The sequence below is a fragment of the Paenibacillus sp. sgz302190 genome (genome assembly GCF_059820445.1).
In genome coordinates this window covers 1-44,245 of record NZ_JBZYAO010000054.1, presented here as the reverse complement: position 1 = coordinate 44,245, position 44,245 = coordinate 1, and the positions used below count along the sequence as shown (strand labels likewise).

The window sequence follows — 44,245 nt, the reverse complement described above, 5'->3', positions numbered from 1 at the left end:
GGGGATCCACGCGTTCCCATCTCGAACACGACCGTTAAGCCCTCCAGCGTCGATGGTACTTGAACCGAAGGGTTCTGGGAGAGTAGAACGTTGCCAAGCACAGCAAATAGCCTTCTTGAGAAAACAATCTTAGGAAGGCTATTTCTTATTGTACGTGGCGTGCCTAGCGCCGCGTTGCAGTTCTTTGAAACCGGCAAAGCAGCCTCTAAACAGGCTGCCTTGTCGGTTTTTTTTGATTTACCGGCGGCTCTAATGACAGGTCTGGCGTACGAGCAGCTCAGGCTCTACCATGACAGCGCTGGACTGAAGCTGGTGATTCATTAAATCAAACAGCATCAGGGCGGCCAGCAAGCCGATTTTTTCTTTGTCCTGCCGCATTGTGGACAGGGGGGGATACATATATTTGCATGCTTCAATATCGTCGCATCCGATAATTGCCACATCGTTCGGGACGGCCATTCCCTTTTCCCTCAAAGCTCGCATAGCGCCGATCGCCAAATGGTCGGAGGCTGCGAATATGGCCCGCGGGAGCTGTCCGCGGCTTAACATTTCTTGCATCGCGAGATAGCCGCTGTTTTCGAAAAAATCAGCCTCGCTTACAAACCAGCTGTCATTCACGGACAGCCCGAAGTTTTGCATAGCCTGCTTGAGATAACCCTCCCGCATTCTGGAAATCGGACTATGGCTCCCGATAAAGCCGATCTCCTTAAACCCCTGCAAGTAGTAATGTTCCACGACTTTATTAGCCATATTGGAGTTGTCTGTCATAATAAATCCGGAATTGCGCCCCGTTAATTCGAGGTCGATGCCAATACAGGGAATATCGCTTTGATCGAGCTCGGAGATGCAAGGCTCCAATTCCTCCCCGGATATCAATATGCAGCCGTCAACCTGAAAATAGTTGCACCTGGCCAGATAATCTTTTTCGGAATCATGGAATTTCTCATTTGAGAAAAAAATTAAATCATAGCCGAGAAGGCCGATGCGCTTTTTAAAAGAGTTAATTACATCGATAAAAAACGGATGATTGAATTCGGCATTGATTTTTCCGGCGTAGATGACTCCGACCAGATTGGATTTTTTGCCGCCTATGGCCGCTTTGCCCGTGGAGGATGATTGATAGCCGGTTTCTTGAATGATTTTAAGAACCTTTTGTTTGGTTTCTTCGCTTACTTCATCGTAATTATTCAAAATTTTGGAAACGGTAGAAACGGATACCCCGGCGAGTTTAGCAATTGTATTAATCGTTATTTTCAATGGGCTCACCTCTTTTTGCCTTCGATGCCAAAGAGCAGATTTTCGTAATTAATCTTAACATATTGAAACTTTTCGTCAATGAGAAATCGGATTTTAACGAAAGTTTTCGCGGTTTTTTAGGGATTCCACGAGAAAATCGTGTCTATTTAGCATTATTTTACGAAAACAAGCAGAAAAACTTCTAAAAAAATCTTTACATTAACGAAAATTTCGTGGATAATGTTTCTTGGAAACGGGATTTTTTCCAAATACTGATATGCTAAGTTCATCATTTCATATTGAATCCAGGGGGAAATCTAATGCTCAAAAAATGGTCTTTAGGACTCGTATCCTTAGTTACGGCTGTATCATTGACGGCATGCGGAAGCGGAAACGATGCAAGCGGGGGCTCCGGCGGAGGATCGTCTGCAGCGTCTTCTGGAAGCGATTCCGCGAAAGGCGGAAGCGACAAAGCGGTTACTTTGAAAATTATTCATTGGAAAAATGAAGCCGCTAACAAATGGTTCGACAAGTTTAACAAGAAGTTTGAGGAAAAGTATCCGAACATCAAAATCGATTATACGACGGTTCCTTCCGACGATACGTTCAAGCAGCTGCAGCAAACCCGTATTCAAGCAAATGATGTGGACATTATTACGAATATGTCCGCGCTTGTCGGCGCTCCGGCCGATTGGTCCAAAGGCGCAGCCGATCCGGCATGGAAGCAATGGATTGACGCGGGCTTGATTACGGATCTTTCCGATCAGCCTTTTGTCAAAAATTACACGCTCGAATCGATTAAGGACGGCGGAACCTACAATGGAAAAGTGTATGGCATTACAACCGGGTCCGTGGCTTTCTCCGGACTGTTTTACAATAAAGAAATGTTCGAGAAGAACGGCTTGAAGGCTCCGGCGACATGGGACGAATTCGTCAAAGTGCTCGATACGTTAAAAGCGGCGGGCGTTTCGCCGATCGGATTTGCCGGCAAAGACATCTGGCCGATTAATCTGGCCGTTCAAGGGCTGCAGGCCAGCGTTCATAAGGATCAGCTTGCTTACATTAAAGGACTATGGAACGGCTCAACCAAGTTCACCGATCCCGAAGCGATCGATATTTTGACAAAAGCGCAAAAAATGATGACCTATGCGGATAAAGGCTTCATGGGCGTCGATTACGCCTCGCTTCCAGGCCTGTTCGCTCAGGGCAAGGTTGCGATGATCGCCGACGGAACGTGGGATGCTCCGACGATTGCCGCGGCAAATCCGAATCTCAAATTCGGCTACTTCCCGATTCCGGGGAGCTCGGACCCGGCGCAAAATAAAGCGCTCGCAGGTAAATACGATCTGACCTTCATGGTCGCGGAAAAATCGAAAAATAAAGATGCCGCAATGAAGTATCTGACTTTTTTCTCCGAGCCGGCGAACTATGCGGAATATGTGAACGATGTAGGCTTCCTGCCCGTTCAGAAGAATGTGGATCTGAAGAGCGCGTTCATTAAAGAGCTTGAACCGAACATCCAAGGCTTTAAGCTCGCTTGGGATCAATTGTTCATCAACCGCAACAATGCAGGGGAGCACGTAGCGGGGTCCAGCGTTCACGCGGAGTTCCTGACGCCTGCCGGGCCGATCAAAACGCCTCAAGAGCTGGCGAATTTAAGTCAAAAAGAGTGGGATGCCGCGAAATAGCATTACGTGAAATGAGGTGTGAACGTGTACCCGTTCGCTAAAGGTTTCCGCAAACATGTGCCTCTTATGCTTTTGTCGATTCCGTTGATGCTTTATCTTGTGTTCGGATTTTTGCCTTCTCTCGGCACGGTATTGTTTTCGTTTACGAACATGACGGGGCTCCCGGGACAAAAATGGCAGTTTGTAGGATGGCATAATTTCCAGCGTTTCTTTTTCTCTTCCGATCAGCAGGAACGGATTTTGGGCATTGAAAGGACGCTTTACTTTTCGCTTGCCGTGACGATTTTCCAGAACGGAATTGCTTTGTTCGCAGCCGTTCTTCTCAATCAGCGCCTGAAGGGCGACGGCTTTTTCCGGGCGGTATTTTTTCTTCCGGTTGTGCTTGGAGTCACGGTGTCGGGGCTTGTGTGGAAAATGATGTTCAACCCCCTGGAAGGGCCTGTGCAGAAAATATTGGGCTGGTTCGGAGGCCATTCCAATTTCCTGGGCAGCTATGACGCGGCTTTTCCGCTCGTTATTTTCGTTCAGATCTGGATGTACATGGGGTATTCCATGGTCATTTTCCTTGCGGGCTTGCAGACGATTCCGAAGGATTTGTACGAAGCCGGATATATCGACGGCACTTCGCCGTGGCAGTCTTTTCGCAACATTACGTTCCCGCTCATTGCCCCGTCGTTTACGGTAAACATTCTTTTGTCGCTGATTGGCGCTTTGCAAACGTTCGATACGATTTTTGTGCTGACGGGCGGGAAGTTTCACACGAATACATTGGCGGTGGACGTGTTTAACGCAGCATTTACAAGTACGCAGGATTTGGGGTATGCTTCCGCGGTGGCGATGATCCAATTTGTATTCGTTTTTATCGTTGTTGCGATTTCACAGTATTACTTGCGTAGAAGAGAGGTACAGATGTAATGAGACGAAGCGCGGTATTAAATCTGTCCTCTTATCTGATTATTCTCATCCTGGCGGGCCTCTATGTAATACCTTTGTTTCTGGTGCTGAACACTTCGGTAAAGACGGTCGAAGAATTCAATTTAAATCCTAACGCCCTGGCTTCGTCGATACATTTGGATAACTTTGTCCGGGCTTGGAAGCAGGGGAATTTTGAGGATTATTTTTTGAACAGTCTGGTGTACACGTCCACCTCCACTGTGCTGACCTTGATGCTCTCGCTGTTTGCGGCCTTTCCGCTGGCCAGAGGTTACGTAAAATGGAGTTCGGCCATCTATTTTTTCTTCCTGCTGTCGATTTTCCTGCCTAACCCGCTGGTGCCGCAGTTTAAACTGATTCAATGGCTCCATCTGTACAACAATCCGGTAGGCTATGTGATTTTGAAAACTACAGGAACAGGCATCGTCTTCATGATGTTCGTAGGGTACATCAAATCGATCTCCAGGGAGCTTGATGAAGCTGCAGGTATGGATGGGTGCGGATATCTTCGTTATTTGTTCCACATTATTTTCCCTTTGATGAAGCCGGTGGTGGCGACGGGGGTGACATTGACGGCTATACAAACCTGGAACGATATTATCGGCCCGATCATTTATTTGTCCAGCTCGAAGTATGCGCCTGTTACAAAAGGCTTGTTCAGTTTCTATGGGCAGTACACGAACCAATGGCCGCTCTTGGCTTGCGGGATCATGATTATTGTTTTTCCGCTGCTGGTGCTGTATTTGTTCGTACAGCGTTATTTGGTAGACGGGGCGCTGGCAGGCGCGGTGAAGTCTTGAATAAAGTTGTCTCTAAGGCGGTTCTATACGTCTTAAGGGGCAACTTTTTTTTGCGGCCATGTAATTTTTACAAAAATAAACCGGCTTGTTATGTATGGTTACAAACTTGTGTTATACAAATTGACCGTCTCCGTGTACGGATTTACAATAAAACAAATTATTGAGTTGATATGCAAAAAAAGTATCGGATTTAGAGGTGATGGCGAGTGATTCTGACATTGGAAAAGGTTAATGGGCTGGATCGGGAAGGTTTTATACTCGCTTTCGGCGCACTTTTTGAGCATTCGCCATGGATTGCGGAGCAGGCGTGGCATGCCGCGCCGTTTGCTTCCCGGCAGGATTTGATTTCGGCGCTGGAGCAGGCGGTTTGGAAAGCGGGCGAGGAAGCGCAGTTGGCGCTTTTGCGGGCTCATCCCGATCTGGGCACGCGGGTGGCAATGACGGACCATTCCGTGCTGGAGCAGGCGGGGGCCGGTTTGGACCGTTTAACCCCGCAGGAGTACGAACAGTTTTTGGAGCTGAACGATCAATATACGAAAAAGTTCGCTTTTCCATTCATTATGGCGGTCAAAGGGCAGACCAAAGACTCCATTCGCGAAGCGATTCAAATGCGTATCCACGGCACGGCGGAGGAAGAAAGGGCGAAAGCGCTGCGGGAAGTTTGTAAAATTGCGCGTTTTCGGCTGGCACAAATTTTGAAAATGGAAACGGAGGAATCCATCATGCATACAGAAGCGCGGCAAGAAAGAATGATGTATTACGGAAAAGGCGACGTGTGGGTATACCGTTCCTATGCAAAACCATTGACGAATGTGAAGCTGATTCCGGAATCCGGTTTTACGGGGCGGGATAACATTCTTTTCGGTATGAACATTAAAGTTGCGGTCAGCGGGGAGCGGTTTTTCACATCTTTTTCGGAGGGAGATAATTCCCAGGTTGTAGCTACGGATTCGATGAAAAATTTCATTCTGCGGCAGGCGGGAGAGTATGAAGGCGCTACGGCGGAAGGATTCCTTGAATTCGTCGGGCGCAAATTTCTTGAAACATATCCGCAAATGACGGGCGTCCGGCTAACGGCGGATCAGGTGCCTTTTGACGAGCTTCCGGTTTCCGGCAAAGACGGCTTCGCGGCCAGCGAGCTTGTATTCCGGTATTCGCATAACGAACATCCCACCGCTCTGATCGAGGTTGCGCGGACCGGGGAGGGAATCGTGATTGCGGAGCATTCGAGCGGGCTTGGGGACATTAAGCTGATCAAGGTAAAGGGCAGTTCGTTCGCCGGTTTTGTCAGAGACGAGTATACGACGCTGCCGGAATCGTTTGATCGGCCTTTGTTCATATTTTTGGACATCGCCTGGCGGTATGCGAACGTGGAGGATGCACTCGATTCGGATCGCGGCGGCTATGTGGCTTCCGAGCAAATCCGCGATATCGCGCACACGATATTCCACGAAGAGAATTCTCCGTCGATTCAAAATCTGATTTATAAAATCGGGCTGCGCGCCCTGAGCCGTTTTCCGCAGCTTGCGGAGATTCGCTTCGAGTCCAATAACCGGACTTGGGAAACGGTGCTGGAATCGGCGAAAAACAGCGAGGGCAAAGTGTTCACGGAGCCGCGGCCGCCGTACGGTTTTCAAGGGTTCTCCATGACGCAAAGCGATGTGGCGGAAAGCGGCGGAACCGGGCGATGAGCGGTGCGCTGACTACGCATGTGCTGGATATCAGCGGCGGCTGCCCTGCGCAAGGAGTCAGGATTGAGCTGTTTCGCCTGCAGGGCCGGGGGCTGGAGCCGCTTCGCACAGTTGTCACCAATGAAGACGGGCGGATCGGCAGCGCGGTTTTATCGGCTGAGGAGCTCGTTCCGGGGGTTTATGAGCTGGTCTTTCATGTGGGCGATTACTTTCGGGGCAAGGGCACCCTTTTGCCGGAGCCGGCTTTTTTGGATCAAGTGCCGATTCGGTTCGGCGTAGCGGATTCGGAATCTCATTATCATGTGCCGCTGCTGATTGCTCCCTGGGGCTACAACACGTACAGAGGCAGTTGACGAAGGGAGCGGCGGGAGGAGGAGAAGCTCTTGGAACATTTTGACCTGATTATCAGAGGCGGAAGCGTTGTGTTCAAAGATAAAGTTTACCAAACGGATATCGGCATACGCGGCGGAAAAATCGCCGCTCTGGCCGGGCATCTTGGCGAAACGGCGAGTGCTGCAAGCACTTATGATGCCGCAGGACTGCATGTCCTGGCAGGAATGGTCGACGCGCATGTGCATTTGAACGAGCCCGGGCTGGGCCACTGGGAAGGCTTCGCCTCCGGTTCGGCCGCGCTTGCTGCGGGGGGCTGCACGTCCTACGTAGATATGCCGTTGAACGGCGTTCCTCCGACGGTGCGCATTGAAGCGCTTCAACAGAAGCTGGATGCGGCGGGCGAGGAATCCTGCGTGGATTTTGCGCTATGGGGCGGATTGGTGCCCGGCAACGTCGGCGAGCTGCAGGCGCTGGCGGATGCCGGCGTCGCCGGATTTAAAGCGTTCATGTCCTGTCCCGGCGGAGAAGGGGAAGATATTTTTGCGGAAGTCGACGACTGGACGCTGTTCGAAGGGATGAAAGAGATAGCCAGCCTTGGGAAGGTGCTGGCTTTGCATGCCGAAAGCGAGCCGATCGTAGGCAGGCTCGCCCGTGAGTTTCAAGCGGCCGGCAAGCGCGGCGCGGCGGACTACGTCAATTCCCGACCGGTGCTGGCCGAGCTTGAGGCGGTGAACCGGGCGTTGTTTTTCGCGGAGCAGACGGGGTGTGCGCTGCATTTTGTGCACATCAGCAGCAGCGAAGCGGTGGAGGCGATCGATCGGGCGAAAGCGAGAGGCATGAATGTGACGGTGGAAACGTGCCCGCACTATCTCGCGCTCAGCTCCGCCGATCTGGAGAAGCTCGGTCCTGTCGCCAAATGCGCGCCGCCGCTGCGCAGCCTGGAAGAACAGGAGCACCTGTGGTCGGCGGTGTCGGAGGGACGGATCGACATCATCGCTTCCGATCACTCGCCGTGTCCGACGGACATGAAACAAGGCGATATGTTCGAAGCGTGGGGCGGCATAGCCGGCGCGCAGAGTTCCATGGAGCTAATGCTGGACGAAGGGCATCTGCGCAGAGGGGTGCCGCTGCCGGAGCTGTCGCGAATGCTCTCGCTGCATCCGGCGCAGCGCTTCGGCCTGCATCCGCGCAAAGGTGAAATCGCTATCGGTGCGGACGCGGATTTGGCCGTTGTCGATCTGCGGCACGGCTATACGCTCCGGCAGGACGATTTGCTGCAGCGGCACAAGCACAGCCCGTATGTCGGCCGGACTTTCGGCTGCCGGGTGCAAGCAACGCTGTCCCGCGGGCGGTTCGTATACGAGCTGGGGCAAGGGATTGCGGCCAAGGGCAAGGACAAGGACGAGGACGAGGACAAAGCCAAGGACAAGGACAAGGACGGGGACAAGGGCAAGGACGAGAACAAAGCCAAGGACAAGGACAAGGACAAGGACAAGGACAAGGGAGCCGGGACGTGGCTTCGCCACAAGGATGCGGAGGGAGGTGGCGGCAATGGCTAAAATGGCGCCCGATTCGTTTCATCTTTTATCCCTTTATTCCGAGCGGCTGACTTCGGTATTGGAGTGGCTCGCCGGTTACGGCGCCGACCCGGAAGGAGGCGTTACCCGGCTGCTGTACACCAGGCCATGGCTGCAGGCGCAGCAAGCTTTGGCCGCGAAAATGCAGCATTTCGGCCTGGAGGCGCAGTTCGACCCCGTCGGCAACCTTTACGGCAAGCTGCAGGGCACGAACGGCAAATTGAAGCCGGTTTTGACGGGCTCGCATATCGATACGGTCAAAAACGCCGGAAAATATGACGGCGCCTACGGCGTAGCTGCCGGGCTGCTGGCGCTGGCCTTTTTGAAAGCGGCGTACGGCATGCCGAAAAGGACGCTGGAGGTCGTATCGCTCAGCGAGGAGGAAGGCAGCAGATTTCCGCTGGCCTACTGGGGCTCCGGCAATGTGACGGGAGTGATGTCCCTCGCCGACGCCGAAGGCAAAACGGACGTTGACGGCGTCACGTTGAAAGAAGCGATGGAAGCTGTCGGGTTCGGCGCGGCTTCGTTGGCCGACTGCCGGCGGGACGACCTCGAAGCTTATATCGAGCTTCATATCGAGCAGGGCGCCGTCCTTGAGCGGCTGGATAAGCAGATCGGCGTCGTCACGGCGATCGTCGGCCAGAAGCGTTTTACGGTCCGGCTGGAAGGCACGGCCAATCATGCGGGGACGACGCCGATGAAATGGCGGTACGATGCGCTGGCCGGCGCCGCGGAAATGGCCGTGCTGGTCGAAAGCATGGCGCTGCAGGAAGGGGAGCCGCTCGTGGCGACCGTGGGGCGATTCGAGGTGAAGCCGGGAACTCCCAACGTAGTGCCGGGGGAAGTGGATATGACGCTCGACATCCGGCATACGGACGAAGCGAAAATGAACGCTTTTACCGCGGAACTTCTTGGCAAAATGAAGCAAATTGCGGCAAGCCGAGGGCTCCGCCTCGCCGTTCAGGAGCGGCTTCATGTCCCGCCGGTAGGCATGGACGAAGGGATTATGCGCGATATCGAGCGCATATGCGAGTCCTACGAGCTGGCCCATATGCGGATCGCGAGCGGCGCGGGCCACGATGCGCAGCTGTTCGCGGAATGCTGCAAGGCGGCGATGATTTTTGTGCCCAGCCGTTCGGGAATCAGCCACAATCCGCAGGAGTACACAGCTCCTGAAGATCTGGAAGCGGGATTCCAGACGCTGGTCCATTTACTATATGAATACGGCTATGGAGGAAAAGCGGATGAAAGCATATAAAGATTTGGCGCCTTCTTTGCGAACGATCATGACGCCGGGCCCTGTTGAGGTCGATCCGCGTGTGCTGCGTGCCATGTCTTTTCCGATATTGGGGCAGTTCGATCCGGAATTTACGGAATTAATGAATGAGACGATGGAGATGCTGCGGGAGCTGTTTCAAACCGAAAACCGCTGGTGTTACCCGGTGGACGGCACTTCCCGGTCGGGCATAGAGGCCGTTCTCGTGAGTATCATCGAGCCGGGGGACAAAGTGCTCGTGCCGATATACGGGCGCTTCGGCAATCTGCTCGTCGAAATCGCCGAGCGGTGCGGCGCTGAAGTCGTCATCATCGAACGCGAATGGGGCGGCGTCTTCGAGCCGGAGGAAATCGCCGCGGCAATTCGCCGGGAGCGGCCGCAGATCGTCGCCATCGTTCACGGCGAGACGTCGACGGGCTGCATCCAGCCCCTGGAGGGCATCGGAGCGGTATGCCGCGAAACCGGCGCGCTGCTCGTCGTCGACGCAGTCGCCACGATCGGCGGCGTGCTGGTCGAGACCGATGCGTGGCAGCTTGATGCGGTGATCGGCGGCACGCAAAAATGTTTGTCCGTGCCGGCGGGAATGGCGCCGATTACGTACAACGAGCGTGTGGAAGCGAAGGTGCTTCGCCGCAAGTCGATCGAAAGAGGGCTGCGCGACAAAGCCGCGGCTCCGCGCGAGGGGCGGACGGTCCCAAGCAACTATTTTGACCTGGGGATGCTGCAGGATTATTGGAGCCCGGCGCGGCTCAATCACCATACGGAAGCGACGTCCATGCTGTACGCGCTGCGCGAGGGGCTGCGGCTCGTGCTGCAGGAAGGCTTGCAGCGGCGCTTCGCCAGGCACAAGCGGCATGAAGCGGCGCTCGTCGCGGGATTGCGTGCGATGGGGCTGACGCTGTACGGCGATCCGGCCTGCAAGCTCCCGGTCGTCACCTGTATCCGCATTCCCGCGAATGTGATGGGGGAATCGGTGCGGTCCATGCTTTTGGGCAGCTTCGGCATCGAGATTGCCAGTTCATTCGGCCCTTTGAAAGGGCAAATATGGCGGATCGGCACGATGGGTTTCAGCTGCAATCAAAAAAATGTGCTGCACGTTCTAGGCGCGCTCGAAGCCGTGCTGCTCTGGCACGGAGCGGATGTTCCGGCAGGCAAAGCCGTTCAGGCTGCGTTAGCCTTTTATGCCCGGGAGGAGGAAGCCCATTGCTGAACATTATGCCTCGTTCCGAACATGCGATGATTGCGACGCCGCATTATTTGGCGAGCAGCGTCGGCAGCATGGTCTTGCAGCAAGGCGGCAACGCTTTTGATGCTGCGGTGGCGGTCAGCGCCGCGCTTGCCGTCGTGTATCCCCATATGACCGGGCTTGGCGGGGATGCTTTTTTTCTCATCTACCATCCGGCTTCGCGGAAGTATGTAGCTTTTAACGGCAGCGGCCGGTCGGCGGCGCTCGCGACGCCTGATTTTTATAAGGCGAAAGGGCTGGACACGATTCCGCAAAGAGGGATTTTGAGCGCCATTACAGTGCCCGGGATGGTCGATACCTGGTGGCAGGTGTGGAAAAGCTACGGCAGGCTGGCGTGGGAGCAGCTTTTGGAGCCGGCGGTTCGCTATGCGGAGCAAGGTTTTCCGATTTCCAGAAACCTGGCGTATTGGATGCGGAAAAATGAACCGCTTATTCGCGCCTCCGAGGCTTTGAGCGCTGTGTATATGTCTGGTGGCAAGCTGCTGCAGGAAGGAGACCGGCTCTTGCAAAAGCAGCTCGCAAATACGCTGCGGACAGTGCAGCGGGAGGGCAGGGACGCTTTTTATAAAGGGTCTGTGATGCGGGCTTTGACGGCGGCTGTCGAGCGGGACGGGGGCTTGCTTCGCGGGGAGGATTTCGAGCGTCATTCCGGGGCCTGGGTCGAACCGATTTCGGCTTCCTACCGCGGGTATGACATTTATCAGATGCCGCCCAACTCGCAGGGCTTTACCGCTTTGATGATGATGAATATGCTGGAGCATGTGGAGGTTGGCCAAATTCCGCGGTCTTCGGCGCAGTTTTATCATTTGATGACCGAGGTGATCAAAAAGGCGTTCCGCGACCGGGACCGCTTTTTGACGGACCCCGATTTTCGGGACATTCCTCTGGACCGGCTGATTTCCAAAGAATACGCCAAGCAACTGTGGAGCGAAATCGAGTCCGCCCCGGTGTACGCGCAGCCTTATTTGTCACCGGCGATCGGGCAGGATACGGCTTATGCGGCCGTCGTCGACGAAGAAGGCAATGCGGTATCGTTTATCCAAAGCTTGTATTTTGATTTCGGCTCCGCGTATGCGGCGGGGGATACCGGAGTGATTTTGCAAAATCGCGGTTCGTTCTTCTCGCTGGATACGGCCTGCGCGAATGTGCTGGAGCCGGGAAAGCGCTCGTTCCATACGCTCATGCCGGGGATGGTGGCGCGCGGCGGGAAGCCCTGCATGCTGCTTGGCACACAAGGCGGGGAAGGGCAGCCGCAAACGCAGCTGTCGATCCTGACAGGGGTGCTCGACTACGGGCTGACGATTCAGGAGGCGATCTCGCTGCCGCGCTGGGTGTACGGGCGCACGTGGGGCGATGACGGAGACGCGCTGAAGCTGGAGCATCGTCTGGATGCGGATGAATACGCCAAGCTGAGAGAATGGGGCCACAGCGTAGAGACAGTGGGCGAGTGGGACGGCATTATGGGCCAGTCGCAGGGCATCGTCATCGATCCCGATGGGATGATGAGCGGCGCAGCCGATCCGCGCGGAGACGGCACAGCCATCGGATGGTAATCCGGGCGTCCGGGCGTTATAGGGATGGGAAAACTGACATATTGGAACAGTGCATTGGTTGCGACGGTGCACTGTTTTTTATTGTCTGGCTAGGACATTGTGAGTTTCGGTTTCTGTGGATAAGTTGGTAATGTTGGGGATAAATGTATTTTTTGTGCTTCAAGAGGAGTTTTTTTGACTGGAGTATGAGGGCGCATTACAGCGCTAAAGTGGCAGGGCGGTTCGGCGGACCCGCTAGGCGGCGATAACCGCCGGCAAGCGGCCCAACAGCGTGTCAACCTTGCAAATGTGTAAAAGTGCCAAAGTGCCAAAGTGCCAAAGTGCCAAAGTGCCAAAAGCGCCAAAAGCGCCAAAGTGCCAAAATCGTCCAAATCGCCCAAAATGCAGGGTTTTTCGACGGAACCGGCCCGTTTGGTGAAAAGCCTGCGATCGTGCAGGAATTCCCTGCCGAAGATCGGCTAGAGGTACAATTTGGCCAAGAAGCCTGACATTTGCAGGAGTGCTTCAAAAACAAGCGCATCAAAGGGGGGAAGGTGTACATTTCAGGCTTGAGAGAAACCCATACGCTGGAGCCGGCCGCACAATCTGCCTGTTTGAGCGAAGAAAACCTGCAAAAGTGCAGTTTTTGCTCGGGCGCTACGCTGGCCCAGGACATATTCCTGCAATTGTGCAGGCTTTTCGCCTCGAACATGGGCTTAGATTCACTTTCAGCGAAAATTCCTGCACAATTGCAGGCTTCTCTCCAAAACGAACCATTTTTACGGAAAAAGCCTGTACTTTTGCAGGTTTTTTCCCTACTAAGCCGCCTTGTCCCCCCACTTCAGCAACTCAACCTGTATGGGAGAGAAGAACGGCTTTCAGCACCGCAACCTATGCGGGAGAGAAGAACGGCTATCCCTCCCTACTTCAGCAAAGTGCAGACTTTCTTATAACTTGCTATTTTATATGTCAGATAATCGACCATCTTATGTTTATTTTATAAAAAACAGTCGTTCCCTTGTGTTTTTCACCAAAATAATGTCATGTTAATTGACGCGCAATTCGCATTTCTTTATAGTGAATCTTAATTATTTCACTGATCGCTGGGCAGCTGGGGGGATGGGGATGGAAGTCGCCTATACGGTGGAGATGAAGCAGATCGTCAAACGGTTCGGTACCGTGCTGGCCAACGATCATGTCGATTTTGCCGCAAAAAGCGGGGAAATCCACGCGCTGTTGGGCGAGAACGGGGCCGGAAAAAGCACGGTCATGAGCATTCTTTCCGGGTTGTATAAAGCCGACGCCGGGGAGATCCGGCTGAACGGAACGCCGGCGAGGCTCGGATCGCCGAAAATGTCTATGGCGCACGGGATCGCCATCGTGTACCAGCAGTTTCGCCTTGTGCAGACGATGACGGCGCTGGAAAATGTAGCGCTCGCGGAAAAAGGCGCTTTCTGGCACGGGAAAGCATGGCTGCGGCAAAAGCGGGAGGATATCCGACGGACGGCGGAGCAGTACGGTCTGGAGGTGATTTTGGACCGGCCTGTCTGGCAAATGTCCGTCGGCGAACAGCAGCGGGTGGAAATTCTCAAGACGCTGTATCGCGGAGCCCGGATTATTTTGCTCGATGAGCCGACGGCGGTATTGACGCCTGCGGAAGCCGAGGCGCTGTACGCAACGCTCGAAGAGATGAAGCGGCAGGGGAAGACGGTCGTCGTTTCCACACATAAATTGAAAGAAGTTATGGCCTCCGCCGACCGTATTTCGGTGATGCGCAAAGGAAGGATGATCCGGACGATGCTGAAAAGCGAGACCGGCGCCGCCGAGCTTGCGGGGCTTATGGTCGATAAGGGGACGCTTATTCAGTCCCCGTCTCAATCCCCGGCAGAGCGCGCAGTTCCGGGCGAAACGCTGCTGACGGTGCGCGGTTTGACCGCCAAAGGCGATCATGGGCACGCTGCGCTTAAGTCGGTCGACCTCGAAGTCCGTCAAGGGGAAATCGTCGGAATCGCCGGCGTCGCGGGCAACGGGCAAAAGGAATTGGCCGAAGTGCTGACAGGTCTGAGACCGCAGGTCAGCGGAACGATTGTTCTGCGCGGGGAGCAGGTACAGCATAAATCGGTGCGGCAGCGGATCGACATGGGCGTCGCGCATGTGCCGGAGAACCGCATGAAGACGGGGCTGGCGGGAAGCTTGGGAAGCATGGACAATCTGCTGTTCAAATCGTACCGCTCCTCGGGGCGCAGCCGTCTGGGCATGATGCTCGCGCTAAGCAATCAGGCGTGGGCGTCGCAGCTGATCGGACAGTTCGATGTGAAAACGCCCGGCGTGCATGCGCCCGTGCAGCAGCTGTCGGGAGGCAACCAGCAAAAGCTTGTTTTTGCCAGGGAGATTTCGCAAAATCCCGCGCTTCTTGTAGCGATGCACCCGACGCAGGGGCTGGACATCGGCGCTGCCGGGGCGGTGCACCGGATGCTGCTGGATTTGCGCAGCCGGGGGAGCGGCGTGCTGCTCATCTCGGAGGATTTGGACGAATTGCTGCAAATTGCCGACCGCATTCTGGTCATTTACAGCGGCGAATTGATCGGCGGCTTCCGGGCGGAAGAGGCGGACCGGGAGCGCATCGGTTTGTTGATGGCCGGGATCAAGCCTGCAGAGGAGGAGGAGGAGGAAGCGGTATGAAGGAAAAGCTGCTGACCGCGCTGCCGGCGGTTGCCGGCGGCGAACCGCGTTCGTGGAAGGGACGGCTGCCGTACCGCCTGGTGCGGCATTCCTCCGGGCGCAGCCCCTGGTGGGTCCCGCTCGCATCGGTTATTTTGGCGCTGCTGTTCTGCGCCTTGTTCATCGCTTTGAATGGCATCAACCCGCTGCTCGTCTACGGCAAAATGCTGCAGGGCGCCTTCGGCTCCCGCTACGGCTGGAGCGAAACGCTGGTCAAAGCGATCCCGCTGCTGCTCTGCGGCATCGGCGTCGCGGTCGCCTACCGCATCAACGTGTGGAACATCGGCGCCGAAGGGCAGTTCATCGTTGGCGCTGTTGCGGCAACGGCGGTCACGGTCTACGTGCCCGGTTTGCCGGGTGCCGTGGCGATTCCGGTTATGCTCATAGCGGGCACGGCTGCCGGCGCTTTGTGGGGACTGCTTACGGCGATCCCGAAAGTGTACTTTCAAGTCAACGAGCTGATTTCGTCGCTCATGCTGAATTATATTGCGCTTGCGCTGCTCGATTATTTTGTGTTTGGCCCGTGGAAAGATCCGAAGGGCTTCAATTTCCCGGGGACGCCGATGTTTACGCCGGGCGAACAGCTGCTTACTTTTGCCGGCACGAGGGTTCATCTGGGTTTGATTTACGGTTTGCTTGCGGTGCTGCTGCTGGCTTTCATCGTTTACCGCACCCGCTGGGGGTATGAGTGGAAGCTGCTTGGAGCCAATCCCGACGCGGCTAAGTATGCGGGCATAGGGATCAAGAAGCACATTTTGCTGGTGATGCTGATCAGCGGCGGGGTAGCGGGGCTAGCGGGCATGTGCGAAGTGTCGGGCGTCGCGCATCGGTTGATGTACGGAATTTCTCCCGGTTACGGATACACCGCCATCATCGTCGCCTGTCTGGCCAAACTGAACCCGTTCGGGATCGTGTTGTCTTCCGTTCTGTTCGGGGGGCTGATCGTCGGCGGCTACAGCGTTCAATCGATCGGACTGCCGCCTTCGATGTCGCTGATGCTGCAGGGAGCTATCTTGTTTTTCGTCATTGGCGGGGAGCAGCTTAGCAGATATCAACTGGTCAGGGTCGGACGAAACGCGGAAAGCTAGCGGGCAGGAGGCGAGTGGCATGGATTTTTACACAAGTTTGTTGATTGCCGCCATCACGGCCGGTACGCCGATATTGTTTGCTGTGCTGGGCGGGATTTTGTCCGAGAAATCCGGCGTCATCCATTTGGGCGTGGAAGGGTTGATGCTTGTAGGCGCGGTTACCGCGTGTTCGATTTATTTGAAAACGGGGAGCCTGCCGCTTGCGGTGCTTGGCGCTCTTGCCGTAACCGGCGCGCTGGGTGCGGTTCATGCTTTTTTGACGGTGACGCTGGGGGTGAATCAGGTCATCAGCGGTTTGGCGATGACGCTTTTCGGAACGGGGCTCAGCGCTTATGTCGGCAAGCCGATTGCCGCCCATCCGATTGCGGGAGCCGTGCCCAAAGTGAATGTGCCGTGGCTTGACGGGATTCCGCTCATAGGTCCGGTGTTCGCGCATCTCGATTTGCTCGTCTGGTGCAGCTTTGCGCTCACCGCTCTGCTGTATGTTTGTATGTACAAAACTTCGTGGGGCCTGAAGCTCAGCGCGATCGGCGAAAGCCCGGGAACCGCGGATGCGATGGGTATATCCGTCCTGGGCGGGCGGTATGCCGGCGTGATCGCCGGCTCGGTGCTGATGGGCATGGGCGGCGCGTACTTCATTCTCGCGTATACGCCGAGCTGGATCGAAGGCATGACGGCGGGGCGGGGCTGGATCGCGGTGGCGCTTATCATTTTTGCCAGGTGGAATCCGCTCCGTGCATTGTTTTGCGCTTATTTTTTCGGCGGGCTGGATGCGCTGGGCTTTCGGGTCCAACTGCTGGAGCATGCGATTTCGCCTCATTTTCTGAAAATGCTGCCTTATATGATCACGATTGCCGTGCTTATGTTCGAGGGCTGGCGAAATCGCGGCAAGCCGCCGGCCGGTCCGGCGTCATTAGGCATCCCGTACGAGCGGGAGAAGCGGATTTGAGCACAATGTGCATTGCCGATGAACGGGGAGGAGAGAAAATAATATGAAAAAAATGATGTTATCGTTAACCGCACTCATGCTTATGATCGTGACGGCTTGTTCGCAAGAATCGGCGAAACCCGCCGGTACGGCGGAGCCTTCGGCAGCGCCGTCCGCCTCGGCGGCAGCAGTAACGCCTGCGGCGGAGAAAAAGCTTCCGCGGGTCGCATTCGTTTACATCGGCGTTCCGGGCGACGGCGGCTGGACGTATGAGCACGACCAGGGCAGGCTCATGATGGAGAAGGAGCTGGGCATCAAGTCGACGACGGTTGAAAACGTGCCGGAAGGCGCCGACGCCGAACGGGTGTTCGAGGAGCTGGCGCAAAAAAACGACGTTATTTTCGGAACCAGCTTCGGCTATATGGACCCGATGTACAACGTGGCGAAAAAGTACCCGAATGTGAAGTTCCTGCACGCAACAGGCTATAAAACATTGCCGAACATGGGAACTTACATGGGCCGCGAGTATCAAAGCGCCTACCTGGTCGGCATGGCGGCGGGAAAACTGACGAAGAACAAGCACCTCGGCTACGTGGGCGCTTATCCGATCCCGGAAGTCATTTACACGATCAATGCATTTACGCTCGGCGCGCAAAGCACGAATCCGGACATTGACGTCTCCGTCGTTTGGAGCAACACCTGGTTCGATCCGGCTACCGAGAAGCAGGCGGCGATCAGCTTGCTGGATAAAGGCGTCGATGTGCTGGCGGCTTACCAGGATTCACCGGCCAGCATCCAGGCCGCTGCGGAACGCGGAGTATGGGGCATCGGCAACGACTCCGACATGGGCAAATACGCGCCTGAAACTTACATTTCCAATCCCAAATGGAACTGGGGACCGTACTATACGCAAACCGTGAAATCGGTGATCGACGGCACCTGGAAATCGGAGGCATATTTGGGCAGCATGAAAGACGGCATCACGACGACGGCACCTTTCGGCAAAAACGTGCCGCAGGACGTCAAAGATCTTGTCGAGAAGAAAAGACAAGAAATTTTGAACGGCACTTTTGAAGTATTCCAGGGGCCGATTACCGACCAAGACGGCAAAGTGCGCTTTGAGCAAGGGAAGAAAATGACGGATGAAGAGATTTTGAGTACGAACTGGTTCGTGAAGGGAATTAAAGGAACCATTCCGAAATAAGAGCGAAGGAGAGTGCGGCGATGACGATCCAAGATTCGGTTTTGCTTGCGGAGTGGCATCCGGTGCTGTTGTCGTCGGCCTTGACGGAGCGTCCGGTTGCCGTGCAGGTGCTGGGCGAGCAAGTCGTTGTGTTCCGCACGCCGCAAGGGGTGCATGCGTTCAAAGACTTGTGCATCCACCGCGGCGTGCCGCTGTCGCTCGGCAAAGTCGCCGGCGATGAGCTGGTATGCGCTTATCACGGCTGGTCCTACGACGGCTGCGGCGCCTGCACGCGGATTCCGGCGCTGGCTGCGGGTCAATCGATTCCGTCGAAAGCAAGAGCGGTAACTTACGCGTGCATCGAAGCGCACGGCCTCATCTGGACGTGTCTCGGCACCCCGGCCCTGCCCGAACCGGTAATCGGCAAGCACAAGGAAGCGGGCTTCAAGGAAGTGTTCATGGGCCCGTACGCTTTGCAGGCCGCAGGTCCGCGGCTTGTTGAAAATTTTCTCGATGTGTCCCATCTCATGTTCGTGCATGAGGGGCTGCTCGGCGACAGCCAGTTCGCGGAAATTGCGGACTATCGGGTGTATGAGGAGGACGGCGTGCTTCGCTCCGATGAAATCGTCGTGTATCAGCCGGATCCCGACGGCACGGGACGTGGGGTGCACAGCCGCTACGTGTACGAGGTGTTCTCGCCGCTGTGCGTCGCTTTCACGAAGCGGAGCGACGATACCGACCACATTTTCCGGCTGTTCCTGATGGTGCTTCCGGAAACCGCGCAGCGGAGCAAAGCTTTTATGATCAAGCAGCGCAATTACGCCCTGGAGGAGCCGGACGAAGTGTTCATCCGCTTTCAGGACGTTCTTATCGAGCAGGACCGGGAAATGGTGGAAAACCAGAAGCCCGAGCTGCTGCCCCTTGATCTGCAGGCGGAGCTGCATTTGAAGTCAGACCGGATGAGCATCGCTTACCGGCGGATGTTGAAGGAACTGGGCGTAACGTTCGGCATAGCGTAAAGCTGTCGTTGAACGTGCCGTGCCGCAGAACGTATAGAAAAAGCCGATTTCCCGCTGAGCGCGGGGGAGTCGGCTTTTATTGTTCATGCCCGCCGGAATAGCGGCGCCGAAGCTCGTACACGGCACCCATCAGCTCTTTGCTGACGTAGCTTTCCGTCTCTCGATAGACCGGTTCGAGCGTCTGCATCCATTCATTTCTTTCCGCTTCCGTCAGAACGTGGATGTTCAATTGATCGACCTTTTTCAGTTCCTCCAGTTGGAGGCTGTTGAGGGAAACCGCATTGGCATTCGCCCAGGCCGTCGTTTCCTGCATCGCCGCGGCAATCACCGCTCTTTGATCGGCGGGCAGCTTTTCCCAGAACGATTTGTTCACCAGCACCCCGTAGCCCAAGTAGGCGTGATTGCTCAGGGTCATATATTTTTGCACCTGGTAGAGCTTTTTCGAATAGATGTTGGAAATAGTGTTCTCGCCGGCGTCCACCTCGCCCGATTCCATGCTGCGGTACGATTGGTTGAACGGGATCGGGAGGGTTTTGGCTTTCAGCAGACGGAACTGGGCTTCAATAACTTTGCTCGGCAGTATGCGAAACTTCAAATCGCGAAAATCTTCCGGGTGGACGAGCATGCCGCGGTTCGAGGTCATTTGCTGAAACCCGTTCGCCCAAAAGCCCAGGCCGACCATGCCCTTCGGCTCCAGCTCGCGCAGCAGGATGTTCCCGATTTTGCCGCGAAACGCCTCTTCGACAGCCGCATCGTTTTGAAAAACGAACGGAAGGTCCATGATCATCCATTCGGGCACGACCTGGGAAATGTTAGAGAAGCTGGGGGCGATCATCTGTATGCTGCCGCGCTGCAGCGCCTCGACTTCGTCCGGTTCATTATAAAGCTGCCCGTTCGGAAACAGCTCGACCTTGATGTTGTCGTTCGTTTTGTCCTTGACCAGTTGGGCGAACTTTTGCGCAGCCAAGCCTTTGGGCGTATTTTCCGCGACGACAAAGCTGAATTTGATCGTAGTCTGCTGCCGGAGGCCGATCTGCTCATCGTCATAGACCCGGGGGCCGCTGTTAAACTGCGAGGAAAATCCGATGCCGACCGCCGTCAGGAGGCCGATCAAAACGAACAAAGCGATTCCCGCAAACGCTCTCATGCTTACCTCCCCAACCTCCTCCATAGTATAAAAACAGTGTATCATATTGTATGATAATGTAAGAAATATGAAAATTGCGCGAGACCAGCCAGTCGGAGTCAGCACCGGAGTTGGCGCTGCAGCAGGCGTTAGGGCATAGGAAAGACTCCCGGGGCCGGATCTGGAGCCGGCGCACCTCTGGCATCGAGTGGAAAGCCTTCAAAAACACCATGACGTCGTGGGCGGTCATCCTACAGAATGAAAATAGTCAGGTTTACTGACTGGGTTCTATTTTCGTATATTGTGCAGCTTTTTGCTCTGTGATCCGTGTACAATTAAACGTTCGGCTGCCCGAAAACCCACACGCTAGAGCTTTCTCGCCTGGTTGCGCGAAGAAAACCTGCAAAAGTACAGCTATTTTCTCGCTGATGTGCTGGCAGCGAAAAATTCCTGCAAATGTGCAGGCTTTTCGCCGCGAACAGGGGCTCAGATTCATTTCGAACGAAAATTCCTGTACTATTGCAGGCTTTTCGCTAAAATGAACCATTTTTAGGGAAAAAACCTGCACTTTCGCAGGTTTTCTCCGGCAAGCCGCCTCGGGTCCTCACTTCAGCGCCACAACAGGTGGCAGGAAAGGAGTCCCCCGCTTTAGCGCCGCAATCCGTACCGCCACTCCGGTCCAGAACGATCTGAAAGAGCTTTACAATCTGATTACCCTGGAGAGGCATGGATTGGGGAAGAGCGGCTGCGCCCGTCCGGTTTCCATCCTTAAAACCTGCACTATCGCAGGTTTTAAGGATAGCCCTAAGCGGTGAGCAGCGTGCGGCGCTGTGATTGACAGTATAGCCGGTGACCAACGTGCGGCGCCTGACATCGACCGACCGCCGCCATGCAGCGCAACTCCGCGTGCTGGGAACTGCGCGCGGTTTTTTCACAGAAATATAGGGGGTGCGGCGTTGAAGATCAAGGGGCTTCGCATGAATTGGAAAATAGCCATTTTGTCCTGCGGCATCGTGCTGTTTGCGATCTGCATCGGCGGCATCATATTGATCGGCCGGGTTGTGCATGTGCAGGAGCAGGAGCTCGGACAGCGGCTGCTCGTCACTGCGCGGACGGTAGCGCAGCTGCCCTCAATTATCGGCGGGCTGTCGCCGCAGGGCAGCCGGCAGGACATCAATCCGATCGCCGAGCGCATTCGGATCATTAACGACGTTGATTATATCGTCGTCATGGACATGGACGGCATTCGCTGGTCGCACCCGTCGGCGTTGCGGATCGGGCAGCGGTCGGAAGGGGCGGACGAGCATTCGGCTTTTGCCGAGCATACGTATTTGTCCAAGGCGACCGGCGAGCAGGGGACGGCGCTCAGAGCGTTCGTGCCGGTCATGAACGAGCAGCATGAACAAGTTGGCGTCGTGCTCGCCGGGCAGCTGGTGCCCGGTTTGGCCGGAATCATTTCCGACATGCGGGGGCAAATCTATGTGACGGTCATGCTGTCCATGCTGTTCGGCGTGTGGGGCTCGTGGATGCTGTCGAGGCATATCAAGGAGCAGATGTTTCGGCTCGAACCCGAGGAAATCGCCCAACTGCTCGTAGAACGAACGGCCACCTTCAACGCCATGCATGAAGGCGTAATTGCCATCGACAGCCGCGAACACGTAACGGTGTTTAACGACAAAGCCAAGCGCATGCTGCACATCGAAGGGGACGTGCTCGGCCGCCCCATCCGCGAGGTGCTGCCCGATACGCGGCTGCCGGAAATTTTGCAGCTGAATCATGCTGTTTATAATCAGGAGCTGCATATAGGACCTGCTATCATTTTGAGCAATCGCGTCCCGATCAAAGTCGGCGGGCAGACGGTCGGCGCCGTGGCGATTTTTCAGGACCGCACGGAAGTGACGAAGATCGCCGAGGAACTGACCGGCGTCAAAGCGTTTGTCGATGCGCTGCGCGTGCAAAATCACGAATATATGAACAAGCTCCATACGATCGGTGGGCTGATTCAGCTCGACAACAAGCAAAAGGCGCTTGATTATTTGTTTCAGACGATGGAGGAGCAGTCCGAACTGAGCAGCTTTGTGTCCAGCAAAATCGCGAGCGAGCATGTGGCCGGGCTGCTGATCGGCAAGATCAGCCGCGGCAAGGAGCTGGGCATCGAGGTTCGTCTGGACCGGGAAAGCAGACTGCAGCGATTCCCGGAATATTTGGACCAGCACGATGTGGTCGTCGTTCTGGGTAATTTGATCGAGAACGCCTTCGATGCGCTGAAGCATAAAGAGGGCGGCAAGGAGATTTTTATCAGCATCGAGCAGGATGACGAGCTGCTGTCTATTTTGGTCGAGGACAACGGGAGCGGGATGAGCGAAGAGACGAAGCGGCGTATATTCGAACGGGGGTTCTCGACCAAAGCCGCGGAGGGCCGGGGCATCGGTCTGCATTTGATCCGAAATATCGCTAACAAAAGCGGTGCACACATGGAAGTAGAGTCGGCGGTCGGGCAAGGAACGAGCTTTATATTGACATTTCCGATGATGGACAGGAGGAAGGGGGACGAGACGGATGTTCAGAGTCGTACTGATTGAAGACGATCCGATGGTGCTGGAGGTGAACAAGCAGTTCGTCGAGCGGGTTGCCGGATTCGAGATCGCGGGAACGGCGTCAGGAGGCCGGGAGGGGATGGACAAAGTCCGCGCGCTGCAGCCGGATCTCGTCATTTTGGATATATACATGCCCGATCAGAACGGGATCGAAACGCTGCAGCAAATCCGCCATGAACAGCTCGGCGTGGATGTCATCGTCATTACCGCGGCCAACGATATTCCGACGATTCAGCGGATGCTCCGTCAAGGGGCGATCGATTATATTATGAAGCCTTTCAAGTTCGAACGGGTTCGGGAAGCTTTGGAAAATTACCGCATGATGAAAAGCGGGCTGAACAAGGAGACGACTTTGTCGCAGGCCGATCTGGATCAATTGCTCCGCGGCAAACAGGCCCGGCTTGAGACCGCCGGACCTTTGCCTGAAGCGAGTTTGGACCTGCCCAAAGGGTTGCAGGAGCTGACGATGAAGCAGGTGATGATGTTTCTCATGCAGCAGCAAAAGCCGCTGTCCGCCGAGGAAGTCGCCGAAGGCATAGGTTTGGCAAGGGTAACGGCGCGCAGGTATTTGGAATATTTGGAGAAAAACAAGCAGGTCAAGCTGGACCTGGAATACGGCGGCATCGGGCGTCCGGTTAACCGGTACGTATGGGTCGGCTGACCCCCATGCTTGCAGCAGCTTATTTGCTTTTGAAACGGGATACCGGAATCTGGAATTCAGGCATGCCCAGCACATATGGCGTATATTCATACAAGGAAAAATAGACGACGATCGAATCGTCCTGCAAATAGAAGCCTTGGTTGTCGCGGATCGTCTCGAACGGCTCCAGAAGCTCGTACCCCCGCTCTTTGATTTGCTTCTTGATTTCGTCATTGATGATTTGTTTGTAGTTGGCGTCGTTTTGGGCCGCTTGCTTGAGCGTAATTTCATCCCCGGTCGCCAAATCGAACGTATGCGCGTTCCAATCGGTCATGCCGTGGGCGCCGCCCGTGTATTGATACACTTCAAAATACATGCTCAGTTGATTTTGCTGATTGTATGTCACCCGATAATTAACGTCAAAAACGAAATGCATATCGGGATCGTCTTTGCCCAGATCCGCTTTCATCTGCTTCAGCAGTTCCTGTGCGGACGCTTCGTATTTCGCCGCTTCCGACTTCATGAAGGCGTTGATTTTTGCGCTGACTGCGCTATTCGCCAAACCTTCGATCTGCGGGTATTGAATCGTAACGGTTTGTCCGCTTTGCGTGTGATCGGCCGACAGGTTGGTCAGCTTGAGCGAATTTTCCTTGATCGGCTGAATCGAAATCAGGCGGTTCGCGCTATCGTATCCGATTTTGTAGCCCATCTGTTCAAGCAAAAACCGCAAGGGCACATAAGTAGTCCCCTGCACAATAACAGGCGGCAGCGTGTCGTAAAAGCGATGCCCGTTCATTTCGTACTCCGTGTTTTGATTGCTCAGTTTCATGGTCTTGTTCGTGCCTGTAACCGTAACCTTTTTCGTTGCGTCATCCCAGGTGGCGGCAAGACCGAGCTGTTTGCCCAAAAAAGCAAGGGCGACATAAGTGTCTCCCTCCTCATTGACCGCTCCCGGAACGACTATTTTTTGATCCCCGATTTGAATATTCAGCGTGGCAGATTTGAGCTCTACGTCCGAAGAATAGTCTGCGGCCAGTGCGGTACCGTTGAAATAGGGCAGACCGGCTCCGGCGGCCCCTATGATAAAGGCGGCTGCCAAAGGGAGTTTCATCCATGCCGGGCTCTTTTTGCGAGTATGCGGTTGCTGTTTCAACATATTTAATGTTTTCAAGTTATGCAGCTCCTTTCGCTATGTATCTTTAATTATAATAGAAAGGACGGGCGGAAGGGTTCAAAAGTTTAAAAAAACAGTGACCAAAAAGACCATAAATACCAATATGGTCAAATTCTTCACGCCTTGATTTGAAAGCGATATCATGAAAACTGTAACTTATTTCGAGTTGTTCAAATATCGCTTTGAGGTGAATTTCATGTCAATTCCGTCAGGAGTAAATACAAGCATCATTTTGCGTCTTGAGCTTGATAAGAGCGCGGCATCGTTCGGCAGCATCGCTACAGCCATAAGCGATGCAGGCGGGGACATTATCGCCATCGACGTAGTCAGAACGGAGAGCAATATTACCATTCGCGACATCACGATCAACGTGTACGACAACAAGCATACCGAGCTTATCGCCGCGGCGATTCGCACACTGGCCGGAGTGAAGGTCGTGCACATATCCGATCAGACGTTTTTGCTGCATTTGGGCGGCAAGATCGAAACGAGCCCGAAATATCCGATCAAAAACCGGGACGATCTTTCCAGGGTGTATACGCCAGGCGTCGCCAAAGTTTGCATGGCGATTCACGAGAAGCCGTCGCTGGCCCATACGTTGACCATCAAGCGCAATACGGTCGCGGTCGTCTCGGATGGAACGGCGGTGCTCGGTCTCGGCAATATCGGACCGGAAGCGGCGATGCCGGTCATGGAGGGCAAGGCGATGCTGTTCAAGCAGCTGGCCGGAGTGGACGCTTTTCCCATTTGTCTGGACACACAGGATACGGATGAAATTGTAAGCATCGTGAAAGCGCTGTCCCCAACATTTGGCGGCATCAATCTGGAGGATATTTCGGCGCCCCGGTGCTTTGAGATCGAGCAGCGGCTTATCGAGGAGCTGGATATTCCGGTATTTCACGACGACCAGCATGGGACGGCAGTGGTGCTTTTGGCCGGACTGTTCAATGCCGTCAAAATCGTGAACAAGAAGCTGGAGGATTGCAAAGTCGTGCTGTGCGGCATCGGCGCGGCCGGGACGGCCTGCACCAAAATGCTGATGGCCGCGGGCGTGAAGAACATCATCGGCGTTGACCGGCCGGGAGCGATTACACAAGACGGCAGCTATGACAATCCGTTCTGGAAATGGTATGCGGAGCATACGAATCCGGAGCAAATTCGGGGATCGCTGTCCGAGGTTATCGCGGGAGCCGACATTTTCATCGGCGTATCCGGCCCGGGCGTGCTCAAAAAAGAGGACGTCGCCAAAATGGCCAAAGATCCGATCGTCTTCGCGATGGCCAATCCAGTTCCGGAAATTCTTCCCGAAGAGGCGGAGCCTTATGTGCGGGTGATGGCGACCGGGCGTTCGGATTACCCGAACCAGATCAACAATGTGCTGTGCTTTCCGGGCCTGTTCCGCGGACTGCTCGACTGCAGAGCTTCCCGGGTGACGGAAAACATGAAGCTCGCCGCAGCCAAAGCGATCGCTTCGGTTGTCCAGGAAGACGAATTGAACGAATACTATATCATTCCGAGCGTTTTCAACCATTCTGTTGCTGAGCAAGTTAGAGAAGCGGTCATTCAAGCGGCCTACGAGGATGGTGTTGCCAGAAGACGCCGGGAAAAAGTGCAAGCAAAATCTTGATCCAAGGAGGTACTTCCAATGAAACTTGGCAAAAATTTGACTGTGCAGGTGTTGGTCGCTATCGTTCTGGGGATTGCGGTTGGGCAAATTTTTCCGCAGCAGGCCGATAATTTGAAGATATTATCCGATATTTTCGTGAAAATGATCAAAATGGTGATCGCTCCGATCGTATTCTTTACGATTGTCATCGGCTTCTCGGGCATGGGCGATTTGAAAAAAATCGGCCGGATCGGCGGCAAAGCGATGCTTTATTTTGAAGTCATTACGACGTTTGCGATGGCGATCGGCATCGCGGTCATGTACGTTTTTCATCCCGGAGCGGGCATGAATACGAGCGCGGTGAAAGCCGGGGATGTGGCGAGCTATACGAAACAAGCGGCTGAGAGCAGCCACGGCTTCCTGGGCTTCATAACGGGCATCGTTCCCGATAACGTGATGGCGGCTTTTTCGAAAGGCGATATGCTGCCGGTTTTATTCTTTTCGGTCCTGTTCGGTTTGGCGATGGCCGGTCTTGGCGAGCGAGCGAAGCCGGTAACGGTCTTTTTGGAAAGAACGAATGAAATTTTCTTCCGCATTGTGGCGATCATCATGAAATTTTCACCGGTCGCGGCTTTCGGGGCCATGTCCTACACGATCGGCAAATTCGGCGTACACTCTTTGTTCTCGCTCGGCAAAATGATGGGTTCCGTGTACGTCACGATGGCGATTTTCATTTTTGTCGTACTGGGCACGATCTGCAAAATTTACGGCTTCAGCATTCTCAAGCTGCTCGCCTTTATTAAGGAAGAACTGCTGCTCGTTCTGGGCACTTCCTCCTCGGAATCCGCGCTGCCGCGGGTGATGGAGAAGCTGGAGCGTTTCGGCGCATCGAAGCCGGTCGTCGGCCTCGTCGTTCCTACGGGCTACTCGTTCAATCTGGACGGCACATCCATCTACTTGTCCATGGCGGGGCTGTTCATCGCCCAGGCGTACGGCGTGCATCTGGACTGGATACAAGTGCTGACCTTCCTCGGGGTGCTGATGCTGACTTCCAAAGGCGCCGCAGGCGTGACAGGCTCGGGCTTCGTTACTTTGGCGGCGACGCTCGCGGCTATTCCGAACAACGTCATTCCGGTCGAAGGCATGGCGCTGCTGATCGGGGTTGACCGGTTCATGTCGGAAGCGCGGGCGATTACGAACATCATCGGCAACAGCGTAGCGACAATCGTGATCGCGAAAAGCGAGAACCAGTTCGATCCGAACGGGCAGCCGCAGGAAGCGGCCGAGCCGGCAGCGACGCCGGAACCGGTCGTCGACACGTTCGAAATGCCGGGGAAACCGGCGTAAAGTCGGGGGAACCGGCGTAAAGTCGGGGAAACCCGTGTAAATGTCGGGGAAACCCGAGTAAATGCCGGGGAAACCCGTGTAAATGTCGGGGAAACCCGTACAATTCCCCGAAGGGGCTTTCCGAAGTCATGCGAGATGACTGGGGAGGGCCCTTTTTGGCGCGGAGCCGGCCCGGGGGTGGGCTTGGCGCGAGGGTGCGGGCATGGTGCGGGGGACGGCAAGGCATGGAGCAGGGTGCCATGGCAAGGTATGGCAGGGCATGGCATGACAAAGCATGGAGCTAGGCCAACGGCACCACGGCAAGACAAGGCACGGCATGCGGCCGAAACCCGCCTGCCAGAGCCGGTCGCATCATCTGCCTGGTTGCGTGAAAAAAACCTGCAAAAGTACAGTTTTTGCTCGATGGATACGCCGGCCACGACAAATTCCTGCAATTGTGCAGGCTTTTTGCCGCGAACATGGGTTCGGGTTCATTTTCATCGAAAATTCCTGCACAATTGCAGGCTTTTCGTCAAAATGAACCCTTTTTACAGAAAAAACCTGCGCATTTGCAGGTTTTCACGTGACAAGCTACTTTACAGGCAACTGCACCCACTCCGGTCCACTTTTTCTCACGTTTCCAAGAGTCTGGCCGACAAGTTTATTTACACGATAGAGGAATCGCCCCCTGTCTGATCGGTGTGCATACAAGATTGTATCGGGGGATATGCGGCATGGTATAATGCAGTAGAACATGGGGGAGTGATCGCCTTCGGGCTGCGCGAATTATTTGCCAAAATATGTTGATGAGTTCGAGCGGTCGCTAGTCGGGTGATCGTTTTGTTTTTTTGTTGGTAATAATCCCAGTATTCCCCCTTTTTCTTAATGGAACTGACGAATGATTTCATTCCGCCTTCATTTTTTTATACATCGCCGCCAAAACGCGAACTTTTTAAAAGCAAGTGCGGGAAAATGTTCGTTTTTTGAAATTGACATGACACGTTAGTTGGTAGTAAACTAGGTAAGCGGGAAACAAGTTCCCCACTAATTGAAGATGTCGAATCGACTCGTATAATGTCGGGGATAAGGCCTGAAAGTTTCTACCCAAAAACCGTGAATTTTTGGACTACGAGGATGCGAATGCCGGGAACCATAGATAGATGATGGTCTTTTTGCATTCGGTTCTTTTGCTGTCCAGCGTGTAGAATCGTGCATTCTAGCCCTGGGCATTTTTTAGTTTGCTGACAGCCTCTATTATTGAAGAAAGTAGGTTTATCATGACTGTACGTGTTGGTGTCATTATGGGAAGCCAGTCGGATTGGGAAACGATGAAGCACGCATGCGACATGTTGGAGGAGCTCGGAGTGCCTTATGAGAAAAAGGTCGTTTCCGCGCACCGGACGCCGGATCTTATGTTCGAATATGCGGCGTCGGCGGCAGGCCGCGGCATTCAAGTGATTATAGCCGGAGCGGGCGGGGCGGCTCATCTGCCAGGGATGGTAGCAGCCAAAACCGAGCTTCCGGTTATTGGCGTTCCGGTGAAAACGTCCACGCTGAACGGTCTGGACTCGCTGTTGTCCATCGTGCAAATGCCGGGGGGCATCCCCGTTGCTACGGTGGCGATCGGTCATGCCGGCGCGACGAATGCCGGACTGCTCGCCGCGCAAATACTGGGCGCATTCGATCCGCAGCTGCAGGCGAAAATCAAAGCCCGCCGCGAGCGCATCGCGCAGACCGTAATCGAAAGCAGTGACCTGTCATGACACGAGCAGACGGTAAAGTCATTAAACCGGGAGGCGCCATCGGCATTTTGGGCGGCGGCCAGCTCGGCCGCATGCTCGCTCTGGCCGGACGGAACATGGGCTATCGCTTTATTACGCTCGATCCGACGGAGGACGCGCCTTGCGGCCAAGTCGCCGACGAGCAGATTTTGGCCGGTTATGACGATGTGGAGGCGGCGAGAAGACTGGCCGCGCGGTCGGACGTCATTACGTACGAATTCGAGAACGTCGACGCGCACGTTACCGACATTTTGATGCAAGAAGCTTACGTCCCGCAGGGGAGCAAGCTTTTATATACGACGCAGCACAGGCTGCGCGAAAAAAAAGCGATCGAAGCGGCCGGCGTGCCGGTAGCGCCCTATGCGGAGATTACAAGCGCCGGGCAGCTTCGGGAAGCTGTGGAGCGCTTCGGTACGCCGTGCGTGCTCAAAACGGCGACCGGCGGCTACGACGGCAAAGGCCAGTGGGTGATTCGCTCTCTGGATGAGGTCGGGGAAGCCTACGAAACGCTGAGCCGGGCGAAGACGGAGCTTGTGCTCGAACAATTCATTCATTTTGACAAGGAATTGTCCGTTATTGCAGCGAGAAGCCCCCGCGGGGAAGTGAAAGCTTTTCCGGCGGCGGAAAATATACATGTGGACAATATTCTTCATTTGTCCATCGTGCCGGCGAGAATCGCCGCAGAAGTGCAGCGCGAAGCGGAAAAGCTGGCGATGCGCATCGCCGATGCGCTCGGCGTCGTCGGGCTGATCGCGGTAGAGCTGTTCCTGACCAAAGACGGTCAGCTCTATGTGAACGAGCTTGCGCCGCGCCCGCACAATTCCGGGCATTATACAATGGAGGCGTGCCGCACGTCGCAGTTCGAGCAGCATGTCCGCGCGATTTGCAATCTGCCGCTCGGTTCGACGGAGCTGATGACGCCTGTCGTCATGGTCAACGTGCTCGGCGAGCATGTGGAGCCGCTGCTGAGGCGGATTGACGAGCCCGGGTTTCTGGAGGACGGCGAGCTTGGCGTCAGCGCCAAAGTTCATCTGTACGGCAAGCATGAGGCGAAAGAGAAACGCAAGATGGGACACATCAATGTGCTGGCGAAAGACGTCCAAAACGCGCTGTCTTGGATAGAACGCATTGGCATTTGGGGAAAGTAAGTAAATGAGACAAACGGAGGAACGGCAATGATCGATCGTTACAGTCGCCCGGAAATGGCGCGCATTTGGACAGAGGAAAACAAATTCAAAGCATGGCTGGAAGTGGAAATTCTCTCCTGCGAAGCATGGTCGGAGCTGGGAGTGATTCCGAAGGAAGATGTCAAGGTGCTGCGCGAAAACGCGAGCTTCAACATCGACCGCATCTACGAAATCGAGCAGGAAACCCGCCACGACGTGATCGCCTTCACGAGAGCGGTGTCCGAAACGCTCGGACCTGAGCGCAAATGGGTGCATTACGGCCTGACTTCCACGGACGTTGTGGATACGGCGCTTGGTTACTTGCTGCGGCAGGCCAACGAGATTTTGGACAAGGATATCCAGAATTTCATCGGGATTTTGCGGGAAAAAGCGATCCAGTACAAGCATACAGCGATGATGGGCAGAACGCATGGCGTGCATGCGGAGCCGACGACTTTCGGCTTGAAAATGGCGCTCTGGCATGAGGAAATGAAGCGCAACCTGGAGCGTTTCCGCTTTGCTGCGGACGGCGTCCAGTACGGTAAAATCTCCGGCGCGGTCGGCACTTACGCCAATATCGATCCGTTCGTCGAGCAGTACGTGTGCGGCAACCTGGGCACGAAAGCCGCTCCGATCTCGACGCAAACGCTGCAGCGCGACCGCCACGCCGAATATATGGCGACGCTGGCTCTTGTCGCGACGTCGCTCGATAAATTCGCCACGGAAATCCGCGCTTTGCAAAAGAGCGAGTTCCGCGAGGTGGAAGAGCCTTTTGCCAAAGGTCAAAAGGGCTCCTCGGCAATGCCGCACAAGCGCAATCCGATCGGCTGCGAGAGCATTTCCGGGCTGTCCCGCGTCATCCGCGGACATATGGTTTCCGCTTACGAGAACGTGACGCTGTGGCATGAGCGCGACATTTCGCACTCTTCCGTAGAGCGGATCATTTTGCCGGATGCGACGACTTTGCTCAACTACATGCTGAACCGTCTGGGCAACATCATCAAAAACTTGACCGTGTTCCCTGAAAATATGAAGCGCAACATGCGCAGCACGTACGACGTGCCGTTCTCCGGCCGCGTGATGACGAAGCTGATCGACAAAGGCTTTAGCCGCGAGCAGGCTTACGATACGGTGCAGCCGCGAGCGATGCAGGCTTGGGAAGAGCAGCGCTCGTTCCGCGAAATCGTGGAGAACGCACAGGTTATTACCGAAGTGTTGAGCGCCGAAGAAATCGCCGATTGCTTTGATCCAAGCTGGCATTTGAAGCATGTCGACACGATTTTTGACCGGCTCGGTTTGAAATAACAAAGAAGGGACGTGTTGTTCTTGGCAAGCACAATTTTGGATTCGGCCGCCGGTCTCGTCCTAGCGCCTTTGGTGCACAAAGGCAAAGTTCGCGAGCTGTACGATTTGGGCGAACATTTCCTCATCGTGGTGACGGACCGGATCTCGGCGTTCGATTACATTTTGAAGCCGGGCGTGCCGGACAAAGGCTACGTGCTGAACTCGCTCAGCAAATATTGGTTCGGCATCACAAGCGGGTACATGAACAACCATATCGTGCACACGGACGTGGAGCAATTGCGCGATGTGATTCCCGATGCCGCGGCAAGAGAGCTGCTTAAGGAACGGATTATCGTGGCGAAAAAAGCGGAGCGCATCTCCGTAGAATGCGTCGTTCGCGGATACATTACAGGCAACGGCTGGAGACAGTACGAGAAAACAGGCGAAATCAACGGCCGGAAGCTGCCCGAGGGCTTGCGCAAAAATCAGCGTCTTGAGCATCCGATTTTCACGCCTGCGGCGAAAAACGACGTCGGTCACGACGAGGATATTTCGGTACAGCAAATGTGTGAGTTGATCGGCGAGGATCTGACCTACGAGCTTCAGGAGAAAAGCATTATGCTGTACACGCTGGCGCATGCGATATGCGAGCGCAAGGGCATTATTTTGGCGGATACGAAGTTCGAATTCGGTTTTTATGCGGGTGAACTGATTATTATTGATGAAATTTTCACGCCGGATTCGTCGCGCTACTGGGCGGAGGACAATTATGCCCTCGATATCGAGATCGATTCGATGGACAAAGAGCCGGTGCGCACGTATTTGGCGGGCTCGGGCTGGGACAAAAACAGCGAGCCGGACGAGCTTCCGGCCGAAGTTGTGGAAGAGACGTCCCGCAGATACAAAGAAATTCTTCGCCGTTTGGCGGATTAACGCATACGCAACAGACCCGATTATTTTCATGCTGCGGGTGGCCGATCAGGGCTAACAGAGGGCAGTCAATTCGAGGAGGAGAGAATAGGAAATGAAAGCAACCGTATATGTGACGATCAAACAGAACGTATTGGACGTTCAAGGAACGGCGGTTCAGGGAGCGCTGCATTCGATGGGTTTTGAAGAGGTGGGCAAAGTCCGCATCGGTAAATATTTGGAGCTGGAGCTGAACACGACGGACAAGGCCGAGGCTGAAGCGCGTGTGAAAGCGATGTGCGAGAAGCTGCTTGCGAACACGGTTATCGAGGACTACCGCTACGAGCTGGCGTAAAACGATGAAGGAGGAGAACGTCATGAAATTTGCGGTTCTTGTGTTTCCGGGATCGAACTGCGACATCGACTGCTACAAGGCGGTTGAAGATACGATCGGGCAGCCGGTCGATTATGTATGGCATACGGCGGACGATCTGTCGGGGTATGACTGCATCCTCGTGCCGGGCGGTTTCTCCTACGGGGACTACCTGCGCTGCGGCGCGATCGCGCAATTTACGAACGTGATGAAAGCCGTGGTGAAAGCTGCGGAAGAAGGCAAATACATTCTGGGCATTTGTAACGGTTTCCAGATTTTGACTGAATCAGGCTTGCTGCCGGGAGCTCTGCTGCGCAACAACGGCATGAAGTTCCGCTGCCATCAGGCGCTGCTGAAGGTGGAAAACAATGCGACTCCGTTCACGCGGGAATATGCCGAAGGCGAGCTGATCGATATTCCGATCGCGCACGGCGAAGGCAATTACTACTGTGACGAGGCGACGCTGAAAGAGCTGCAGGAGAACAAGCAGATCGTATTCCGTTACGAAGCGGGCAACAACCCGAACGGATCGATTGACGATATCGCCGGTATTTGCAACAAAGCCGGCAACGTAGTAGGTATGATGCCCCATCCGGAGCGAGCCATTCATGAGCTGCTCGGATCGGCGGACGGCAAGAGAATGTTCACATCGATTCTAAGCACCTGGAGGGAGAAACATGGCGCAGCAGCTATCCGCTAAGGAACCAACGGCCGAGCAAATCGCGGAGCAGAAAATATACAAGCAGATGGGCGTAACCGACGAGGAATACGCGCTGATCTGCGGCTTTCTCGGACGCAATCCGAATTATGTCGAGATCGGCGTATTCAGCGTCATGTGGTCGGAGCATTGTTCTTACAAAAACTCCAAGCCCGTGCTTCGCAAATTCCCGGTAACGGGACCGCGCGTCCTGATGGGACCCGGGGAAGGCGCAGGCATCGTAGACATCGGCGACAACCAGGCGGTCGTATTTAAAATCGAAAGCCACAACCACCCATCGGCGATCGAGCCTTATCAAGGCGCGGCGACGGGTGTGGGCGGGATTATCCGCGACATTTTCTCGATGGGCGCACGTCCGGTAGCGCTGATGAATTCATTGCGGTTCGGCAAATTGCAGAACGACCGCGTGAAATATTTGTTCGAGCACGTCGTCTCGGGGATTGCCGGATACGGCAACTGCATCGGCATTCCGACGGTCGGCGGCGAGGTTATGTTCGACGAGAGCTATGAGGGGAACCCGCTCGTCAATGCGATGTGCGTCGGTCTGATCGACCACGATAAAATTCAGCGCGGCGTCGCCAAAGGCGTCGGCAACCCGGTATTTTACGTCGGTCCGGCTACGGGCCGCGACGGCATTCACGGCGCGACGTTCGCGTCCGAGGAGCTGACGGCGGAGTCGGAAGCGAAGCGCCCGGCGGTACAAGTGGGCGATCCGTTCATGGAGAAGCTCGTGCTGGAAGCATGCCTCGAGCTGATCGATTCCGGCATCGTGCTCGGCATTCAGGACATGGGCGCGGCGGGGCTGACATGCTCCAGCGCCGAGATGGCCAGCAAAGCGGGCAACGGCATGGAGCTTTATCTGGACGAAGTGCCGCAGCGCGAAGAGGGCATGACGGCCTACGAAATGATGCTGTCCGAGTCGCAGGAGCGCATGCTGTTCGTCGTTGAGCCGCAGCATGAGGCTCAGGCGAAAGGCATTTTCGAGCGCTGGGGCTTGCACTGCGCGAAAGTCGGCAAGGTGACCGATGACGGTCGCCTGCGTCTGATCCACCACGGCGAGGTCGTGGGGGATATGCCTGTAGGGGCGCTCGTCGACGAGTGCCCGGTGTACAGTAAGCCGAGCAAGGTGCCGGCTTACTACGAGGCGAACGCATCCATCGACACGACCCGTTACCCGGAGGTAACGGAGCTCACGGATGCGCTGAAAGCTGTGCTCGCGTCTCCGACGGTGGCGAGCAAGGAATGGGTGTACAACCAGTATGACTATATGGTTCGTACGGATACGGCGGTGCGCCCGGGTTCGGACGCAGCGGTCGTGACGATTCGCGGCACCCGCAAGGGGCTGGCGATGACGACCGACTGCAACGGGCGCTACGTGTACCTCGATCCGGAAGTAGGCGGACGGATCGCCGTGAGCGAAGCGGCGCGCAACGTCGTCTGCTCCGGCGCGGAGCCGCTGGCGATTACGGACAACCTGAACTTCGGCAGTCCGGATAAGCCCGAGATTTTCTGGCAGCTGGAGAAAGCGACCGACGGCATGGCGGAAGCTTGCCGCGAGCTGAATGCTCCGGTCATCGGCGGCAACGTGTCGCTGTACAACGAGAACGCGAAGGGCGCAATTTACCCGACTCCGGTTATCGGAATGGTCGGTCTTGTGCACGACATCGACCACATCACGACGCAAAGCTTCAAAAATGAAGGCGACATCATCATCCTGCTCGGCGAGACGAAAGCGGAACTCGGCGGCAGCGAATTCCAATATGTCATTCACTGCGTAACCGAAGGCCGTCCTCCGGAGCTGGATCTGGCTGTGGAGAAACGCCTGCAGGAAACCGTATTGAAAGCAATCCAGGAAGGCTTCGTCGCTTCTGCGCACGACCTGTCCGAAGGCGGTCTTGCCGCAGCGCTCGCCGAGAGCTGCATCAGCGGCCGCATCGGCGCGAACGTGACGTTCAAGACCGAGCTTCGTCCGGACTTCGCGCTGTTCAGCGAGAGCCAGTCGCGCATTGTGCTGACGGCATCCCCGGACAAGGCCGATGCCTTGAAACACTGGATCGCTTCTCAAGGCGTGCCTTATCAGGAAATCGGAACAGTAACGGGAACAGAACTGAGCATAGCCGTCAACGACGGCCAGCAAATCCAGTCTCCGGTCAGCGAGCTGGAAAAGGTCTGGAAGGATGCGATCCCATGTCTAATGCAGTGAGTTTCGAAGCCCGAAACCCCGAGCTTTCTGTGGCGGAGACTCAAACCGGGGCCCTGAAGCTTCCTGCTGCCCCTATCGTCCAATTGGGCGAGCGGCAGCACGAGCTTTGGACAGGTGCGTATTTCAACGAAGGTACAGGCGGCCATGGGGGACTGCTCGACAAACTGAATGAAGAGTGCGGTGTGTTCGGGGTGTACGGTCACCCTGACGCCGCTTCGCTGTGCTATTACGGGCTTCACGCCCTGCAGCACCGCGGGCAGGAAAGCGCGGGAATCTGCACGGTTGACAAGGAACAGTTCAATTATTACCGGGGCATGGGACTGGCAAAAGAAGTATTTACGGGCGAGACGCTGTCCCCTCTGACCGGCTCGACGGCGATTGCGCATGTGCGCTATTCGACCGCAGGCGAGAGCAAGCTGGCGAATGCACAGCCGCTCGTGTTCAAGTACCGCGAGGGTGATTTGGCGATTGCCACGAACGGCAATTTGGACAACGCCAACATCATCAAGCGGGAGCTGGAGCGTCAAGGCTCGATTTTTCAAACGACGAGCGATACGGAAGTCATGGCGCATCTAATTGCCCGCTCGAAGCACGATAACATCGTGGACGCGGTCAAAGACGCCTTGGCGCAAGTCATCGGCGGCTTCGCGTTCCTGATCGTGACCAAGGACAAGCTGATTGCCGCGCTCGATCCGAACGGCCTGCGTCCGTTCATGATCGGCCGGCTCGGCGACGCGTACTTGTTCGCGTCGGAGACGTGCGCGTTCGACGCTGTCGGCGCGACGTATTTCCGCGACGTGCAGCCAGGCGAGCTGATCGTGCTCGACCGCGACGGCTTCCACGAGGAGCGCTTCGCGGAAGGCGGCAAGCGCGCGATCTGCGCGATGGAGTACATTTACTTCGCGCGGCCGGACAGCGACATCGATACGGTCAACATCCACTCCGCGCGCAAGCGGATGGGCAAACGACTGGCGATGGAATCGTTCGTCGACGCCGATGTCGTGACAGGCGTGCCGGATTCGAGCATTTCCGCGGCGATCGGTTTTGCCGAGCAGACGGGCATTCCTTACGAGCTCGGACTGATCAAAAACCGCTATACCGGCCGGACGTTCATCCAGCCGAGCCAGGAGCTGCGCGAGCAGGGCGTCAAAATGAAGCTGAGCGCCGTCCGCAAAGTTGTGGAAGGCAAGCGCGTCGTCATGATCGACGATTCGATCGTGCGCGGCACGACTTCCTTGCGGATCGTTAATCTGCTGCGCGAGGCGGGCGCGACTGAAGTGCATGTGCGGATCAGTTCGCCGCCTTTTATGAACCCTTGCTATTACGGCATTGATACGCCATCGCGCAAGGAGCTGATTGCGGCCATGAATTCCATTGAGGAGATTCGCAAAGCGATCAATGCGGATTCGCTGCATTTCCTCACGCAAGAGGGGCTGCTCGATTCGATCGGCCAAGGCTCGGCGGGTAAAGAAAGCGGCTATTGCATGGCGTGCTTCAACAACAATTATCCGACGGAAATCGTCGATACGACCAAAGTGGGCTGCGCTTGCGACTAATTGTCCGACTTGGCGGCTTAAAGTTTCGGCGGGACGGCCGGGCAGCGGGAGAGCTGTTCGGACGGGCGTCCGGCCTCCCGATTTATAAATCAAAGGAGTGGAAACGAAGTGTCGGATGCTTATAAAAAAGCTGGAGTCGATATCGCGGCGGGAAACGAAGCCGTAGAACGGATGAAAAAGCATGTCAAACGGACGTTCCGGCCTGAAGTGATGACCGACCTCGGCGGCTTCGGCGGGCTGTTCAGCCTGAACAAGGACAAATACGAAGAGCCTGTGCTCGTATCCGGTACGGACGGAGTGGGCACGAAGCTGAAAATCGCTTTTGCGATGGATAAGCATGATACGATCGGGATCGACGCGGTGGCTATGTGTGTGAACGATATCGTCGTTCAAGGCGCCGAGCCCTTATTTTTCCTCGATTATCTCGCTTGCGACAAAGTCGTGCCGGAGAAAATCGAAGCGATTGTCAAAGGGATCGCCGACGGCTGCGCGCAGTCCGGCTGTTCGCTGATCGGCGGAGAAACGGCGGAAATGCCCGGCATGTATGCCTCGGGGGAGTATGACATTGCCGGCTTTACCGTAGGAATCGTCGACAAGAAAAAAATCATCGACGGCTCCACCATCCGTCCCGGAGACGTAGTTCTGGGCCTAGCTTCAAGCGGCGTGCACAGCAACGGGTTTTCTCTTGTGCGCAAGCTTTTGCTGGAGGACAAAGGGTACTCGCTCCAAGATCATGTGGAAGAGCTTGGCGATAAGCTCGGCAGCGTGCTTCTTGAGCCTACCAAGCTGTATGTGAAGCCGGTGCTGGCGATGCTGGAGCAAGTGGGCATCAAGGGCATGGCGCACATTACAGGGGGCGGCTTCATCGAAAATATTCCGCGCGTTCTGCCGGAAGGCGTGAATGTACAGATCGAATACGGCTCCTGGCCGATTCTGCCGATTTTCCAGCTTATGCAGCGCGAGGGCGGCATCAGCAACAACGACATGTTCCGCACGTTCAACATGGGCATCGGCATGGTCGTTATCGTGAGCGCGGACGATGCGGAGAAGGCCATTCAGGCCGCTGAATCGCAGGGCGAGAAGGCTTACCGTCTCGGCGTCGTAACCGAAGGAAGCCGCGTCGTGACGTTCCAAGGAGCTGAAGTGTAATGCAGCCATACCGTATTGCGGTATTCGCTTCCGGCAGCGGTTCGAATTTTGCGGCAATCGTAGATCAGGTGCAAAAGGGGAAGCTTGATGTCAGCATCGAGCTTCTTGTCTGTGACCGCCCGCAGGCGTTTGTCGTAGAGCGCGCCAAGGAAGCGAAGGTGCCTGTGCTTGCATTCCGTCCCAAAGAATACGACAGCCGCGAGGCGTACGAGACTATGATTTTGCAGGAGCTTCAGGCGCGGCAGGTGGATTTGATCGTGCTTGCGGGCTACATGCGCATCCTGACGAATGTGCTGGTCATTCCTTATTACGGCCGAATGATCAACATTCATCCTTCGCTGCTGCCATCGTTCCCGGGCGTGAACGCGATTCAGCAGGCCGTCGATTACGGGGTGAAACAGACGGGCGTGACCGTGCATTTTGTGGACGGAGGGCTGGATTCCGGCCCGATCATCGCCCAGCGCAGCGTGGAAATTCACGAGCACGAGACGGCGGAGTCTTTGACGGAGCGGATTCATGCAGCCGAGCATGTGCTGCTGCCGCAGGTGATCCGCTGGCTTCGCGAGGGCCGGGTGGCCATCGACGGGCGCAAAGTGACGGTGCGGAAGTAGCGGACTGCCTGGCGGTTGTGGCGGCGGTAGCGGCGGGGAGCCGAACGGAGAGAAACGGAATTTTTCAAATCAACAAATACTGGGAGGAAGCAAAGTGGCTATCAAAAGAGCACTGATCAGCGTGTCGGACAAAACCGGAATCGTGGAATTTGCCGGCGAGCTGGCGAAGCTGGGCGTTGAAATTATTTCCACAGGCGGTACGCAAAGCTTGTTGAAGGACAAAGGGGTGCCGGTTATCGGCATTTCGGAAGTTACAGGGTTCCCGGAAATTATGGACGGCCGCGTGAAAACGCTGCATCCGGCCGTACACAGCGGCCTGCTCGCCGTTCGCGACAACGAAGAGCATCGGGAGAGCATGAAGCAGCTCGGACTGGATTACATCGATTTGGTTGTCGTGAATCTGTATCCTTTTGCGCAGACGATTGCGAAGCCTGACGTGACTTACGAGGATGCGATCGAAAATATCGATATCGGCGGACCTACGATGCTCCGCTCGGCAGCCAAAAACCATGCGTTCGTAACGGTTGTCGTGGACGCGGCCGATTACGCGGGTGTGCTGGAGGAAGTGCGCGCCGGCGGCGATACGACGCTGGATACCCGCAAACGTCTGGCGGCAAAGGTGTTCCGCCACACCGGCTCTTACGATGCCCTTATCTCCGATTACTTGTCCAAACAGGTAGGAGAGCCTTATCCGGAGCGTTACACCGTTACTTATGAAAAAGTACAGGAGCTCCGTTACGGAGAAAACCCTCACCAGAAGGCGGCTTTTTACCGTAAGCCCAATGCGGCTGCGGGCAATATTACGACGGCGGAGCAATTGCACGGCAAAGAGCTGTCGTACAACAATATCAACGACGCCAACAGCGCCCTGCTGATCGTCAAAGAGTTCAGCGAGCCTGCGGTGGTGGCCGTCAAGCATATGAACCCTTGCGGCGTAGGGATCGGAGCGAACGTGCTCGAAGCTTACCAAAAAGCGTACGCAGCGGACCCGACGTCGATCTTCGGCGGCATCGTAGCGGCGAACCGCACGATTGACGAAGCGACTGCCCTGCTGCTGCACGAAATTTTCCTGGAAATCGTCATTGCTCCGGATTTTGCGCCGGAAGCGCTGGACATTCTTTCCAAAAAGAAAAACATCCGCTTGCTGAAAGTAAGCGGTTTGGATAAAGCAGGCGCGCGTGTGCCTGAGCCTGTCATTACAACGGTAGAAGGCGGCATGCTGGTGCAGGATATCGATGCTTACCAGTTGACCGAGGCCGATCTGACCGTCGTTACGGACCGCAAGCCGACCGAAGCCGAGCTGAAGCAGCTCTTGTTCGGCTGGAAAGTCGTCAAGCACGTGAAGTCCAACGCGATCGTGCTTGCCGCGGACGACATGACCGTCGGCGTCGGCGCCGGACAAATGAACCGCGTAGGCTCGGCGAAAATCGCCATCGAGCAGGCGGGCGACAAAGCCAAGGGCGCCGTCATGGCGTCGGACGCGTTTTTCCCGAAAGGCGACACGCTGGAATTGGCGGCCAAAGCGGGCATTACCGCCGTCATTCATCCCGGCGGCTCGATCAATGACGCGGAATCGATCCGCGTCGCCAATGAGAACGGAATCGCCATGGTAACGACCGGCGTGCGTCATTTTAAACACTAATTCCCGCAGGAATGCTTGCGGTTTGGCCCACCGGGGGCAGACCGCGAGCATTCGCGGTTTTTTCGAGAGGGGTACGAACGATGCGTATTTTGGTTATCGGCCGGGGCGGCCGCGAACACGCGATTGTCTGGGCTTTGAGCAAAAGCCCGAAAGTGAGTAAACTGTTCTGCGCGCCGGGCAACGGCGGGATTGCCGCATTGGCCGAATGCGTGCCGATTACGGAGCTGCAGTTCGAGGAGATCAGCGCATTCGCCAAGGCGCAGCAAATCGACCTCGTGATGGTCGCGCCTGACGATCCGCTTGCGGCGGGGCTCGTCGACCATCTGGAAGAGAAAGGCATCGCGGCGTTCGGGCCGCGGGCCAACGCTGCGATTATCGAAGGCAGCAAGGTGTTCACGAAGGACTTGCTTAAGAAGTACAATATCCCGACCGCGGCTTACGAGTCGTTCGACGCTTTCGAGCCTGCGCTCGCCTACCTGCGCACGCAATCGGCGCCTATCGTGATCAAGGCCGACGGCCTCGCGGCAGGCAAAGGCGTGACGGTAGCCCGCACGATGGAGGAGGCGGAAGCTGCGCTACGCGACATCATGGTCGATCAGGTGTTCGGCGCATCCGGCGCCAGCGTGGTGATCGAGGAGTTTTTGACCGGCCAGGAGATGTCGCTGCTTGCTTTTGTGGATGGCTCGGTCGTTCGCCCGATGGTGCCTTCGCAGGACCATAAGCCAGTGTTCGATAATGACCAGGGCCCGAATACAGGGGGCATGGGCACGTATTCGCCGCTGCCGCACATTCCGCAGGAGATCGTGCAGGAGGCTATCGACAACATCGTGCAGCCGACGGCGGATGCGATGGTGAAGGAAGGCAGGCCGTTCAAAGGCGTGCTGTACGCGGGCTTGATCCTTACGCCGCAGGGCGTGAAGACGATCGAGTTCAACGCGCGCTTCGGCGATCCGGAGACGCAGGTCATTTTGCCGCGGCTGAAAACGGATTTGCTCGATATTTTCCTGGCGATCAACAACGGAACGTTGGCCGAGCAGCCGATCGAGTGGAGCGATGAAGCGGCCGTATGCGTGATCGTGGCATCGGAAGGATACCCTGCCGCGTATCCGAAAGGGCTGCCGATCAGCGGCCTCGATCAAGTGCAGGACTCTATCGTTTTCCACGCGGGCACGGCTTTGAAAGACGGACAAGTCGTCACGAACGGCGGACGCGTGCTGGGCATTACGGGCCTCGGCAAAGATATCGCGGAAGCCCGCCAAAAAGCATACGCAGACGCGGACCGCATCCATTTCGACGGCAAGCATTACCGGACGGACATCGCCATGAAGGCGCTGAACGCACTGAAATCATAAGTATAGCGTCAAACAGTCTTTTGCCCATTGCGGCAAAGGGCTGTTTTTTTTCATGCCGAGGAACCAATTTGGATTAGGCGAATATTCTGTTGTAAAAATGTTCGTGCAAAGGAGTTATTCGGGATGTATTATGCATACAGAGCGCCGGCTTATACACCGTATCAAGGTTATCTGGAATATTTTACGCGCAACGAAGAAATGGTTCTTAAGCTGATTCGCGAAGCCGTTGCGGGAGAACGAAACGACGAGCTTTTTTATGATACGCTCATCCGCATGGCTCCGACGCAGCAAGAAAAAGCGGTTATTGCCGGCATCCGGGACGATGAAAGAAAGCATAGACGGATGTTCAGAAGCATCTATATGCAGCTCACAGGAACGGTTCCTCCGGGGGGAGAAGAAACGGAGCCGGCCGAACACGTGACCAATTATGTTGAAGGGCTTGAAAAGGCGCTGCTTGGGGAATTGAAAGCTTTTGAAAAGTATCGCACGATTTACTTGAACATTCGCTCGGAATTTCGCGATGCGATATTTGAAATTATGACCGATGAGATCAAGCATGCCGGCTATTATAACTGGTTGTATGCGAAAAACAAATCACGAGCCGGGGCGATCAAGGGGGACTGATTTTGAAATACCACATCAGGATGACGATGATCATAACGGACAGCAAATACGTCAGCAGCGGTCTTGTATGGTGCAAGCGCAGCATGGGGAACATCACGATGTCGAACAGGACGGAATACCAGTAGTTCCAGCCATGCTCATACCAAATTTCGCCAAGAATTTGCAAGATCCATTCGGCGGCCGCATAGATGGCGATCCATTTGGCGATGTAGATGACTTGTTGGATCGGCCCGGCGGGATAGTTCGACAAGTAAATGAGAGCGCTTAGCGGCATCGTGACGGCTGCGTACACGGTCACGGTCCACAACTCACTTAACTGGAAATCGGGGTGAAAAGCCCAGAGCGTACAGTTCGTGGTTAAATATTCATACAGCAGTCCGCCCGCCAAAATATATAGCATTGTCGAATGGTACTGCTTCCACTGCTTGTAGTCGCCGTAGCGCCAGGCGCCCAAAACAGTGAGTAGGGCTATTGCAAAATGCATGCTCAAGTTCCCACCTAAATTGAAAGTTAGCAAAAAAGAAGCCGATCTTGAAGGCGCCGCTTCGAAGGGGCTTGGCGGTCCCGGCAGCCGGTGGACTGGAAGTTTGGCAGCTGGTTGCCTGGCATTCTGGAAACGCCTGGGGGTCCGGTAGCCTGGCAGCACACAACCATGCAAAATTCTCTCGCACCGCGCGCAGCTCCCAGCGCGCGGTGTTGCGCTGCATGACGGCGGTCGGTCGACCACATGCAGGCTGTTGGCCGGTTTGCCAGCAAAGCCTGCAAAAATGCAGGAATTCCGCTTATGATGGGACTGTGCCCCAATCTTAAGCGGTAAAACCTGCCTAAAACCCCCCCCACGACAGAGCGGTCACACAATCTGCCTGGTCGCGCGCGAAAAAAACTGCAAAAGTACATCTTTTGCTCGACGGATACGCTGTCCACGACAAATTCCTGCAAAAGTGCAGGCTTTTCGCCGAGGACATGGGCTTAGATTCATTTTCACAGAAAATTCCTGCACAATCGCAGGCTTTTCGCGAAAATGAGCCATCTTTACGGAAAAAACCTGCACTTTTCAGGCTGTTGAGAAACCCCTGTTTGTTTACGAAAGCATAACGAATCATTTGGGAAAAAAAGTATTTCAGGGAGGGGAAATGAGGGTTTGAATGAGGTCTGTA

Annotated in this window: 37 protein-coding genes, 1 rRNA gene and 1 riboswitch; of the genes, 33 read left to right on the top strand and 5 right to left on the bottom strand. The window is 55.4% G+C overall.

Annotation, left to right across the window (positions count from 1 at the left end):
• Positions 1–99, top strand: a 5S ribosomal RNA gene (gene rrf / locus AC6RNO_RS34090); the annotation flags it as partial.
• A 150-nt stretch (positions 100–249) separates the two neighbouring features.
• Here the strand turns inward: rrf and AC6RNO_RS34085 are convergent.
• A complete protein-coding gene (locus AC6RNO_RS34085) occupies positions 250–1,251 on the bottom strand; it encodes a substrate-binding domain-containing protein (RefSeq protein ID WP_497108163.1) in 1,002 nt (333 codons plus the stop codon).
• Positions 1,252–1,556: 305 nt separating this feature from the next.
• On the opposite strand from AC6RNO_RS34085, the gene AC6RNO_RS34080 reads away from it, so the two are divergent.
• The 15 genes from AC6RNO_RS34080 (at position 1,557) to AC6RNO_RS34010 (ending at position 19,251) form a co-directional block, all read left to right on the top strand.
• Positions 1,557–2,924 carry an extracellular solute-binding protein gene (locus AC6RNO_RS34080; protein WP_497108160.1) on the top strand — a complete coding sequence of 456 codons (1,368 nt, stop codon included), beginning with the start codon at positions 1,557–1,559 and terminating at the stop codon, positions 2,922–2,924.
• Positions 2,925–2,948: 24 nt separating this feature from the next.
• On the top strand, positions 2,949–3,839 hold the full coding sequence (locus tag AC6RNO_RS34075; protein WP_474684635.1) for a carbohydrate ABC transporter permease: 891 nt from the start codon (positions 2,949–2,951) through the stop codon (positions 3,837–3,839).
• Positions 3,839–4,657, top strand: a complete 819-nt coding sequence (locus AC6RNO_RS34070; RefSeq protein ID WP_497108159.1) for an ABC transporter permease subunit — start codon at positions 3,839–3,841, stop codon at positions 4,655–4,657. The genes AC6RNO_RS34075 and AC6RNO_RS34070 overlap by 1 nt, the downstream gene beginning before the upstream one ends.
• A 206-nt stretch (positions 4,658–4,863) precedes the next feature.
• The gene (pucL, locus tag AC6RNO_RS34065; protein WP_497108158.1) at positions 4,864–6,348 is read left to right on the top strand and encodes a factor-independent urate hydroxylase; all 1,485 of its coding nucleotides are present in this window, start codon (positions 4,864–4,866) and stop codon (positions 6,346–6,348) included.
• Entirely contained in the window at positions 6,345–6,701 is a 357-nt protein-coding gene (gene uraH, locus AC6RNO_RS34060) for a hydroxyisourate hydrolase (protein WP_474684632.1), read from the top strand. The genes pucL and uraH overlap by 4 nt, the downstream gene beginning before the upstream one ends.
• Positions 6,702–6,731: 30 nt before the next feature.
• Positions 6,732–8,240 carry an allantoinase gene (locus tag AC6RNO_RS34055; protein WP_497108157.1) on the top strand — a complete coding sequence of 503 codons (1,509 nt, stop codon included), beginning with the start codon at positions 6,732–6,734 and terminating at the stop codon, positions 8,238–8,240.
• Entirely contained in the window at positions 8,233–9,516 is a 1,284-nt protein-coding gene (locus AC6RNO_RS34050; RefSeq protein ID WP_488438643.1) for a Zn-dependent hydrolase, read from the top strand. The genes AC6RNO_RS34055 and AC6RNO_RS34050 overlap by 8 nt, the downstream gene beginning before the upstream one ends.
• On the top strand, positions 9,503–10,744 hold the full coding sequence (locus tag AC6RNO_RS34045) for an aminotransferase class V-fold PLP-dependent enzyme (protein WP_497108156.1): 1,242 nt from the start codon (positions 9,503–9,505) through the stop codon (positions 10,742–10,744). The genes AC6RNO_RS34050 and AC6RNO_RS34045 overlap by 14 nt, the downstream gene beginning before the upstream one ends.
• Positions 10,745–10,749: 5 nt before the next feature.
• On the top strand, positions 10,750–12,333 hold the full coding sequence (ggt, locus tag AC6RNO_RS34040; protein WP_497108162.1) for a gamma-glutamyltransferase: 1,584 nt from the start codon (positions 10,750–10,752) through the stop codon (positions 12,331–12,333).
• Between the two features lie 491 nt (positions 12,334–12,824).
• On the top strand, positions 12,825–13,265 hold the full coding sequence (locus tag AC6RNO_RS34035; protein ID WP_497108155.1) for a hypothetical protein: 441 nt from the start codon (positions 12,825–12,827) through the stop codon (positions 13,263–13,265).
• 172 nt (positions 13,266–13,437) lie between these two features.
• Complete coding sequence (locus AC6RNO_RS34030; protein ID WP_497108154.1) at positions 13,438–14,994, top strand: ATP-binding cassette domain-containing protein; 1,557 nt, start codon at positions 13,438–13,440, stop codon at positions 14,992–14,994.
• Complete coding sequence (locus AC6RNO_RS34025) at positions 14,991–16,121, top strand: ABC transporter permease subunit (RefSeq protein WP_497108153.1); 1,131 nt, start codon at positions 14,991–14,993, stop codon at positions 16,119–16,121. The genes AC6RNO_RS34030 and AC6RNO_RS34025 overlap by 4 nt, the downstream gene beginning before the upstream one ends.
• 19 nt (positions 16,122–16,140) lie before the next feature.
• Positions 16,141–17,070 (top strand): ABC transporter permease subunit, encoded by a 930-nt coding sequence (locus AC6RNO_RS34020; protein WP_497108152.1) that lies wholly within the window; start codon positions 16,141–16,143, stop codon positions 17,068–17,070.
• A 43-nt stretch (positions 17,071–17,113) separates the two neighbouring features.
• Positions 17,114–18,253: a BMP family ABC transporter substrate-binding protein gene (locus AC6RNO_RS34015; RefSeq protein ID WP_474684623.1), complete on the top strand. Its 1,140-nt coding sequence runs from the start codon at positions 17,114–17,116 to the stop codon at positions 18,251–18,253.
• Positions 18,254–18,273: 20 nt separating this feature from the next.
• Entirely contained in the window at positions 18,274–19,251 is a 978-nt protein-coding gene (locus tag AC6RNO_RS34010; RefSeq protein WP_497108151.1) for a Rieske 2Fe-2S domain-containing protein, read from the top strand.
• Positions 19,252–19,327: 76 nt separating this feature from the next.
• On the opposite strand, the gene AC6RNO_RS34005 is transcribed toward AC6RNO_RS34010, so the two are convergent.
• Positions 19,328–20,398, bottom strand: a complete 1,071-nt coding sequence (locus AC6RNO_RS34005) for a DctP family TRAP transporter solute-binding subunit (protein ID WP_488438636.1) — start codon at positions 20,396–20,398, stop codon at positions 19,328–19,330.
• A 941-nt stretch (positions 20,399–21,339) separates the two neighbouring features.
• Here AC6RNO_RS34005 and AC6RNO_RS34000 point away from each other — a divergent pair.
• Positions 21,340–22,959, top strand: a complete 1,620-nt coding sequence (locus AC6RNO_RS34000; RefSeq protein ID WP_497108161.1) for an ATP-binding protein — start codon at positions 21,340–21,342, stop codon at positions 22,957–22,959.
• Positions 22,937–23,635, top strand: coding sequence for a response regulator (locus AC6RNO_RS33995; protein WP_474684620.1), 699 nt, complete (start codon positions 22,937–22,939; stop codon positions 23,633–23,635). Before AC6RNO_RS34000 ends, AC6RNO_RS33995 begins: the two co-directional genes overlap by 23 nt.
• A gap of 19 nt (positions 23,636–23,654) precedes the next feature.
• Here AC6RNO_RS33995 and AC6RNO_RS33990 read toward each other — a convergent pair whose 3' ends face one another.
• The gene (locus AC6RNO_RS33990) at positions 23,655–24,785 is read right to left on the bottom strand and encodes a stalk domain-containing protein (protein WP_474684619.1); all 1,131 of its coding nucleotides are present in this window, start codon (positions 24,783–24,785) and stop codon (positions 23,655–23,657) included.
• Between the two features lie 199 nt (positions 24,786–24,984).
• On the opposite strand from AC6RNO_RS33990, the gene AC6RNO_RS33985 reads away from it, so the two are divergent.
• The 15 genes from AC6RNO_RS33985 (at position 24,985) to AC6RNO_RS33915 (ending at position 43,088) form a co-directional block, all read left to right on the top strand.
• Positions 24,985–26,415 (top strand): malic enzyme-like NAD(P)-binding protein, encoded by a 1,431-nt coding sequence (locus AC6RNO_RS33985; protein WP_497108150.1) that lies wholly within the window; start codon positions 24,985–24,987, stop codon positions 26,413–26,415.
• Between the two features lie 18 nt (positions 26,416–26,433).
• Complete coding sequence (locus AC6RNO_RS33980) at positions 26,434–27,741, top strand: dicarboxylate/amino acid:cation symporter (RefSeq protein ID WP_474684617.1); 1,308 nt, start codon at positions 26,434–26,436, stop codon at positions 27,739–27,741.
• Between the two features lie 1,026 nt (positions 27,742–28,767).
• Positions 28,768–28,869: riboswitch (purine riboswitch) on the top strand.
• Between the two features lie 128 nt (positions 28,870–28,997).
• A complete protein-coding gene (gene purE / locus AC6RNO_RS33975) occupies positions 28,998–29,483 on the top strand; it encodes a 5-(carboxyamino)imidazole ribonucleotide mutase (RefSeq protein ID WP_474684615.1) in 486 nt (161 codons plus the stop codon).
• Entirely contained in the window at positions 29,480–30,649 is a 1,170-nt protein-coding gene (purK, locus tag AC6RNO_RS33970; RefSeq protein WP_497108149.1) for a 5-(carboxyamino)imidazole ribonucleotide synthase, read from the top strand. Before purE ends, purK begins: the two co-directional genes overlap by 4 nt.
• A gap of 27 nt (positions 30,650–30,676) precedes the next feature.
• Positions 30,677–31,972, top strand: a complete 1,296-nt coding sequence (gene purB / locus AC6RNO_RS33965) for an adenylosuccinate lyase (protein ID WP_497108148.1) — start codon at positions 30,677–30,679, stop codon at positions 31,970–31,972.
• 21 nt (positions 31,973–31,993) lie between these two features.
• Positions 31,994–32,884 carry a phosphoribosylaminoimidazolesuccinocarboxamide synthase gene (locus AC6RNO_RS33960; protein WP_474684612.1) on the top strand — a complete coding sequence of 297 codons (891 nt, stop codon included), beginning with the start codon at positions 31,994–31,996 and terminating at the stop codon, positions 32,882–32,884.
• 91 nt (positions 32,885–32,975) lie between these two features.
• Positions 32,976–33,215: a phosphoribosylformylglycinamidine synthase subunit PurS gene (purS, locus tag AC6RNO_RS33955; RefSeq protein ID WP_188177107.1), complete on the top strand. Its 240-nt coding sequence runs from the start codon at positions 32,976–32,978 to the stop codon at positions 33,213–33,215.
• Between the two features lie 22 nt (positions 33,216–33,237).
• On the top strand, positions 33,238–33,933 hold the full coding sequence (purQ, locus tag AC6RNO_RS33950; protein ID WP_497108147.1) for a phosphoribosylformylglycinamidine synthase subunit PurQ: 696 nt from the start codon (positions 33,238–33,240) through the stop codon (positions 33,931–33,933).
• Entirely contained in the window at positions 33,911–36,154 is a 2,244-nt protein-coding gene (gene purL, locus AC6RNO_RS33945) for a phosphoribosylformylglycinamidine synthase subunit PurL (protein WP_497108146.1), read from the top strand. The genes purQ and purL overlap by 23 nt, the downstream gene beginning before the upstream one ends.
• Positions 36,139–37,710: an amidophosphoribosyltransferase gene (gene purF / locus AC6RNO_RS33940; RefSeq protein ID WP_488437965.1), complete on the top strand. Its 1,572-nt coding sequence runs from the start codon at positions 36,139–36,141 to the stop codon at positions 37,708–37,710. Before purL ends, purF begins: the two co-directional genes overlap by 16 nt.
• 108 nt (positions 37,711–37,818) lie before the next feature.
• Positions 37,819–38,859 carry a phosphoribosylformylglycinamidine cyclo-ligase gene (purM, locus tag AC6RNO_RS33935; RefSeq protein ID WP_497108145.1) on the top strand — a complete coding sequence of 347 codons (1,041 nt, stop codon included), beginning with the start codon at positions 37,819–37,821 and terminating at the stop codon, positions 38,857–38,859.
• Entirely contained in the window at positions 38,859–39,470 is a 612-nt protein-coding gene (gene purN / locus AC6RNO_RS33930; RefSeq protein ID WP_497108144.1) for a phosphoribosylglycinamide formyltransferase, read from the top strand. Before purM ends, purN begins: the two co-directional genes overlap by 1 nt.
• Positions 39,471–39,564: 94 nt before the next feature.
• Positions 39,565–41,112 (top strand): bifunctional phosphoribosylaminoimidazolecarboxamide formyltransferase/IMP cyclohydrolase, encoded by a 1,548-nt coding sequence (gene purH / locus AC6RNO_RS33925; RefSeq protein ID WP_474684606.1) that lies wholly within the window; start codon positions 39,565–39,567, stop codon positions 41,110–41,112.
• A gap of 80 nt (positions 41,113–41,192) precedes the next feature.
• Positions 41,193–42,464 carry a phosphoribosylamine--glycine ligase gene (gene purD, locus AC6RNO_RS33920; protein ID WP_474684605.1) on the top strand — a complete coding sequence of 424 codons (1,272 nt, stop codon included), beginning with the start codon at positions 41,193–41,195 and terminating at the stop codon, positions 42,462–42,464.
• A gap of 123 nt (positions 42,465–42,587) precedes the next feature.
• The gene (locus AC6RNO_RS33915) at positions 42,588–43,088 is read left to right on the top strand and encodes a ferritin family protein (protein WP_497108143.1); all 501 of its coding nucleotides are present in this window, start codon (positions 42,588–42,590) and stop codon (positions 43,086–43,088) included.
• Here AC6RNO_RS33915 and AC6RNO_RS33910 read toward each other — a convergent pair.
• Together AC6RNO_RS33910 and AC6RNO_RS33905 are read right to left on the bottom strand one after the other, a co-directional pair.
• On the bottom strand, positions 43,075–43,572 hold the full coding sequence (locus AC6RNO_RS33910) for a CBO0543 family protein (protein WP_497108142.1): 498 nt from the start codon (positions 43,570–43,572) through the stop codon (positions 43,075–43,077). The genes AC6RNO_RS33915 and AC6RNO_RS33910 overlap by 14 nt on opposite strands.
• A gap of 340 nt (positions 43,573–43,912) precedes the next feature.
• Positions 43,913–44,245 (bottom strand): hypothetical protein (locus tag AC6RNO_RS33905; RefSeq protein ID WP_497108141.1); only part of this gene is annotated, 333 nt, incomplete at its 5' end.

Coding starts and splice junctions, on each gene's coding strand:
- AC6RNO_RS34080 (WP_497108160.1), top strand. CDS start 1,557: ATGCTCAAAAAATGGTCTTTAGGACTCGTATCCTTAGTTACGGCTGTA.
- AC6RNO_RS34070 (WP_497108159.1), top strand. CDS start 3,839: ATGAGACGAAGCGCGGTATTAAATCTGTCCTCTTATCTGATTATTCTC.
- uraH (WP_474684632.1), top strand. CDS start 6,345: ATGAGCGGTGCGCTGACTACGCATGTGCTGGATATCAGCGGCGGCTGC.
- AC6RNO_RS34050 (WP_488438643.1), top strand. CDS start 8,233: ATGGCTAAAATGGCGCCCGATTCGTTTCATCTTTTATCCCTTTATTCC.
- AC6RNO_RS34045 (WP_497108156.1), top strand. CDS start 9,503: ATGAAAGCATATAAAGATTTGGCGCCTTCTTTGCGAACGATCATGACG.
- ggt (WP_497108162.1), top strand. CDS start 10,750: ATGCCTCGTTCCGAACATGCGATGATTGCGACGCCGCATTATTTGGCG.
- AC6RNO_RS34030 (WP_497108154.1), top strand. CDS start 13,438: ATGGAAGTCGCCTATACGGTGGAGATGAAGCAGATCGTCAAACGGTTC.
- AC6RNO_RS34025 (WP_497108153.1), top strand. CDS start 14,991: ATGAAGGAAAAGCTGCTGACCGCGCTGCCGGCGGTTGCCGGCGGCGAA.
- AC6RNO_RS34020 (WP_497108152.1), top strand. CDS start 16,141: ATGGATTTTTACACAAGTTTGTTGATTGCCGCCATCACGGCCGGTACG.
- AC6RNO_RS34015 (WP_474684623.1), top strand. CDS start 17,114: ATGAAAAAAATGATGTTATCGTTAACCGCACTCATGCTTATGATCGTG.
- AC6RNO_RS34010 (WP_497108151.1), top strand. CDS start 18,274: ATGACGATCCAAGATTCGGTTTTGCTTGCGGAGTGGCATCCGGTGCTG.
- AC6RNO_RS34005 (WP_488438636.1), bottom strand. CDS start 20,398: ATGAGAGCGTTTGCGGGAATCGCTTTGTTCGTTTTGATCGGCCTCCTG.
- AC6RNO_RS33995 (WP_474684620.1), top strand. CDS start 22,937: ATGTTCAGAGTCGTACTGATTGAAGACGATCCGATGGTGCTGGAGGTG.
- AC6RNO_RS33985 (WP_497108150.1), top strand. CDS start 24,985: ATGTCAATTCCGTCAGGAGTAAATACAAGCATCATTTTGCGTCTTGAG.
- AC6RNO_RS33980 (WP_474684617.1), top strand. CDS start 26,434: ATGAAACTTGGCAAAAATTTGACTGTGCAGGTGTTGGTCGCTATCGTT.
- purE (WP_474684615.1), top strand. CDS start 28,998: ATGACTGTACGTGTTGGTGTCATTATGGGAAGCCAGTCGGATTGGGAA.
- purK (WP_497108149.1), top strand. CDS start 29,480: ATGACACGAGCAGACGGTAAAGTCATTAAACCGGGAGGCGCCATCGGC.
- purB (WP_497108148.1), top strand. CDS start 30,677: ATGATCGATCGTTACAGTCGCCCGGAAATGGCGCGCATTTGGACAGAG.
- purS (WP_188177107.1), top strand. CDS start 32,976: ATGAAAGCAACCGTATATGTGACGATCAAACAGAACGTATTGGACGTT.
- purQ (WP_497108147.1), top strand. CDS start 33,238: ATGAAATTTGCGGTTCTTGTGTTTCCGGGATCGAACTGCGACATCGAC.
- purL (WP_497108146.1), top strand. CDS start 33,911: ATGGCGCAGCAGCTATCCGCTAAGGAACCAACGGCCGAGCAAATCGCG.
- purF (WP_488437965.1), top strand. CDS start 36,139: ATGTCTAATGCAGTGAGTTTCGAAGCCCGAAACCCCGAGCTTTCTGTG.
- purN (WP_497108144.1), top strand. CDS start 38,859: ATGCAGCCATACCGTATTGCGGTATTCGCTTCCGGCAGCGGTTCGAAT.
- purD (WP_474684605.1), top strand. CDS start 41,193: ATGCGTATTTTGGTTATCGGCCGGGGCGGCCGCGAACACGCGATTGTC.
- AC6RNO_RS33915 (WP_497108143.1), top strand. CDS start 42,588: ATGTATTATGCATACAGAGCGCCGGCTTATACACCGTATCAAGGTTAT.
- AC6RNO_RS33910 (WP_497108142.1), bottom strand. CDS start 43,572: ATGCATTTTGCAATAGCCCTACTCACTGTTTTGGGCGCCTGGCGCTAC.